This window comes from Actinomadura keratinilytica (assembly GCF_039539665.1).
Classification (GTDB): Bacteria; Actinomycetota; Actinomycetes; order Streptosporangiales; family Streptosporangiaceae; genus Spirillospora; species Spirillospora keratinilytica.
The window spans coordinates 1-56,402 of sequence record NZ_BAABDO010000033.1 but is presented as its reverse complement, the minus strand read 5'-3'; the positions used below and the strand labels follow the sequence as shown (position 1 = coordinate 56,402).

Sequence of the window (56,402 nt, the reverse complement as noted above, 5' to 3'; positions counted from 1 at the left end):
CTCTCGGCAGCCGAGAACCAGACGATCTAGCCTCCAAGATCGCCGGGGCGGTCCAGCTCTCGTAGAGCCGCAAAGCCTGCCGGTGGTACTCGGCCGCCTCCCCATACTCACCCCGCAACCGGGCGGCATGCCCCAGACCTTGAAGAGCGTGAGCTTGGCCATGCCGGTTACCGGTGCTCTCGTAGAGCCGCAAAGCCTGCCGGTGGTACTCGGCCGCCTCCCCATACTCACCCTGAAACCAGGCGACATGCCCCAGACCTTGAAGAGCGTGAGCTTGGCCATGCCGGTTACCGGTGCTCTCGTAGAGCCGCAAAGCCCGCTGGTGGTACTCGGCCGCCTCCCCATACTCACCCCGCAACCGGGCAATGTCCCCCAAGCACTCGAGAGCGTTGGCTTGGCCAAGGCGGTCGCCAGCGGTGCTCGTTGTGGTGTGCATTGTGGTGTAGAGGCCGGCCGCCTGTTCGTACTTGCCGTCCAGCATCAGCCAGTACGCGACCTTGTGGGCGAGGGCGGTGGCGTTCGGCCAGTTGCCCTTGAGGGCTGTGTGGGCTGCGGTGGTCAGCTCATCGGTGGCGGAGATCAGCCATGTATGCGCGTGAGTCGGCGCGTCGAAGACGTCGTCGGCCTGGTCGGCGGCTTCCTCGGTGAGCATGACCGTGGCGGTACCGACCATGGTGCTCAAGCGCTGGTAGAGGCGACGGCGAGCCCGCCGGACGTCAGGAGCGTCGTTGCTGTAGCCGGTGTGCCGACGCGCATAGCCCGCGAACAGGTCGTGGAAGCTGTAGCGGCCATGAGGCAGGCCGATGAGCATGTTGCGTTGCAGCAGACTGGCCAGGTGCACCTTCACCAGCGGGCGGGGCTTGCCGGTGAGTGCGGCGACAGAATCAGCGTCGAAGTCCGGACCCGGGTGCCAGGCACAGGCCCGCAGCGCCTCCTGCAACGCCCTGGGAAGCGCCCGGTAGGAGACGGTGAAGGCCGCGCGGGTGGCGTGGTCGGCCTCGTCCAGATGCTCCAGGGGGTGTTCGGCCGATCGCATCACCTCGACCAGTTCCGCGGGACTGAGCACGGTCAGTAGCGAGCCCACCGGCCGCAGCGCCAGCGGCAGATGACCGCACAGCCCGGCCAGCTCGGCCAGTTCCTCATCACCGGCGCGCATCTCCGCCTGCGACCGCCCGGCCATGCGCAACCGCAACGCCACCGCATCCTGCGGGAGCAGAACGTCCACACCGATCCGGACAGCGGTATTCAGATCGGTGAGCTGGTCGCGGCTGGTCACCAAGACCAGGCAGCCCTTGGCAGCCTCCGTCCCGGGCAGCAGCGGCCGGACCTGTTCGGCGTCACGGGCGTTGTCCAGGACCAACAGCACACGGTGGCGGGCCAGCCACCCCCGCCACAACCCCGCCCGGGCCTGCGTATGCGCGGGAACGTGAGCCGGGTCGAAGCCCACCAGCGTCAGCAGCTCGCCCAGCACCTCGCCCGGATCACGAGGCTCATGCCCCGGGGTGAATCCGAGCAGATCCACCTCAATACGCGCGTCGGGGAAGTCCTCGGCGATCTCAGCCGCCAGCGCCCGGACCAGGGCGGTCTTACCGGCGCCGCCCATTCCGTGCACCGTCGACACCACCACCGGCCGTCCGGCCTCCTGCGCCTGCCGCCGGGCCTGCCGCAACCGGCCCAACTCCAGGGCCCGGCCGACCAGGTTCGGGGGCGGCACCAGCGTGTCCGGTGCCGTCTCAGGCTTACCGGATCCTGCCCCACCCGCGTAGTAGTTGATCTGGACCCCTCGGCCCAGATTCGCCTGCTGTGCCCGACCGAACGCCTGCGCCCTGACACCGAAAAAGGGCGGCTGGGAAGCCGACTCGGTCATGGCGCCGACGGCGAGCCGAACGTGTTGGTCTGCACCCCCTGCCCCAGATTCGCCTGCTGGGCGTGGTCGGAGGCGTGGGCGTTGACCTGCACCGCCCCTGCCACGGCAGGACCGGCATGCTCGGCCATGAACGCCACCAGCTCCCGCAACGGGCCCTCCGCCTCAGGGGCGTCCTCCAGCAGGTCCGCAAACCGGGTCCGCCACGCCTCCCCCTGCCGACGGCGCACCTCTTCGGCCTGCCCCTCCGGGGCCTGGACCACTTCCCGGCGGGCCCGCTCCAACCGAGCCTCCTGACGCTCCTCGTCCTGGGCATCCCCCCGGCCCAGCAACCGCGCCGCCCGCGTGCGGACCTGCTGCCACCCGTCGGTGACCATCGCCGAGACCAACCCGGACCCCGCCGCCCCCGCCAGCGCGGCCAACGCCTCATTCAACATCCCGAGACCCCCTAACACGGAACGCAATGCCAGACTATTGCCCGAAAACGGGACCGGTAACGAAGCGAAACCACACACTTCCAACAACCGCCTATAAGGGCGATCAAAAACAGCCAAAAACGCGTCGTCCGATACTCATCACGGCTGATCGGGACGCTGGGACGCCAGCCGGAACTGGCCGTACGCTCGCTGCACCGCCGCACAGGCCAGCGCGCATGTACACGCGAACGGCGCGACCATGCACTCCGGAGCACGGCAGTCTAAAGGCCGCAAGCCACGAACAACCACGCTGGGGCAAACAACCCAGCGTCCCCCCCATCACCACGACCGGAGCCCTGACCGATACAGCGGTAGCGGGCTACACCGCCAACTAGGCCACCAAAGCCGCGCCAGAACCTTTGACCGGGCGCATGCGCGCCGCCGATGCCCCGCCACCCTCCCCATCTCCGCGCATGCCCGGCACCTGATCACCGCACGCCTGCATCCGGGCCACATAGCCGAGATGGCCGAACTCCGGCTCACCGAGTGGGCGCACATGCTCGGCTTCCGCAGCCACTTCTCCGCCAGTCCAGCCGCTACTCGCCCTTCTCGGCACACTCCGGCAAGCGCGCATCGCCCACAACCGGTACCAACACGACATCACCACCGGGCGCCTGCCGCTGACCGACGACGACAAGGTCCTCGTCGCACACCTCGGTCAGGACCTCCCCCGGCGAGAGACCGCTGCCCTGACCGGCACACCGCCGCCCCCCGCTCGCCCCGTTCACCCACAACGTGAGGAGACCTGAGCGCCCGAACTGGTCCCGACCGTTGACGAACGCCGTTTCAACCAGCTGCGCACCGTCAAGATCGGCTGCCGTCGCCTCGTTCCCGTCGCTTCTCTCACCGACTACCTCGCCGAAGAGGCCGGCGCCTGATGCCCAGGAACGCACTCGCCGGCCCTGAGGGGCCAGACGAGCAGGGAAGCCGCAGCAAGCGCAAACAGCGGGGCCGCGGCCGGGACAACAGCGAAGGGCCGAGCATTCGTCCCTGAGCGGAACTGCCGGAACGCCTGGAGGACGCTTCGGGGCGCGTTCGGCAACGCCGTCCGCGAACGCACCATGGCGGCCCGGCCGCGCTTCTCCAAGCCTCGAAAACGGCGTGTGAAGCCCCGGAGCACGCGGGGAGACCCAACGGTCCCGACCTCGGCTCATGATCGGCGAGAGACCGCTGTACGCCCGCGTACGTGCTCATCCTGACCCTCGGGCTGCGTCGCGGCCAGGTGCCGGGCCTGCGGTGGGCCGATGTGGACCTGGAAGCGGAAGAGGTCCGCACCGGTCGGCGGCTCCAGCGGATCAACGGCCGGCTCCAGAGGGAGACCAAGACGGAAGCCTCGGACGCGGCGCTTCCCCTCGTGGACATCGGCACCACGGCGCCATGGGAGCGCCGGAGGGATCAGGAGGCGGCACGCGAGAACGCCCCGAGTGGGCGCGGTCCGACCTCACGCGTACGGGGCGCCCCATCGAACCGCGGAACTCCAACCCCGGCTTCGCGGCGGCATGCGACCAGGCGGGCGTGCGCCGGGTTCACCGGCAAGACCTGCGCCCGCTCTGTGTGGCCCTGGACGTTCATCCGCGCCTGGTGATGCGGATCCTCCGGCACAGCCAGATCGCCGTCACCGCGGACATACTTCGCTGCTGTACGAAGACCAAAAGGCCGGCCCCGACGGGGACCGGCCTTTGACCTGGGTGGAGCTGAGGGGATTTGAACCCCTGACCCCCTCGATGCGAACGAGGTGCGCTACCGGACTGCGCTACAGCCCCAAGGACGCGTTAAGGCTAGCAAACTTCCGGGGGTGTTCGCGCATCGGGAGGCGGCGCGTCACTCGCCGACGACGCGGCGGTCGTCGGCGTACTGGTCGAAGACCTCGTCCTGGGGGCGGGTGTCCAGCTCGATGACGTCGGCGTTCCGCTGGGCGGCGGCGCGTTCGGCGACACGCGCGGCGCGTTCGGCGCGGGCCCGGGCAGCGGCGGCCGCGGCGGCGCGTTCGCGGCGGCGGGCCATGTCGATGCGGACGGCGACGCGGAGCAGGGCGATATGCGCCGCGAACAGGACGACGGCGGGCACGACGGTCCACCAGGGCGCCAGGCCGGTGGCGGCGACGACGGTCGTCGCCAGGACGAGGACCGTCAAGCCGAACGTGCGGCGGCGGCGCCGGGCGATGACGGCGGCACGGCCGCGGCCACGGCGACGGCGCGGGGCGGGTGGAGGGGCCTCCTCTTCCTCCTCGACGGGGGTCTCCTCCGTGATCTCGTCTGTTCTCTTAGGACGTGAGGTATCGCGCCGCAGCCACATGGGGACCAGGACGACCGCCCACACCGCGACGATGGCCAGGTAGAGTACTGCGCTGCTCACCGGCTCACCACCGGAGCCCGGCGAAGAGGCCGCAAGGCACGCCGGACCCGCGCGCCGTCTTTCGGCGCGCGCACGTGCATTGGGAGCAGGGCCACGCCCCGCACGGTACGAGCCGGTGTCAGACGTTGACGAGCATAAGGGGCGGTGTGTCGCGAGATCGATCCCGCGGTTACTCTTCGTTTGCCGAGTCTTCTCCAACGCAGGATTCCTACGGGGCGGGCGCGGACGATTGTCGGCGCGCCGCCAAGGGTCACGGCGACGAAGAGGACCGGGGAAATTCCTGGCGGAGCGTGGCCAGCCAGCGGCTGCGCAGGCCGCCCGGCACGTCCTCCACGGTCAGCGCGTAGCAGATGTGGTCGCGCCAGGCTCCGTCGATGTGCAGATGGCGGCGCCGAATTCCCTCTTCGCGAAATCCGAGTTTTTCCACCACGCGGCGGCTGGCGGTGTTCTCCGGGCGGATATTCGCCTCCAGCCGGTGCAAACCGACGGTGAAGAAACAGTGGTCGACGGCCAGTGCGACGGCGGTGGGAATCACGCCGCGGCCGGCCACCTGCCGGTCGATCCAGTAGCCGATCTGCGCCGAGCGCGCCGAGCCCCACACGATCGCGCCGATGGTGAGCTGGCCGGCGAAGCGGCCCTCGTAGGTGACCACCCAGGGCAGGGCCAGCCCCTGCCGGGCCTCGCGGCGCATCGTGTGGACCATGCTGAGGTAGGGGCCGAGGCCGCTGCGGAACAGCGGCGTCTCGGGGTTGGTGGGCTCCCAGGGACGCAGCCAGTCGGCGTTGCGGACCCGCAGTTCCCGCCAGGTCGCGGCGTCGCGGTGCCGGAGGGGGCGCAGCCCGACCGGGCCTTCGGACAAGGTGGCCGGCCATCCCCGCATTCGTTCCACGGCTCCATGATTCCCCTGTGGCGGGCTCGGACGCCATCAATTGTCGCCCACAATCCGCCGTGCGGCCCGCGCGCGCCGTCACGGACCGGCGCCCCGCCCGGGGGCGCGGCGGCGGCGTCCCAGCAGGCGCCTGAGCGCCGCGCAGGGCCGCGATCACCGCCTCGGACGGGTCCGAGTGCACCGGGCAGTGCGATCGTCCGGAGGTGGCCGCGTCCGGACCGCGGGAGGCCGCGGAACCCGGCCGGCTCCGGCCCGCGTCCGGCGCAGGCGCGGTGCCGCCTCCCCGGGCCGGCGGGGGCGCCGCCGCCTCGCCGGTCAGTCGGCCGGGCGCGGGTGGTCGCCGCCGCCGATCTGGTCGACGGCATGCGCGAGCACCGGCCCCAGCACCGCCATGCCGTCGCGGACGCCGCCGGTCGAGCCGGGCAGGTTGACGATGAGGGTGCGGCCGGCGACGCCCGCCAGGCCGCGCGACAGGACCGCCGCGGGCACCCGGTCGCGGTTGGCCAGCCGGATCGCGTCCGCGATGCCGGGGATCTCGCGTTCGATGACGCGCCTGGTCATCTCCGGGGTCTGGTCGGTGGGCGTCAGCCCGGTTCCGCCCGTGGTCACGACCACGTCGTAGCCTTCGGCCACCGCGTTGGCCAGCACCTCGGCGACGGGTTCGCCGTCGGGGACGACGACGGGTCCGTGCACCTGGCAGCCGAGGTCCTCCAGCAGTTCCACCAGCACGGGACCGGACTTGTCGGCGTACACGCCCGCCGCCGCCCGGTTAGAAACCGTGACCGCCATGGCCCGGATCATTCCTGCTCCCCCTCAACGCCGTCGTGTCGCATGGCCCGGCGCCCATCATGCCCGCCGCGCGCGGGCCGCGACGGGCGGCGGCACCGGTCAGCGGTGCCAGTGGCCGGTCTTGCCGCCGGTCTTCTCCTCGACCCGCACGTCCGTGATGACCGCGGCCGGGTCGAGGGCCTTGACCATGTCGATGAGGGACAGCGCGGCGACCGTGACGGACGTCAGCGCCTCCATCTCGACGCCGGTGCGGTCGGCGGTGCGGACGGTCGCGGCGATGGCGACCCCGTCGTCGCGGACGTCCAGGGTGACCTCGACGCCGTGCAGGGCGATGGGGTGGCACAGCGGCACCAGGTCGGGGGTGCGCTTGGCGGCCATGATGCCGGCGATGCGGGCCACCGCGAGGGCGTCCCCCTTGGGCACGTCCCCGGTGCGCAACGCCTCGACGCACGCCTGCGACAACCGGACGAACCCCGTGGCGACGGCCGAACGGGCCGTCACGTTCTTCTGCGAGACGTCCACCATCCGGGCGGCGCCGGTGTCGTCCAGATGGCTGAACTCCGAACCTGTGCTCATGACGGCAACCTCATGACCTCGACCTGCGATCCGGCGGGCAGCCTGTCGGCGTCCTCCGGCACGACGATCAGGCCGTCGGCCGACGCCAGGGAGGCCATCTGGTGGGAGCCCTGCGCTTTGACCGGCGCCACGGACGGCGGTTCGCCCCCCGACTGGTGCAGCTTCGCCCGCAGGAACTGGCGTATCCCCGCCGGGGAGGTGACGTCCTCGGTGAGCACCGCCCGCACCACGGGGAGCGGGTCGGGGGGCAGTCCCTGCATGACGCGCAGGGCGGGCCGTACGAACACCTGGAACGACACGTAGGCGCTGACGGGGTTGCCCGGAAGGGTGAACACGGGCGTGCCCTTGAGGAGCCCGAACCCCTGGGGCTTGCCGGGGCGCATCGCGACCTTGTGGAAGCCGACCGTGCCCGTCCCCGCCAGTACCTCCTTGACCACGTCGCGCGCGCCCATCGACACGCCGCCGGAGGTGACGATCGCGTCGGCGCGGGTCAGCTGGTCCTCCAGGGCGTCCAAAACCTTCTGGGGCTCGTCCCCCACGGTGGCCTGCCGGTAACCGACTCCTCCGGCCTCGGCCACCGCGAGGGTGAGCATGAAGCTGTTGGAGTCCCAGATCTCCCCGGGGGCGAGCTGTTCGCCGGGCTCGCGCAGTTCGGTGCCGGTGGACAGCACCACGACGCGCGGCCTCGGCCGTACGGTGACGCGCGAGCGGCCCACGGCGGCGATCATGCCGATCTGCGCGGCGCCCAGGCGGGTGCCCGGCTCGACCACGACCTGGCCCGCCGCGACGTCCTCACCGGCCCTCCTGATGGAGTGGCCGGGGGGCGCGGGCCGGGTGATGCGCACCGAGGCGGTGCCGCCGTCGGTCCACTCCACCGGGACGACCGCGTCGGCCCCCGCGGGGATGGGCGCGCCGGTCATGATGCGCGCCGTCAGCCCCGGGCGTATGGCCGACACACCCGGGTCCCCTGCGGCGATGTCGCCGACGACCGGGAGCACCACCGGATCGGTCTCCGACGCCCCCGCGACGTCGGCCGCCACCACCGCGTACCCGTCCATGGCGGAGTTGTCGAACGGGGGCAGCGGCACGGGCGCAGGCACCGGCTCGGCCAGCACGGTGCCGTGCGCCTCCAGCAGTGCCAGGTCCAGCGGCGGAAGCTCCCGGACGGCGCCCAGGATCTCCGCCAGATGCTCGTCGACGGTTCTCATGCCCACGGTCCCCCAGTGTGGCGCGTGGACACGGCTGCTACGAGCCCTCCACGCCGTCGGCCGCGTCGTGCCGCTTGACGAACTCGCGCAGCCACGGGATGAACTCGGGTGCCAGGTCGGGACGCTCGGAGGCGAACTGCACCACGGTGCGCAGGTATTCGAGCTTGTTGCCGGTGTCGTAGCGGCGGCCGCGGAACTTCACCCCGTACACGGTGCCGCCCTGCTCCAGGGGCATCTCGGCGAGGGTGCGCAGCGCGTCGGTGAGCTGGATCTCGCCGCCGCGCCCGGGCGGGGTCTTCTCCAGCACGTCGAACACGGCCGGGTCGCACACGTACCGGCCGATGATGATCCAGTTGCTGGGCGCCTCGTCCGCGGCGGGCTTCTCCACCAGGTCGGTGATGCGCACCACGTCGTCCTCGTCGGTGCCCTCGATGGCGGCGCAGCCGTAGGCCGAGACCTGGTCCGGCGGCACCTCCATCAGCGCCACGACGCTGCCGCCGCGCTGCCGGCGCACCTCGATCATGCGGCTGAGCAGCCGGTCCCGGGAGTCGATCATGTCGTCGCCGAGCAGCACGGCGAACGGCTCGTCGCCCACGTGCTGGCGGGCGCAGAGCACCGCGTGCCCGAGGCCGCGCGGCTCGCCCTGCCGGACGTAGTGCATGGTCGCCAGATCGCTGGACTCGCGGACGGCCGCCAGCCGCTCCTCGTCGCCCTTGGCGCGCAGCGCCTCCTCCAGCTCGTAGGCGCGGTCGAAGTGGTCCTCGATCGACCGTTTGCTGCGCCCTGTGATCATCAGCACATCGGTGAGGCCGGCGTCGACGGCCTCCTCGACGACGTACTGGATCGCGGGCTTGTCGACAACCGGGAGCATCTCCTTGGGGGTCGCCTTGGTGGCAGGCAAGAATCGGGTACCGAGGCCCGCCGCCGGGACCACCGCCTTCTGCACAGGTACGAAGTCGGCCATAGAGAGACCCTAGTCATCCACGAGGACCACAGCGTGCACCAGACCGACGCCAAACTCTCGCGCCGCGCCGAACTGCTGGCCAGGCGCACGGCCATGGATCCGGGCGCGCGCGCCGCCGCTGCCCGTTCGCTGCGGGACACCCTGCTGTCCACCCCCGAGGTGGAGATGGCGGGGACCATCGCGGCGTACGTGTCGATCGGCGCCGAGCCCGACACGCAGGGGCTGCTGTTCGCCTTGTGGAAGCGGGGCGCGTACGTGCTGCTGCCCCGTCTCCTGCCGGACTCCGACCTGGACTGGGCCTCCTACGAGGGGCCCGACTCGCTCGCCCCGGGGCCGCGCGGGCTGCTGGAGCCCACCGAGCCGTCCCGTGGGCCGGACGCCGTGGCGAGCGCGGATGTGGTGCTCGTCCCGGCGGTCGCCGTGGACCGCACGGGGATGCGGCTGGGCCGGGGCGGCGGTTCGTATGACCGTGCTCTGGCGCGGGTGGGCCCCGCCATCCTCACCGTGGCGCTGCTGTACGAGGGGGAGCTGGTCGACACCCTGCCCGCCGAACCGCACGACCAGCGGGTGCGCGCCGCCGTGACGCCGTCCGAGGGCCTTGTCCGCTTCTCGCGCTAGCGGTCGCCGTGGGGGTGGGCGCGTCGCGGTGTACGGGGCGGGGCCGACCCGGGGTGGGTGCGGGCGGAAGATCCACCGTGCGTAAAGTTTTGATCGTCCGGCCCGCCCGTACGCTGCCCGCCGCCCAGCGGGCGTGCGCCAAGGCAAGGGAGGTCTTCAATGACGAAGCCGTGGCGGATCCTCGTCCTGGCGCCGCTGGACCCGTCCCTGATCCGCGGCATTCTCGAACCGGTGGCGGGCGACGCGGCCGAACTCGTCTTCCCGGCGGAGCGGGAACGCGGCGCGCTCCTGGACGCCCTGGCCGACGCGGAGCTGGTGCTGGCCGACTTCAGCGGACGCCTGGCGCTGGACGCCGAGGCCGTGGCGGCGGCGCCGCGGCTGGCGTTCGTGCAGATGCCCGCAGTGGGCACCGACAGCCTCGACCTGGACGCGCTCACCGCCGCGGGTGTGCCCGTGGCCAACGCGGCGGGGGCCAACGCCCGTTCGGTGGCCGAATGGGCGGTCGGCGCCGCGTTCGCGCTCTGCCGCCACCTCGCGTGGTGCGACCGGCGCGTCCGCGAGGGAGGATGGCCGCAGCTGGAGATGCTGGGGCGGGGCGCCCGGGAGCTGCGGGCCCAGCGCGTCGGGATCCTGGGGTACGGGGCGATCGGCTCCGAGACCGCCCGGCTGTTCCAGGCGCTGGGGTGCGCGGTGTCGTACTGGTCGCGCCGGCGGCGCCCCGACGCCACGGCCACCTACCGTGAGCTGGACGACCTGCTCGCCAACTCGGACATCCTCGTGGTGACGCTGCCGCTCACGGACGAGACGCGCGGCCTGCTGGGCCCCGACCGCCTCGCCCTCCTCCCCCAGGGGGCCATGCTGGTCAACGCGGCGCGCGGCGGCATCGCCCCCGACGAGGCGGTGCTGGCGGCGCTGGAGTCCGGGCGGCTGAGCGCCGCCGCGCTGGACGTGTTCGACGAGGAGCCGCCGCCCGCCGACAGCCCCCTGCGCAGGCACGAGAACGTGCTGCTGTCCCCGCACGCGGCCGGTACGACGCTGGACGCGCAGCTGACCATCACGTCGGTGGTGCAGGAGAACCTCGCCGCCGTCCTGGCGGGGCGGCCCGTGGCCAACGTCGTGAACGCGGTGGAGCCGCTGGTCCGGCGGCGCTGACGCGCCCGGCGGACGCCGCGAGTGACGGCGTCGTTCACGTCCCGGGCCGAATCGCCCCAAGAGCCGGTTAAGCGGCGGCCCCCAGGGCAGTACACAGGCCGGTTGGGGCACGTCCCGCCCCCCGCTTCTGGGCCGCCCCCAAACCGAATGTGTGTGTGAAGCACATAAATCGGTAGGATCGCGAACGATTTTTTCTTCGCGGCCCCGCAGGGGAGGGATGTGCGGCTCGAACTCTGGCTACTCTTCGGCTCGACACTCGTACTCATCGCAATCCTAGCGGTCCGGCTGTCCCACCGGGCGGGACTTCCGACCCTTCTGGCGTACATGGGCATCGGCCTGTTCCTCGGCGAGGCCGGGCCCATCGGCCTGCGCTTCGACAACACCGAACTGGCGGAGGTGCTGGGGCTGGCCGCGCTCGTCCTGATCCTCGCCGAGGGCGGCATCACCACCAACTGGCGCAACGTACGGCCGTCCGTACCCGCGGCACTGGCCGTCTCCACGCTCGGCACCCTCATCAGCGTGGTCATCGTGGCGGTCGCCGTGCACTGGCTCCTCGACATGGACTGGCGCCTGGCGTTCCTGCTGGGGGCCGTACTGGGCCCTACGGACGCGGCCGCGGTCTTCTCCGTGCTGCGCCGCCTGCCGCTACCGTCCCGGCTCGTCGGGCTCCTTGAGGCCGAGTCGGGATTCAACGACGCCCCCGTCGTCATCGTCGTCGTCTGGCTCAGCACCCACTCCGGCATGCCCAACGTGGCGGAACTGGCCGGCATCATGATCTACGAGCTGGCCGCAGGCGGCGCCCTGGGCTTCCTCATCGGCTGGCTGGGCGCGTACGCGCTTCGCCGGATCGCCCTGCCCGCCTCCGGCCTCTACCCCATCGCCGTGCTGTCGTTGGCGATCGGTTCGTACGGGGCTGCGGTCCTCCTGCACGCCAGCGGATTCATGGCCGTATACGTCAGCGCGTTGGTGCTGGGCAACGCGCGCCTTCCGCACCGTCCCGCCACCCGGGGGTTCGCCGAGGGCATCGCCTGGCTCGCCCAGATCGGCCTGTTCGTGATGCTGGGGCTGCTGGCCTCCCCCGAGGACCTGCCTGCGCAGATCGCCCCCGCGCTCGTGGCCGGATTCGTGCTGCTGCTGGTGGCCCGCCCCGTGTCGGTGCTGCTGTCCACGGCGGGGTTCGGACTGTCGCTGGGCGAGAAGGCGTTCGCCTCCTGGGCGGGGCTGCGCGGCGCCGTGCCGATCGTGCTGGCGACCATCCCGATGGTGGAGGACGTTCGGGGCGCCGATCGGCTCTTCTCCATCGTCTTCACCATCGTCGTGGTGTTCACCCTGCTGCAGGGGCCGACGCTGCCGCTGGCGGCCCGCCTGTGCCGGCTGAAGGGCGACCAGGAGGCCCGCGAACTGGACGTCGAGGCCGCCCCGCTGGAGGAGCTGCACGCCGACCTGCTGGAGGTCCGGGTGCCCCGCGACTCGCTGCTGAACGGTGTGGAGATCTTCGAGCTGCGGCTGCCGCAGGGCGCCTCGATCACGCTGATCGTGCGGGACGGGACCAGTTTCGTCCCCGGGCCGACGACGGCGTTGCAGGCGGGCGACCGGATGCTGGTGGTCACGACCGCGGCCGTGCGGGAGGCCACGGAACGGCGCCTGCGGGCCGTCAGCCGCCGCGGCAAGCTGGCGGGCTGGTTCGGCGAGACCGGGACGTAGCCGGCGGCCCCCCGTCACCGTGGGCGCGACCTGCGGGAACAGGCCGCGCGCAAATCAGGTTCTACGCATGGGTACCATTAGCAGTCGTTCTAGGTGAGTGCCAGCCCGCCTGACCGGGCTGAGTCAGCGAGGAGGAACCGTGCCGACGTATCAGTACGTTTGCACCGAGTGCGGCGAGCCTCTGGAGGTCGTGCAGAAGTTCAGCGACGCCGCGCTGACGGACTGCCCGGCATGCAACGGCAGGCTTCGCAAGGTCTTCTCCGCCGCGGGCATCATCTTCAAGGGCTCCGGCTTCTACCGGACCGACAGCCGCAGCTCCAGCTCGTCCTCGACCCGCGGCACCTCCAACGGCTCCAAGAGCTCCTCCTCCAGCACGTCCGAGTCGTCGAGCTCGAACGGCTCGTCCTCGTCGTCGGATTCCTCGTCGAGCTCGTCCTCCTCGTCGTCGAGCAAGGTCGCCTGACCGGTACGCCGACGTTCCCGATCCGAAGGATCATGGCCGGTTCCCAGGAGCCGCACCCGCCGTCCATGGTCCTTCGGACTTCTTCCCCTCCCTTTTCGCCTTCTCCCGACGCCCCGGCGCATCCTTCGGCCCGTGACCGGTAGCGGCCGTCGCCGGGCTCGTCGTCTGCCCGTCCCCGAAGCGCGCATCATGTTCACGACACCTCGTGCGCGGGACGGAAACCGCCTCCTCCGGCAGGCGTAGCCGCGTTGAGCCGCCCCCATGTGCCGCGGCGCCTCCCCCATGGAGCCGCCCCCTCGTCCTGCCGCGCTGGTCACACTGGTTGAACGGCATGGGCGCCATGCAGGCCGTTCCTCTTCTTCTGCGCAGCGCCGCCGTCCCCTACGCCTCGCGCAGTAGGACGGGGCGGAGGCGTGCTTCTTCTGAGGTAGCGCCACTCCCGTCCAGCGCGGGACGACCGCCGCCGCGTCGACGGCGGACGATGGTCAGGCCCAGAGCGGAGGGGCGCTCAGCCCCCAGGGCATCCACCCGCTCCGGAAAGTCGCGATAGTACTTGATGCCCCTCTGATATCGAGACATTCTGACGGCATTTAGACGCGACATATCTCGATTCGGGAGAAGTCATGAGCGCACCCTCTGACGCTCCACCCGAAACCGGCGGCCCCGGTCGCCGCGTCGCGGGGTTCATCGCCGGCCGGCGCACCAAGTGGGTCGTGCTGGCCGTCTGGGTCGTGCTGCTGGCCGCCCTCGGCCCGCTCGCCGCCCGGCTCGGCGACGTCGAAAACAACGCCGCCGCCGCCTGGCTGCCCGGCAGCGCGGAGTCCACGCAGGTCGTCGAGCTGCAGGAGCGGTTCCGCGACGACCAGGCGATGCTCGCCGTGATCGTCTACGAGCGGCCGTCCGGCATCACCGCCGCCGACCAGGCCAAGGCCCGGTCCGACGCCGCGGCACTGGCCGCCCTGCCGGGCGCGCACCAACCGCAGGGGCCGTTCCTCAGCCGGGACGGCAAGGCCCTGCAGACCCTCGTCCCGCTCACCAACGTCCTGCAGAACATCGACAACGCCCGCGACCTGGTCCAGCGCGGCCCGCCCGGGCTGACGACGCACGTCACCGGCCCGGCGGCCCGCGACACCGACATGGTCAAGGTCTTCGACACCATCGACGGCTTCCTGCTCATGGCCGCCGGGCTCGTCGTGATCGTCCTGCTGCTGTTCATCTACCGCAGCCCGCTGCTGTGGCTCGTCCCGGTGCTCAGCGCCCTGGTCGCGCTCGGCCTGGCCCAGTCGGCGGTGTACCTGTCGGCCCGGTACGCCGACCTGACCGTCAACGGGCAGAGCGCCGGCATCCTCACCGTCCTGGTGTTCGGCGTGGCCACCGACTACGCGCTGCTGCTGGTCGCCCGCTACCGCGAGGAGCTGCACCGGCACGCCGACCGGCACGAGGCCATGGCGTTCGCGCTGCGCCGCGCCGCCCCCGCCATCATCGCCTCCGCCGCGACCGTCGCCGTCGGCCTGCTGTGCCTGCTGGTCGCGGAGATGAACTCCACCGCGGGTCTCGGCCCGGTCGCCGCCGCCGGCGTGATCACCGCACTGGCCTCCATGACCACCCTGCTGCCCGCCCTGCTGGTGATCTGCGGACGGTGGCTGTTCTGGCCCCTGGTGCCCCGCTACGACGCCAAGTACCTGGCACCCGCGGCGTACGAGGCCGAGCACGGCATCTGGAGCCGCGTGGCCGGGCTGGTCGGCCGCCGCTCCCGGGTGATCTGGGCCGTCACATCGGTCGGCCTGGTCGCGCTGCTCTTCGGGCTGGGCTCGCTGCGGACGCAGGGGCTGTCGAACGCCGGCCAGTTCGTCGACAAGCCCGACTCGGTGGCCGGGGCGGAGGCCGTCGCCCGGCACTTCCCGGTGGTCTCGGGCTCGCCCGCCGTCATCATCGCCAAGGCCTCCGCGTCCCAGCAGGTCGCCGCCGCCGTCTCCGGCACGCCAGGGGTGGCCGAGCTGAGCCGTCCGGTCACCGCCGCAGGACTGGTGCGGTACGAGGCGACACTGCGCGACCCCGCCGACAGCAAGGCCGCCCAGCGCACCGTCGACCGCCTGCGCGACGCGGTGCACGCGGTGCCCGGCGCCGATGCCAAGGTCGGCGGTGAGACCGCCATCTCCCTCGACACCAACCGCGCCGCCGCCCGCGACAACCTGGTCATCATCCCGGTCGTCCTGGCGGTGATCCTGCTCATCCTGGTCGCGCTGCTGCGGTCTCTGGTCGCGCCCCTGCTGATGATGGCCACCGTGGTGCTGTCGTTCCTGGCCTCCCTGGGCGTCAGCGCACTGGCCTTCCGGCACGCGTTCGGCTTCGAGGGGTCCGACGCCGTGTTCCCCCTGCTGGCGTTCATCTTCCTGGTGGCGCTGGGCGTGGACTACAACATCTTCCTGATGCACCGGGTCCGGGAGGAGTCGCAGGCCCTCGGCACGCGCCGCGGGGTGCTGCGCGGCCTCACCGTCACCGGCGGCGTCATCACCTCGGCCGGGCTGGTGCTGGCGGCCACGTTCGCCGCCCTGCTGACCGTGCCGCTGGTCGGCATGGTCGAGATGGGCTTCGTCGTCGCCTTCGGTGTGCTGCTCGACACGCTGATCGTCCGGTCGCTCCTCCTGCCCGCCCTGTCGTACGACCTCGGCCGCCGCATCTGGCTCCCGGGCGCGCTGGGACGGCGCCGCCCGTCCGCCGAGCCGGACCCGTCCAAGGCCCTGACCCGGGTGAACTGACCCTCACCACCGAAGGGGCCCGGCGCGTCCGGGCCCCTTCGCATTCGGCGCGCCGAGCCCGTCCCGAAGATCGTTCGGCCGGTTATCCACAATCGGCGGCGGGACTCCCGACCGGATGCCGCCGATGGCTAGTGTCGGCGCCATGTCCACTGTTTCGCAGTCCTCCCCCTCCGCCCCCGCCGCCGAGATCGGCGTCATCGGCGGCTCCGGCTTCTACTCCTTCCTCGACGACGTCGAGGAGGTCGCCGTCGACACCCCCTACGGGCCGCCCAGCGACCGCATCGCCCTCGGGGTGCTGGGCGGCCGCCGGGTCGCCTTCATCCCCCGGCACGGCCGCGACCACCGCTTCCCGCCGCACCGCATCCCCTACCGGGCCAACATGTGGGCGCTGCGCTCCCTCGGCGTCCGCCAGGTGGTCGCCCCCAGCGCGGTCGGCTCGCTGGTCCCCGAGCACGGCCCCGGCACGCTCGTCGTCCCCGACCAGCTCGTCGACCGCACGTCCGGGCGGGCGCAGACGTACTACGACGAGGGCGCCGCCATCCACCTGTCGTTCGCCGACCCGTACTGCCCGGCGGGCCGCCGCGCCGCCGTGGCGTCCGCCCGCGACGCCGGCTGGGAGCCGGTCGACGGCGGCACCCTCGTCGTCATCGAGGGCCCGCGGTTCTCCACCCGCGCCGAGTCGCGGTGGTACGCGGCGCAGGGCTGGACGCTGGTGGGCATGACCGGCCACCCCGAGGCCGTCCTGGCCCGCGAGCTGGCGCTGTGCTACACGCCGCTGTGCCTGGTCACCGACCTGGACGCCGGCATCGAGGAGGGCGAGGGCGTGACGATGGAGGAGGTCCTGCGCGTCTTCGCCGCCAACATCGACAGGCTGCGCGTCCTGGTCGCCGAGGTGGTCCAGTCCCTGCCCGCGACCCGCGACTGCTTCTGCCCGAACGTCCTGGACGGCATGAAGCTGCCCCTGGAGCTGCCGTGAGGCCGCCGCCTCTGCGGCGGCTCCTGGCGGCGCTGTCGGCCGCGCTCGCCACCGGCCTGGCCGTGCCGGCCCTGCGCCCGTCCCCCGCCGCCACCGTCCAGGTGCTGGCCGCCGCCCGCGACCTGCCCTCCGGCACCATCCTGGGCCCGCGCGACGTGCGCCCGCTGGCGCTGCCGCCCGACGCGGTCCCCGCCGGGGCGTTACGCGAGAACGCCGTCGGCCGCACCCTCGCGGGCCCCATGCGCCGCGGCGAGCCGCTCACCGACGCCCGCCTGCTGACCGGCGGTCTCCTGCGCGGCTACGGAGCCGGAACGGTCGCCACCCCCATCCGCATCGCGGACGCGGGGGTGGCCCGCCTCCTGCGCCCCGGCGACCGGATAGACGTGCTGGCCACGCCGTCCCCCGGCGCCCCGTTCTCCCGCACGGTGGTCTCCTCGGCCCCGGTGGTGGCGGTACCCAGGCTCCGCTCCGACCAGGGAGCCCTGATCGTGCTGGCCACAGACCGCACCCAAGCCGCAGCGCTGGCGGCGGCCGGGTCCTCCCTCTCCGTGACGATCTCCGGCGCTCCGGCCGGCCCACCGCAGAACGACGGCCCCCGATGAACCGACCAGCCCCCCTATACCGGCGGACCCGGGAGTTGATATTCTCCGACCGTAACTAGATAACTACGGAACGTCACAAGAGGGGCCATCATGAGCGGCTTCAAGAAGTTCCTGCTGCGCGGCAACCTCATCGAACTGGCGGTCGCGGTCGTCGTCGGCGCCGCGTTCAGCGCCCTGGTGACCGCCTTCGTGAACGCCTTCATCGGGCCGCTCATCGCCCTGCTCGGCGGCCAGCCCAACTTCAACAGCCTGGCCTTCACGATCAGCGGCACCAGGTTCCCCTACGGGGTCTTCATCACCGCCGTCATCTCCTTCCTGATCATCGCCGCGGTCGTGTACTTCCTGGTCGTCCTGCCCACCACCAAACTCCTGGAGCGCCTGAACAGGGCCGAGAAGGCCGGCGAGCAGCAGTGCCCGCACTGCCTCAGCGACATCCCCCTGATGGCCACCCGCTGCAGGTTCTGCACCACCGAACTGACCCCCGCCTGACCCAGCGCGTCACCGGCCCCCCGACAAGCAGTCCGCACAGACCACCAAGCCGCTCACAACCCAACGCCGACCGCTTCCGAGCCGCCCACTCACCACCGCGCGACCTAACACACCACACGCCCTACCAGAAGCACGACCAGACCCCACACCACGCCACCAAACACACCCAACCGGCCAACGCGCCGACCAACGACACTTCGAAACACCGAACCGCCGCAGACAACACGCCATCCCGCCGCACAGGGACGAGCCCAACACCCCGACCACGCAAACCCGACACCACAAACCAACGCACACACACCTTCACACCCCCAAAAGAACACCTCCCCCCAAGCACACCCCCGCGCCCCCACCACCCCGCGCCACAGAGCGGCCCAGTCAACTGAAGCCAACACCCGCGAGCCCCCGAACCAGCCACCCCCACCCCACAGCTGCGCACGGCACTACGCGCGGAAGACGCACTACACGCGCACACCACCCAAGAGGACACCACCGCACCCCTCCAAACCCGGCCCCAAACTGAGCCACTGCGGCCCGAACGGCGCATCGCGCGCACCCGCGTCCGCCGCCGCCTCGGCCCTGCCCGCATCGCCGCCCGCCTGGGCCCGGCTCCCTCCACGGTGCACCGCGTTCTGACCCGCTACGGCTGCCAGCCCCGGGCGCATCGCATCGGCCCGGTCCGCCCGCACCACCCGCACCGGCATCGCATCTGATGCGGCACGGCGTGGCGCGCCTGGCGGCATGCAATCGGGCCACGGGCGAACCCATCCGCCGCTACCAGCACCAACGCCCCGGCGACCTGGTCCACATCGACGTCAAAAGCTCGGCCGCATCCCCGACGGCGGCCAACGCGTCCACGGCCGGGCAGTGGGCAACCGCAACCGCCGGCGCACCGCGACCCCGGATCGGCGCGGCGGCAAGCCCCTGCTGGGCCACGGGTACCTGCACACCGCCATCGACGACCACTCCCGCCCGGCCCTGCACCGAGATCCTGCCGGATGAGACCAAACAATCGGCCACCGCGTTCCGGACGCGTGCGCAGGCCTTCTCCGCCGCCGGAATCACCGTGCGCCGCGTCCTGACCGACAACGGCTCATGCCACCGCTCGCGACTGCGGCGCGACACCCTGGCCGCAGCCCGCATCGCCCACGGGCGCCCCGTTCCGGCCCCAGCGCAACGGCAAAGTCGAGCGCTACCACCGCACCCTGCTGGACGAATGGGCCTACGCCCGCCCCCACGCCTTCGAGACCGAACGCCGCGCCGCGCTCGCGCCCTGGCTGCACATGTACCAACCACCACCGCGGCCACACCGCACTCGGCGGCCTCCCACCCGCCGGCCGCGGCACCAACCTGTCAGGACAGAACAACCAGCCAGCGACGGCGAGGGCCCCGTCCGACGGATCTTGGCAGCTGGGTCGTCCGTCGCCTGGCGGCTCCGTGGCGCCGCCATGTGCGAGTGGGCCGGAGCGGCGGCCGCCCCCGTCTCCGCTGCGGCCATCCCGCCGACGCCGCAACGTCATCGACCGGCTCGAGTGACGACGCGGTGACGCCGCCCGTCATACCGAGCGTCAACTGGCAGACCGGGATCACCGCACTGCTGCGGATCCACCATGATTCACCGGACGCGCCTTGGGGGCCGGGTCGGCCGCCCGGCGTACCGGTTTGGCCGGTCAGGCCGTTCCAACGGCATCGGGGCTGCTCAGCCGTCGCCTTCGGTGCCGTATTCCCAGTGCCACGGCTCGAAGGGGTTGCTGTAGGCCCAGGCGGGGTGGAACCAGCCGTACTTCCTGGAGTTGGCCTCCATCCAGCGGAACTGCACAGAGCCCGCGATCTGCACGCCGCCGCAGAGGTCGACGGCCTGTCCGCGGCCGTGGTTGCTGGTGCCGGGGACGGCCGCGAACCCGGGCCGCTCCACGTACACCCGCTGCTGGTCCGCCAGGCTGCGGTAGGAGTCGGTCACGCAGATGTTGCGTCCGAACCGCCGCTTGTAGGCGTCGTTGAGCTTGTAGAAGGCCAACGCCGCGTCCGCCCGCAACTGCTCGCCCTTCTGCGGCAGCGGGCACAGGTAACGCGAGGGGATCAGTCCGTTGGGGAACCTGCGGGCGCCCGCGGCCAGGTTCTTGGGACACATCGCCTGCAGGCGCCTGTCCCGCTCGGCCTGCATCTGGTCGAGCATCGCGGTGAGCTGCTTGGTGAGCTGCGCCGACCTGTCCCGCAGGCTCTGCACCTGCTGCTCCAGCTTGGTCTGCGCGACGGCGTTGCGCGACTGCAGCTCCTGCGCCGTCGAGGCCAGCCGCTGCCGCCGCTGCTGCAGGTCGTCCGCCTGCCGCACCAGCGCCTGCCGTCCTCCTGCGATGTAGGCCATGTCCGCGGTCGACCGCAGCCCCGCACCGACCTCCCCAGAGAAGATCGACATCGCGCCCCCGGCCCCCGGCTGCTGGTAGGAGGCGTTGGCCAGCCGGGCCACCGGCTGACGGATCCGGTTGAGCTCGGCCTCGGCCACCGCCAGATCCTTGAGGGTGGCCCGCAGCTTGGCCTGCGACTTGGCCAGCTCCTTCTTGCGGGTCTCCATCTGGCGGGTGGCCTTCTGCAGTTCCGTGCGCGCCTTGGCCGCCTCACGGCGCAGCGTTTCCACGGTGTCGCGCTGGCGGGTGGCGGCACCGGCGTGTGGTGCGCCGATGACAGCGAACATCACCAGGAAGACCGCGGTCAGCGCCGCCGACCGAGGAACTGGCACGTCGGGTTCCTCCTGATGCCTGAAGCGGGGAATAGCGGCAGGAACGCTACTACAGCTTCACCATGAACTGGGCGTAACCGGGGTCATCGAGCGCGGTAACCGTTCCTTTGACACCATTCGCGCAGGAACGGGTTCTCCAACCAGCGCGGAGAACACAGCTGTGGCCGCTCCCGCTCACGCCGCCGCTCCTGCTGGGTCGGTGAAGCGGTCGGCCGGGGCCGCGGCGCCACGGTGGCCTTGGGCGACGGCGTCGAACGCGACGTCCGCACCGGTCGCGGCGTGGACGTCGGCTGCGGCGGCACGTACTCTCCGACCGTCGGGCCGGCGGACACCGCCGACGGCACGACTCGCGCCTGCGCCGTAGCGGCGGTCTGCGGCTTGGGCGGCGGTGCGTCCCGGCGCACCCCCACCACTCCGATCACCGCGACGACCGTGACGACCGCACCGCCGACGAGAAGCCCGCTGCGCGCCCCCCGCCCCTTCGCCCTTGGTCCACCACGATGCCGTCCCGTCACGGGACCGAAGCGTACCGCTGGCGCCGGATCCGGCCTAGGGGACACCGTTTAAGGGGGAGCGATCCGTCGCCGCTTCCCCTACCCTGTATGTGCCGTCCGCTAGGCTCTAACGAGACAGGCCTCCGTAGCTCAGGGGATAGAGCACCGCTCTCCTAAAGCGGGTGTCGCAGGTTCGAATCCTGCCGGGGGCACCGAGAGGAGCAACACGAGAGCGCCCCTGACCAGTGCGAACGTCGGTCAGGGGCGCTGTGCTGTGTGCGGCTCCATGCGGCCGGACGCGGCCTCATGCGGTTGATCGGTCCCAATACGGTCCCCCGCGGGGAGCGATCTCCCTCGTCGGCGCGGGTCTCGGTGTTTCCGGTGCCCGTCCACGCGAGTAGGTACGACCGCCTGCCGATCCGCGAGGGTCGGCCGAGGGAACGCCGGTTCATCTGGCGGCCCACGGCGGCGCGAACCGCATCCGTCTGTCGCCGGGGAGCGGTACGCGCGGTCGCTCGCAGGGCGCGCGGGCTTCGCATGGGGTTCGCATCCCTACTTCGGAGGGAACACGGTTATGCCGATGCGGTTCCAGGCGTTGATGGCGGCGATCGTCCACAGGAGGTGGGCGAGCGGAGTCTCGGCGAAGTGCTCGCGGGCGGCGGTGAAGACCTCGTCCGCGACACCGGCCGGGCCGAGCGAGGTCATGGCCTCGGCCAGGGCCAGGGCCGCGCGTTCGGCGGCGGTGAACAGCGTGCTGTCCCGCCAGGACGCCAGCTCGTGCAGGCGGGTCTCGTTCTCACCGGCGTCCAGGGCCGCCCGCGTGTGCAGCCGCAGGCAGAACGCGCAGCCGTTGATCTGGGAGACGCGGATGCGGACGAGTTCGGCCAGCAGCGGGTCGAGGTGCGCGCTCGCGGCCTTGGTGAGATTGGCCATCGCGCCGTAGACGTCCGGGGCGACGGCGGGCAGGTCGATGCGGGGAGCGGTCATCAGCCCTCCCCCGGGCGCCGGCCCTGGACCGAATAGATCGCGTAGGAGCGGACGCGGAAGTCGGGGTGGGCGAGCAGCGCGCGCACCTCGGCCAGCCGCTCGTCGGTCATCCCGGCGCGGAGGAACCGGTCCCGCAGGTGCCGGGTGTGGTGGCAGGCCGGGCGACCCGGCACACCATTCCTCGTAGTGGCAGTGGGCGGAGACGCCGGTCAGCCCGGCCCGGCGCATGGCGCGGGCCGCCTTGCTCCCCCAGGCCATGTCGACGTTCCCGGCGGTCATGATCTGCGCCTTCGCGTCCAGGAACGCCCGGTAGAGGTCGTGTGCGGCGGGGTCGGGGACGCTCAGGGCGGGCGCGTCGGTGGCGTCGAACTCGTCGATCCGGAGCACGCCTCCCGGTTTGAGGGCCCGTACCAGGCGGTCGAGGACGGCGAGGCGTTCAGGCAGCAGCCGCAGCACCAGCCGGACGTGGACGAGGTCGAACTCGGCCTCCGGGAGCGGGTCGCGGACGATGTCGTGCAGGGCGAACTCAAGGCCCTCGACGGCGGGCATGGGAACCGGCCTGATGTCGGTGGCCAGCACCGAGCCGGACGGGGCGACGCGCCGGGCCAGCCATGCCGCGACGCCGCCGTCCCCGGCGCCGACCTCCAGGCACCGCCACCCCGGCCCGACGCCGGTCCCGGCGAGGTGGCGGGTGGTGAGCGGGTCGAGGGCCAGGCCGAGCAGGCGGTGCTGTTCGCTGTTGTGCGCGTCGTTCTCGCCGAGGACGGACGGGCGCCGGAGCTTCGTGTTCACGCGGATCCTCACATCCGGGCGTTGGGCCGCCGCGCGGGACCGGCGGCGTCCACCGGGACGGCGGCCTCCGCGGCCAGCCGGGTCAGGGCGGCGACGCTGACCTTGCCGGTCGGACCGAGCGGCAGTTCGGGCAGGGTCAGGAAGCGTTCGGGCAGCCCGCGCCGGTCGACGCCGCGTTCCAGCAGGCAGTCGATCAGGGCGGCGGGCGACGGCGGCACGGCCCCGGGACGCGGTGCCAGGCAGGCGCACATCCGTTCGCCCAGGTCGCGGTCGTGCACCGGGACGCAGTGCACGTCGGCGATGTCGGGGTGGTCGGCGAGCACGCGCTCCACCTCCGCCGGACATATCTTGACGCCGCCGCGGTTGATGACGCGTTTGATCCGGTCCAACACCCACAGCGTGCCGTCGTCGTCCAGGCGGCCGAGGTCGCCGGTGCGCACCCAGCCGCCGGGGGCCCGGTAGCGGGCGTCCAGGTCGGGGGACGCGACGTAGCACAGCGGGGTCATGGGGCCGAGCGCCCATATCTCGCCCGCCCGGCCGGGGGGCAGGGGCCGCCCCTCGGCGTCGCGGATGCTGATCTCCGCCACGTCGGGGTCGGGGACGCCGGCCGGCCCGGGGGCCCAGCGGCCCGGGTCGCGGGCGGTGCGGCAGTTGACGCCGTCGCTGGAACCGTAGATGTTGACGGGCGGTATGCCGAACCGGCGGACGCAGGCGTCCCGGACGTGCTCGTGCACCGGGCCCGTGCTGGAGATGACGGCCTTGAGCGATGACACGTCCGCGCCGCTCGCGCATCCGGCCATGCGCCACAGCATGGTCGGAACGGCGAACAGGTGGGTGGGGCGGTGCCGTTCGATCGCGTCGAGCGCGGCCGCGGCGTCGAAGCGCGGCAGCAGGACCAGCGTGCCGCCGTGGCGCGCGACGATCCCCGAGGTTCCGAGCGACCCGTACGCCGAGGCCAGCGAGACCAGCACGAGGGCCCGCATCGGCTCGCACCCGAATCTCAGGGCGGCCACGTAGTTGCCGCGGCCGCCTGCCATGGCGTTGTGGGAGTAGGCCACCATCTTGGGTTCGGATTCCGATCCCGAGGAGGTCAGGATGCGGGCCGGGGCATCCGCGTCGACGGGCTCGCGACTCCAGGCCCGCGGATCGCCTTCGCCGAGGGAGCGGACTGCGTGGTGCGGGGCCGGGCCGGGCGTCCACAGCTGAAGGTCGTCCATGCCCTCCGCTGACGCGAGCCCCTCCGGGGCGGTGATGAGGGCGGCGGCGCGGGAGCGGCCGAGGAGGCGTGCGATGTCGCGCGGTCCGTGCGTGTGGGGGATCGCAGGGCCACGGCGCCGAGCGCCGCGATCGCCAGCTCGGCGACGACGGCGTCGCGTCCGTTCGGCAGCAGCACGGCGATGATGTCGGCGGGCCCCCGGTCGGCGGCCCGCAGCGCGGCGGCCGCCCGGCGGACGCGGTCGTCGAGCGCGGCGCAGGTGAGGACGCCCGCGTCGTCGACGACGGCGGCACGCCCAGGGACGGCGCGGACGTGGTCGCTGAACAACGCGTACAGGTCCCGGCCGGGGCAGCGTCCGGCGGCGGTCCATGCCCGGCGCTTCTCGGCGGGGACATGGTCGACCAGGGTGATGCCGTTGGCCGATGTCCAGCGGAAGGCGGATGCCATGGGGCCTCTCTACGGGTGGGTGGGCTGCGGGTGAAGGCGACGCCGCCGCGGGTCTCGAACAGCGCCGCGTAGGCGGGGGCGGCGGCCATCTCCGCCAGGTCCGCCACGACGGGCGCGGTCGGCGGCACGTCCGCGGCCGGGCGGTCGGCGTGTGCGTCGCGCAGCAGGCACGCGGCGTCGACCAGCCCGGTCTCGACGCGGACGCCGGTGCCGGTGCGGGCGCGGGCGAGCAGGCCCGCGATCGTCCCCTCCGCTCCGATCAGCGCGCCGAGCACGTCGGTGATCGTCATCAGCGTCGGCGCCGGGGGCCGTCCGCGCCCGGCCAGCAGGGCCGCGACCCCCGTGTACGCCTGGACGAGGTAGTCGGTGCCCATGGGCTGCGGGGCGGGATGGGCCTCGGCCCACCCCCCGGCGTGCGTGTAGACGAGGCCGGGCCGGACGGCGGCCAGGTCGTCGGCGTCCATCGCGAACAGGCGCGCGCGGCCGGGCGGCCAGTTCTGCAGGAAGACGTCCGACGCGGCGAGGAGTCCGCGCGCCGTCTCCCGTCCGGCAGGGGTCTTCAGGTCGGCCTCGATGACGCCCTTGCCGCGGTTCAGCGCGAGGAAGCGGACCGAGCAGCCGCCGGTCAGGGGCGGGACGCCGCGCATCGGGTCGCCGCCGGGCGGTTCCAGCCGGACGACCTCGGCCCCGAGCAGGCCGAGCAGGTGCCCGGCGAGCGGACCCTGGATCCGGTTGGTGGCCTCGGCGACCCGGATGCCGCCGAGGGGCGCCCGGCTCCCCGCCGGTACCGCGGCCAGGTCTCCGGCGGAGCCCGGCGGCCAGGAGAGGGGACGGGCCCGCCACGGGGACGCGGGGCGGGGCAGCGGCCGCGCCGCGTCGTCGCTCACCTCCACGATGCTGACGCCCGCGGCGCGGGCGGCGGCGCGGACGGCCGCGTAGTGCAGCTTTGCCGCCGCGGCCGGCAGTTCGGGCGGCAGCGCGCAGGTCGCGGTGGCGAACCGCTGCTGGAATGGCGGCCGGCCCGCGGCGATCGCGCGGCGCGGGGCGCCGAGGGCCGTCCAAAAGCCCAGCCAGCTCTCGGCGGTGAACGTCTCGATCTCGAACCGGACGTCGTCGGCTCCCTCCCGATCACGGCGCGCACGTCTCACCGAACGGCAGCTTCCGGGCCGGCTGACCGCACACCGCGCTCTCACCGGCCGAGCTCCCACGGCCCGGACACTCTGTGGAACGTCAACCGCACGGGCTCGAAGCGGTGCGCGGCGCGCACCGGATGGTGCCATCCGCTTCAGCCGCCGACGGGCGTGGCTCCGGAGGGAGCGGGGACCAGTCGGTACCCGCCGTCCTCGCGCCGCACATGCCCGGCGGTCGGCGGCGGGAAGTGGGTCCCCAGCAGGAGAGTGGACGTACCGGCCAGTGAGCTGAGCAGCCGCTCGCGGGTCCGGACCGCGAGTTCGGGAGCGATGTCCACACAGCTGCACAGCTCCGGGTGCGCCATCTGGACCGGGTGGTGGACGCTGTCGCCGGTGATCAGTGCGGTCTCGCCGCGGCTGCTCAGTTCCACCGCCACCTGTCCCGGTGTGTGGCCGGGGGTGGGCAGCAGGCGGATGCCCGGCGCGACGTCCGTGCCCTCGTCCGCGACGTCGACGAGGTCGAGCAGACCTGCCTCCCGGACGGGATGCACCGAGTCCCGGAACATCTGCCGACGGGCCTCCTCCATGTCGACGTCCGCCCAGTGGTTCCACTCCGTGCGCGAGGTGAGATAGCGCGCGTTCGGGAAGGTGGGCACCCAGGTGTCGCCCTCGGCGCGTGTGTTCCACCCCACGTGGTCGGCGTGCAGGTGGGTCAGGACCACGATGTCAACGCGGTCCGGCGCGAAGCCGGCGGCCCGCAGCCGCGCTTCGTAGTCGGTGTCCAGGTCGTGCCAGGCGGGGTTGGCGCGGAGCTTGCCGTTTCCGATGCCGGTGTCCACCAGCACCCGCATGCCGTCCACCTCGACGGCGAAGCTGTGGCTTGTCAGGCGCAGGACGCCTTGTTCGTCGGCGAATTCGGGGCTCAGCCAGGGGGTCCGGCTCACGAGGTCGGTGGTCGCCTCGGGCAGCAGCCACGGACCGGTCTGAGGAGGCAGGGTCACTTCGTCGATGCGTCGGACGGTGAGGTCGCCCACCGTCCAGGAAGAGGGGGAAGCAGCGGAGTCGAACACGGTGCCTTCTCCTTATCTGTTATGGGTTGCGGGGATGGAGATGTCCGAAGCGGATGCGACGGATATGCAGTTGCTCGTTGCCGGGCGGGGGTGGGCGTCCGGAGGCGGTGTCCGTCGCCGACTGCGCAGCCGCACGGTGAGCGTCGCGACCGCGACGGACGCCAGTACGGCCATGCAGCCGGCGTAGGCCAGTGCCGCCGCGCGCAGTCCGATCCCGGCGGCGAGGGCGCCGGCGCCGATGGCGGGCAGGCTCATCGCCAGGTAGCTGAGCACGTAGTAGGAGGCGAGCGTGCCGCTCTTCTCCCGGGCCGGGACCGAGTCGACGACCGCGCGCAGCGCCCCCTGGGAGACGGCTCCGAAGCCGAACCCGGCCAGTGCCGCCCCGGCGAAGAGAGGCATGGGGTCGGCGAGATGGAGGGCCCCCAGGGTCAGGGCGGCCGCCGGTAGCACCGCGGAGCTCCCGAGGAGTGCGCAGACGTCGGCGCGCATCCCGCGCGTGAGGTACACCGTCGGGGCGGCGACGGCCGTCAGCGTGAAAAAGACCAGGCCGTCGGCGTATTCGGGCCCGCCGGGGGAGATGGACCGCGTGAGGCCCGGTCCCAGGGACGAGTAGAGGCCGCCGAGCGCCCAGACCGCGACGATGCCGGCGCCGTTGAACAGGAGGGTGCGGGCGGCCGCCGGCGGCAGCGCCAGGTGGGGCCGCATCGAGCGCAGTGCTCCGGGACGGCGGCGGGCGGTCTCGGGCGTCGGGACGAGCGCGATGGCCTGCGCGGCGAATACGGCGATCAAGGCCGCGTACACCGTGAGCGTCGGAACGGGGGCGAAGCGCACCATGAGGGTGGCCGCCAGGACGCCGACCGCCATGCCCGTCACCGGCGCGATGCTGTTGGCCAGAGCGGGACGTCCCGGACGGGCGGGGTCTTCCAGGTCGAGGAGGGCCGCACCGGCCGCGCTGGTCGCCGCGCCGGTCGCGATGCCCTGCAGCACGCGGGCGACGATCAGGGCGGTGAGGCCGCCGGCGGTGGCGAACAGCGCCATGGAGGCGATCTGGACCGCGAGCGCGCCCAGGAGCACGGGGCGGCGTCCGAGATGGTCGGAAAGGGTGCCGGTCGTCAGCAGTGCGATCAGCAGCGCCAGGGCGTAGGCGCTGAACACCACCGTGATGTCGAGGGCCGACAGCTGCCACCGGCCCTGGTAGTGGGGGTAGAGCGGGGTCGGCGCGCTGGACGCGGCGAGCAGTGCGATCAGGATCGAGACGTGCAATGCGAACGGCAGGCGTCCGGACGGAGGGGTGCGGGGCCCGCGGGGACGCATGGCATGAGGGTCCTTCCTGCACTTAAAGCAACTGGTTTGCTTTAAGGCACCGTAGGCCCTACGCTCACTTAAAGCAAATTATTCGCGTTTACGGGTGCCGGGGTCCTGCGCCGATCCCGGGCCCGTCGCGCCGTACCGATCCGTAAGGAAGCCATGACCAGCGAACTCACCCCCCAGGAGGCAGCCCGAGGGGCGCTGCGGGCGGGGCTCCCCCTCGAGGGCGACCGACATGAGGTAGTGGCCATGACGGCCGACCACATCCACTCCGTGATCAGCACGCTGCGCGAGCTGGACTTCGGGGAGACCCCTCCCGCGTCCTGCTACCGAGCCGGGCAGGAGAACGCCGATGCGACCGTTTGAGCTGTCGCTGACCGAAGCCTCACGTGCGGTGCGCGCACGGGAGCTGTCCCCCGTCGAGCTCACCGAATCGGTGCTCGCCCGCATCGCCGCCGTCGAAGAGCGGCTGGGCGCCTACGTCACCGTCGCCGCCGACGCGGCCCTGGCCGCAGCGGCCCGCGCCGAACGGGAGATCTCCGCGAGCGGACCGCGCGGGCCGCTGCACGGGATCCCCATGGCGCTCAAGGATCTGATCGACGTGGCGGGGATGCCCACCACGGCGAGCTCGCATGTCCGTGCCGGGCACGTGGCGGACCGCGACAGCCGGGTGGCCGAACGGCTCGGCGCCGCCGGGGCCGTCCTCCTGGGCAAGACGCACACCCACGAGTTCGCCTACGGCCTGACCACTCCGCAGACGAACAACGCCTGGGACCGGAGCCGGGTCGCGGGCGGGTCGAGCGGCGGCTCGGCGGTGGCCGTCGCCGCCGGCGCGGCGACGTTCACCCTGGGGACGGACACCGGCGGTTCCATCCGGGTCCCCGCGGCCCTGAACGGCGTGGTGGGCCTCAAACCGACCTACGGCCTGGTCCCCCGCACAGGCGTGACCTCGCTGTCCTGGTCGCTGGACCATGTGGGCCCGCTCACCCGCACCGTCCAGGACGCCGCGCTGGTGCTGTCGGCGATCGCCGGCCGCGACCCGCGCGACCCGGCGAGCGTGCCCGCCCCCGCGCCGGACCGCATCCCGGAAGGCGACCTGCGAGGACTCAAGGTCGGCGTACCGCGGAACCACTACTTCGACCGGGTCGCGCCCGAGGTCGAGGAGTCCGTGCGCGGTGCGATCGAGCGGCTGGCGGAGCTGGGGGCGGAACTCGTCGACGTCGAGATCCCGATGGCGCGTTACATCCAGGCCGTCCAGTGGGGGCTGATGGTTCCCGAGGCCACCGCGTACCACGAGCGGTCGCTGCGGGCCGTGCCCGACCTGTACGCGCCGGACGTCCGCGTCCTGCTGGAGGCCGGCGCGCTCACCTCCGCGGGCGACTACCTCCGCGCCCAGCGGGCCCGCACCATGATGCGAGACGCCTGGGCCCGCATGTTCGACGGGATCGATGTCCTCGCCGCGCCGACGGTGCCGATGACCGCCGTCGAGAAGGGGCGGGACACCGTCGAGTGGACCGATGGCACGACCGAGACCGTGTCGGACTGCTACGTCCGCCTCTGCGCCCCTGCCAACGTCACCGGTGTCCCGGCCCTCACCCTGCCGGTCGGTCGTGACAGCGCCGGACTGCCGATCGGTATGCAGCTGATGGCGCGCCCCTTCCACGACGCGACCGTGCTGCGCGTGGGCCGCGTCTACGAGGAGTCGACGGCCGGCGCGGGGCGGCCCGCTCCCCTGGCCGTCTGAGAGATGGCGGACGTTCCGGTCGGCGTGCGATCGCCTCGCCGCGGGGACGTCCGCCGCCCGGACGTACGGCCCCGCAGGTCACCGGCGCCGACCACCGCCTAGAAGCAACAAATGCGCATTAAGGTGGATCGCGTGAGTCCCAGGCCCATGGTCCGCCCCGGTGGGCGCAGCGCACGCATACAGCAGTCCGTCCACGCGGCGGTCCGTGAACTGCTGGAGGAGGTGGGCCGGGACGCGCTCACGGTCCCGATGGTGGCCGCTCGGGCGGGCGTGACCCCCTCCACCATCTACCGTCGTTGGGGGAACCTGCAGGAACTGCTGTCCGACGTGGCCGTCGAACGACTGCGCCCGGAATCCGAGCCGCCCGATCTCGGCGGCCTGCGGGCCGATCTCGACGCGTGGGCGGAACAGTTCCTGGACGAGATGGCCTCGCCGTCCGGGCGCGCCTATATCCGGGACGCCCTGCTCGGCGACCCCGACGGCGCCAATGCCGGCCAGTGTTCGGCGTACGCCGCAAAGCAGATCGACACCGTGCTGGCCCGTGCGGTGCAGCGGGGGGAGCCGGTGCCCGAGACGGAACTGGTGATCGACCGTGTCGTGGCGCCGATCATGTACCGCATCCTCTTCCGCCCCGGCCGCCTGGACGCCGCCTACGCCCGCGAACTCGTGACGAACGCCCTGCGCGCCGTGCAGATCGAGCCCCAGGCCGCCGAGCACACGGGAAAAGAGCCATCATCGAGCTCTGGCCGTGCCGATCGCTGATCGTGATCCTCACGGAAGGCGCCGGGCGAAGGACTCCCCCGCCGCCTCCGAGCCGAGATCACAGGATCTTGCGTTCTGAAGGCGTGTTCCCTGTCGGCGAAGCCGTTCGTTAATGGCGGTGGCCACCAGGGTGGCCTGGTAGCGGACGGCGAGCTTGTCATGGCGAGCGGCCACCGCCCGACGGCGCTTGAGGCGGTAGCCACAGGACGAAGCCGGTAGCGCGCAGCGACGGCGTGGAGTTGCTCGAGTTGGGTGAAGCAGTGTTCGGCCATGGTGTGGGCCGTGCACAGCTCGGCCACGGGCCGGCGGACGGCCGCCGTTGCGGGCCCGGCTGGTGCGGCCGGTCCTCTTCTTCCACGAGGGGCGTGCCGCTCCGGGTGAGATTGATCGGCTTCACCTATCGGTGGGGCACTCCGCCGCGCACGGTCGCGCCGACCGACCGCGACTTCCGTCTGCTGCTGTCCTGGTTGGCGCGGGCATATCCGGTCGCGGAGGTCCAGAGCGGCCAGGGCGTCGTCGCGGCCACGGCGGCTCCGCCGTTCGGGTCGCCCGGGTCGACCTGACCGGACGACGCGGGACGATCTCCCACGTCAACGCGGTGCCGAACCTGGCGCCGACCCCGCCGGCCGAGGGGGCCGAGGCCACCGTGCGGGTGGTGGATCCGGACGGCCGGTCTCTCGGCGACCCTCCGGTGCCCGTCAAGCTGGACTCCGAGCTGGGCGCGGGCGACGACCGCACCGGGCTCGTCGACGCCGTCGTGCCGTCCCGGCCGGCGCCGCGGCGATCGAGCTGCTCCTCGGCGACCAGGTGGTGGACACATTCCGGCCGGGCGGCCCGCCGCCGCGGCTCGGGGCGGTGCGGGTGCTGCCGGCGGACGACGGGGTCCGGGTCGCGGTGGATCTCGACCGTCCGGCCGAGGCGGGCCAGACGTTCGCGGTCCAGATCAGTGAGGACGGCGGCGGCACCTGGCAGACCGTGGGCGTGTCGCTCGACCGGCCGCCCTTCCACCTGCCGCAGCCCGGCCCGGCCGCCCGCGGCGAGCTCCTCGTCAAGGTGATCGCGACGAACGGCGTCAGCACGTCCGAGGCCGTCAGCGCGCCCACCCGGTTGCGCTGACCGTACCCGCGTCAACGGCCGCCCATCGGGGCCGGGGCACGCGACCGCTTGTGGCCGCGGCCCCGGTCGGCCCCGGCCGGAGAACACGTGGATGCCGGTGCGTCCTGGGTGTCGACGCGGCGGAGACGAGCCGGTCGAGCGGTTGAGCGTCCGCCTCGGTGAGCTGATCGGCCGGCCGCCGCACACCATGGTCGGCCAGTTCCGGACGCTTCAGACGTAGAAGAACCCGCAGCCGAGGATGGGCGCCGACCGTGTGAGGAAATGCGCCGTCGGGCGTCGGGCATGCGAGCTTTCCCCGGCGAGACCGGTTACCGCATGCCGAGCAGGCGTAAATGCCCGCCCCATACGCGGGTGTTCACAGCATGGCGTTCGCGCGGTGACGTGTCAATGTCGGCGCCGCCGGCGGTGTTCAACTGAAACAGCCGTGCGGTTGGACGACTGCGGTGAAACTCTTGCGTTCGGCCTCCCCGCCGCTTTAGTCCGGTGACCGACCGGAAAGGCGGCGCCTTGACCGGCATCGACGCCCGCGCCAGGACCACGTGCATGCCGGTGCGCGCGACCTGCGGGAAGGCCGATGCGCCGGCCCGTCGCACACCCCCGCACGGCCGGCCGCCGATCGGCCCGAGCAGGAACGGCGTCCCGGGCTGCGGACGGAAACGGGGGCGCGGTGGCGGCGGCCGCCATGGACGGCCCGCCGGGTGGCGGACAGGGGCCGAAGGGAGCATGCTTTCCCCAGCGAGAACCCCAACCGAAAGGCGACGGGAATGAGCACCGACAATCACGAGGAATTCGATGTCGTCGTCGTTGGGGGCGGGCCCGGCGGCTCGACACTGGCGGCGCTCGTGGCGATGCGGGGGCACCGCGTCCTGATCCTGGAGAAGGAATCGTTCCCGCGCTACCAGATCGGCGAATCCCTCTTACCGTCGACGGTGCACGGGATCTGCCGCCTCAGCGGCGCGGCGGACGATCTGGCCAAGGCCGGATTCGTCCTCAAGCGCGGCGGCACATTCCGCTGGGGGGCCAATCCCGACCCCTGGACGTTCGCGTTCTCGATCTCCCAGAAGACGGCGGGCAGCACCTCGTTCGCCTACCAGGTCGAGCGGATGAAGTTCGACAAGATCCTGCTCGACAACGCGCGCCGCAAGGGCGTGGACGTCCGCGAGCGGTGCCCGGTCACCGGGGTCATCGACGACGGCGACAGGGTGCGCGGCGTGACCTACACCGACGCCGACGGGAACGAGCACCGGGTGACGGCCCGCTACGTGGTCGACGCCTCCGGCCACACCAGCCGCATCTACAAGCACGTCGGCGGCACCCGCGAGTACTCGGAGTTCTTCCGCAACGTGGCGCTGTTCGGATACTTCGAGGGCGGCAAGCGGCTTCCGCAGCCCAATTCGGGCAACATCCTGTGCGCGGCGTTCCCCAGCGGATGGTTCTGGTACATCCCGCTGAGCGACACGCTGACCAGCGTCGGCGCGGTGGTGCGCCGCGAGGACGCCGCGAAGATCCAGGGCGACCCCGACGTCGCGCTGCGCAACCTCATCGACGAGTGTCCGCTGATCAAGGACTTCCTGTCCGAGGCGACGCGGGTCACCACCGGCGAGTACGGCAGGCTGCGGGTGCGCAAGGACTACTCCTACAACAACACCCGGTTCTGGAAGCCGGGCATGGTGCTCATCGGCGACGCCGCCTGCTTCGTCGACCCGGTGTTCTCCTCGGGCGTGCACCTGGCGACCTACAGCGCGCTGCTGGCGGCCCGGTCCATCAACAGCGTCCTCGCCGGGACGGTCGACGAGGAGGCCGCCTTCACCGAGTTCGAGCACCGGTACCGCCGCGAGTACGGCGTCTTCTACGAGTTCCTGATGTCCTTCTACGACATGCACGTCGACGAGAACTCCTACTTCTGGTCGGCGAAGAAGGTCACCAAGAACACCCGCGGCGAACTGGAGTCGTTCATCGAGCTGGTCGCGGGCATCTCGGCGGACGAGTTCGACCTGCGCGACGCCGAGTCAGCCGCACTGCGGCTGAAGCAGCGGTCGGCGGAGTTCGCCGACGCGGTCGACGAGGTCGTCCGCGGCAACGAGCGGTCGATGGCGCCGCTGTTCAAGTCGTCGGTGGTCAGCCATGCGATGGCGCAGGGCTCGCAGGAGCAGACCCGGGCGCTGCTCGGCGCGGACGCCGGCGCCGACACTCCGGTCTTCAGCGGCGGGCTCGTGCCGTCCGAGGACGGCCTGCACTGGACGCGCCCGCAGGGCGGCTGACCGGCGGCCCGGCAGCAGGATCTGGAGAGCTTCGGGCCCTCGCACGACGACGCGCGGCCGGCGACGTCGCCGTCCGAGGGCCTGACGCGGTGGCGACGGGCGGTCCCCCGCCCAGGGCCCGGCGGCCGGTCCGCGCACCGGTCCCGCGCGCAGCCGTGCCGGTCCCGGAAAATGCGCTGCGTTGACCCGGAAAACCGGTAAATCTACAATTCCTGCCGCGATCATCGGCGGGCGGCGCCCCGGCTGACTGAATCGCGGGGACACCGCGGCGCGGGGGACATCGCCGGCCGCCCCAACCGAACGAAACAAACGGCGAGGTGGCGGGTGACCTCACAGGCGGACGCAGAAACGTTCACTTTTCAGGCCGAGGTGACGCAGCTGCTGGACCTCATGGCCCATTCCCTCTACAGCAACAAGGAGATCTTCCTGCGCGAGCTGATCTCCAATGCGTCCGACGCGATCGACCGGTCGCGTTTCGAACGGCTGTCGCGGCCCGATCTGGGCGAGGACGACGCGCCGCCGCGGATCCGGGTCGAATACGACAAGGACGCGCGCACGATCACCGTCGCCGACAACGGCATCGGGATGAGCCGGGCCGAGGTGATCGACAACATCGGCACCATCGCGCGGTCCGGCACCGCCGAGTTCCTGCGCTCGCTGAGCGGCGACCGGCGCGGCGACGCCGCCCTCATCGGCCAGTTCGGCGTCGGGTTCTACTCGGCGTTCGTCGTCGCCGACCGGGTGACGCTGACCACGCGGCGGGCCGGGGCCGCCGCCGCGGAGGGGGTCCGCTGGTCCTCCGACGGCAAGGGCGAGTACACCCTGGAGGCCGTCGAGCGCGCGGAGCCGGGCACCACGATCGTGCTGCACCTGCGCGAGGGCGAAGAGGACCTGCTGAACGAGCACCGCCTGCGGTCGATCATCCAGAAGTACTCCGACCACATCAGCGTGCCGATCGTGCTGGGCGCGCAGGGCGGATCCGGGGCGGACCAGGCCGGCGGGGACAGCCCCGTCAACCAGGCGTCGGCGCTGTGGACGCGTCCCAAGAACGAGCTGACCGAACGCGACTACCACGACTTCTACCGGCACATCACCAACGACTTCTCCGACCCGCTCGCCTATCTGCACGCCAAGGTGGAGGGCCGGTACGAGTACACGCTGCTGCTCTACATCCCCTCCCACGCCCCGTACGACCTGTGGATGCCGCAGGCGCGCCGGGGCGTCCGGCTGCACGTCCAGCGGGTGTTCATCCTGGAGGACGACGGGCGGCTGCTGCCCCGGTACCTGCGGTTCGTGCGGGGCGTCATCGACTCGGCGGACCTGCCGCTGAACGTCTCCCGGGAGATGCTGCAGGGCAGCCGCGCCGTCGACCACATCCGCTCCAGCGCGGTCAAGCGGGTGCTCAGGCTGCTGAAGGACATGGCCGACAACGAGCCGGACAAGTACGCCGAGTTCTGGAAGCAGTTCGGCAGCGTGCTCAAGGAGGGCATCGCCGACGACCCGGCCAACCGCGAGGACATCGCCGAGCTCCTGCGCTTCACCAGCACGCACTCCGCCACGCAGGAGGCGGACGTGTCGCTGCACGACTACGTGGACCGCATGAAGGAGGGCCAGGACAAGATCTACTACCTGCTGGCCCCCACTCTGGCCGCCGCCACCGCCAGCCCGCACCTGGAGGCGTTCCGCAAGAAGGGCATCGAGGTGCTGCTGCTGAGCGAGGCCGTGGACAACTGGGTGGTGACCGGCCTGCTGCAGGAGTTCGGCGGCAAGCGGCTGCAGTCGGTCGCGCAGGGCGTGCCGGATTTCGGCGACCTGGCCGACGAGGCGGAGAAGAAGGAGGCGGAGCAGGCCAGCGCCGACTACGCCGACCTGGTCGGCAAGCTGAAGGAGGCCCTGGCCGGGAAGGCGTGGGACGTGCGGGTGTCCAGCCGCCTCACCACGTCCCCCGCCTGCATCGTGGCCAACGAGGCCGACACCGAGCTGACGCTGGCGCGGCGGCTGCGCGGCTCCGGGCTGCCGAACCAGCCGGTGCTGGAGATCAACCCGCGGCATCCGCTGGTCGAACGGCTCAACCGCGACCTGGACGACCCGCGTCTGGCCGACTGGGCCCACGTCCTGTTCACCCAGGCCGTGCTCACCCTGGGCGCACGCGTGGACGATCCGTCCGACTTCGTCAACCGGCTCAACGGCCTGCTGGTGGACCTGACCGGCGGCGCCGGCGACTGAGCGCGCCGCGGGCGGGGCGGCGCCGCGGCCGCGGGTCGTGGCGCCGCCCGGTCCGCCGCCTACGCCATCTCGGTGCGCGCTCTGCGGGCCAGGCTCTCGGCGATGCGTCCCCACTGCTCGGCCAGGTCGCGGGCCAGGTCGGCGACGAGCGGGACGCAGTGCGCCGGGATCTCGGCCCCGATGCCCTCCCATTCGTCGGCCTTCAGCGCGTGCGTGCTGAGCCAGCGCAGCAGCAGGCGCCCGTCCTGGGTCAGCCGGAGCGACGGGTCGCGCTGCAGTTTGCGCAGGATCAGCTCGATGTCGGGGGCGCTGTGCCGCCGCCGCGGTCCGGCGGCCGGTGCGCGGGAGCGGTCGCCGCGTCCGGCGGCCTGCTTCCTGCGCTCGGCCAGCACCAGCTTGGGGGCACCGGGTCCTCGCCCCGGCGCAGCCGTTCCCGCACGTCCCTGGCGGTCGCCGGGGAGATGCCGGCCTGCTCGGCGACCTCGCGGAGGGACGCGTCGGGGTGCTCGGCGAACAGCCGCCCGGCGAGCCGCCGCCCGGCGGCGCCGTTGATCGGGCGGACGCGGCCGTCCCGGCCGATGCGGGCCTGGGGCTGCCCGTCGCGGTCGGCGCGGCGGCCGCGGATCCGGGCGACCGTCGTGGGCGCCAGGCCGACGGCCTCTCCGATGGCCCGGTCGGACCACCCCGGGTGCGAGGCGAGGATGCGTTCGGCGGCGGCCTCGCGGTCGGCCCGCGACAGCGGCAGCCCGTGGCTGATGTTGGCCCGGACCGCGGCGACGAAGGCGCCGGCGGCGGGGCCCTCGAAGAACCGGACCGCGATGTGGCGCCTGCCGTTGAGCTTCGCGGCGCGGAGCCGGTGCATTCCGTCGATCACCCGCATCGTCTCCCGGTGCACCAGGATCGGCGGCAGGTCCTGGCCCACCTCGGCGAGGACTCGGATGTGGTCGGTGTCCTCTCCGTCCAGACGGGGGGAGTCGGCGTGCAGGAGGTTGTCGATCGGGATCGTGACCGGTTGGTCGTGGGACGCGCCGTCTACGTGGGGCTGGACTGACATCGCAGGTGATACCCCTCGTCGGTGCAGTGGACGGCGGGGGACGGTGGCGGTGCGCCGGCGCGGGCCGGCGTGTCGGGGCGGGCGGTCACCACGGCTCTCCTGTCCGCACCAGGTCGGGCAGGATGTCGGCCAGCGAGCGGGTGCCGGTGAGGGTCATGGCGTCCTGGAGCTCCTCGAGGAGGATGTCGAGCACCCCGCCGACGCCGTCCTCGCCGCCGGCGGCCAGGCCGTGCAGGACGGGCCGGCCGACCAGCGCCGCGTCGGCGCCGAGGGCGAGGCAGGCCAGCACGTCGCGGCCGCGGCGGATGCCGCCGTCGATGAGGACGGGGCAGGCGCCGCGCACCGCCGCCGCGATCTCCGGCAGCGCCTCCAACGTCGCGGGGACGCCGTCGAGCTGCCGGCCGCCGTGGTTGGAGACGATGATGCCGTCCACGCCGGCCTCCACCGCGCGCAGCGCGTCCGGCGCCGTCAGGACGCCCTTCACCAGGACCGGCAGGGAGGTGACCGAGCGCAGCCAGGGCACCGCGGACCAGTCCAGCGAGGGGTCGAGCTCGGCACGGGCGTGCGCGGCGGGCGAGGAGAACCCGCCGCCGTCGAGGTTGGCCGGGACGATGTGCGGCGGCAGCCGGAAATCGTTGCGCACGTCGCGCAGGCGCCGGCCGAGCCGCGGGGCGTCGACCGTGAGGACCAGCGCCTCCGCGCCCGCGCGCTCGGCGCGTTCGATCAGCCGCCGGGTGACCGACCGGTCGCGGAAGCAGTACAGCTGCAGCCACAGCGGCGCCCCGGCGGCGGCCGCCGCCAGCTCCTCGCAGGCGCGCCCGGCGAACGTGCTGACGGTGACGGGCAGGCCCCGGGCGGCGGCGGCCCGGACGGTGGCCAGTTCCCCGTCGGGGTGGGCCAGCGTGTGGAAGGCCATCGGGGCGACCCCGATCGGCGCCGCCCACGTCCGGCCGAGGATCTTGCAGGTGGTGTCGGGGCCGGCGGCGGGCCGCAGCACGGTGGGACGCAGCCGCACCCGGTCGAACGCCCGCTCGTTGGCCGCGAGGGTGTGCTCCTCGCCCGCGCCTCCCTCGAAGAAGTCCCAGACCGGCCGCTCCATCCGCTCCTGGGCCAGCCGCCGGTAGTCCTGCAGCGTCAACGCGGGCATCTGCATGCCGCCTCCTCCTGGTGTGTGCGTCCCGGCGCGCCGGCGGCGGGGTCTATCCCGCGAGGTCCGGACGGAGCGCGGCGGCCCCGCGCAGGTAGACGTGGTCCACCTCGGCGGCCGGCAGATCGGTGTGGGCGTGCGCCATGAGCCGCACCACCCGCGGCAGCGCCCCGGGGACGTCGATCTCGCTGGCGCACATCAGCGGCACCCCGTCCAGGCCGATGCGGCGCGCGGCGAGCGCGGGGAACTCGGCGGTCAGGTCCGGGGTGGCGGTGAAGAGCACGCTGATGACGTCGTCGGGCTCCAGCCGGTTGCGCTTCATCACCTCGACGACGAGTTCGGTGGTCGCCTCCAGGATGTGGTCCCGGGTGTCGGCCTCGACCTGGGTGGCGCCGCGTATGGCCCGTACGGTCATGGCATCACCTCCTGCTGGTGCGGCTCGCGCCGCACGCCGTCGGCGGCGTCGTGCGCGCTCTCGCGCGCCTTCGGGTGCCCGGCCGCGCGCGGGACGGCCGCCCGGGGGCCGCGCGGACCGTCCGCGCCGCCGCGGATCCTGGCGCGGCCGGCGATGCCCCGGTCCAGCAGGTCCATGACCGTGCGCATGCTCTGCGCGCCGCTGCGGTCCCCCGGCAGGGCCAGGTCGTTGAGCGCGGCCAGCAGGCCGGTGATGTCCGCCTGCAGGTCGCCCAGGATCCGGGCGACCGGGGCGGCGTTGGCCCGCAGGATGTCGCTCCACAGCAGCGAGCTGCCGCCCGCGATCCGGGTGACGTCGTCCAGCCCCCGGCCCGCCAGCAGCGGCGTCTCCTCGGGGCCGTCCAGCAGGCGCGCCGCCAGCAGGCTCGCGACGACGTGCGGCAGGTGGGAGGTGAGGGCGACGACCTCGTCGTGGACGCGGCTGGGCATCACCAGCGGCACGCCGCCGCACACCTCGACCAGCTCCCGCCCCCGGTCCAGGGCGCGCTGCGAGGTCAGCGGCGACGGCGTGAGCACCCAGGCGCGGCCGGTGAACAGGTCGGCGCTGGCCGCCAGCGGTCCCGAGCGCTCCCCTCCGGCGAGGGGATGGCCGCCCACGAACGCCGACGGTTCGGGGGCGCTCGCCAGGACCTGGTTCTCGGGTTCGGACTTGACGCTGGCGACATCGGTGTAGCTGCGCGCCAGCCCCCTCTTCTGCTGCTCGGCGAGCACGGGGCCGACCTGGCTCGGCGGAACGGCCAGGACCGCCAGGTCGACCGGTCCGGGCGGGGGCTCGGCCCGTCCCGCGCCCCGTGCCGCCGCGGCCGCGGCCGCCGACTCGTCGCGGTCCGCCAGGTACACGGTCAGGCCGCGCCGGCTCGCCGCGAGGGCGACCGAGGTACCGATCAGACCGGTGCCGATGACGGCCATGCTGCGAATCACTCGGCATCTCCTGTGCGACGTCGCCGGAGGACATGAATTGCGGGCGGGCACGGCCGCATACACGTCACCGGCGTTTTGCCGAAGAAGTATCCCACCGGGCCGGCCGTCCAACCCACATATGGAACGGCGGGAAAACGGCGGGACGCATTGCCCGTCCGCACGCGGATCGCGGCGGAGGCGAACAAAGAATGCGCGTCGGTCGGCGGCCGCCGCCGGCCGGCGGGTAATCGCGGCGAGAATTGCCCGGTGAATCCGGAAGGGCGGGAGCGCCGCCGGCCCATGGCCCCCCGCCGCCATCACCGACGGGGGCCGAAAGAGCGGTGATGGCGGCGGTGGGCCGCTGCCGGCGGGACCGGGGGTGCGCCGCCCCGGCCACCGCGCCGTTTTCAGGAGCCGGCGTGCTGGTCGGCGGCACGGCGCCGCTCGACGGCCTCGTACAGGGCCTTGATGTTGTTGCTGCCGAAGGTCTGCGCGCCGCGCCGCTCGATCAGCTCCCAGAACAGGGTCCGGCGCGGGTGCGTCGACTCGGTGAAGATCTGCAGCATCTCGCCGAAGGAGTCGCGGTCGGCCAGGATGTTGAGCTCGCGCAGCGTGTCCACGGGCAGGTCGGCGCTGCCGAGCCGGCCGGACAGGGCGTCGTAGTAGGCGTCCGGCGTGGTCAGGAAGCGCACGCCGCGGTCGGTGCAGTCGCGCACCGCGGCCGCGATGTCGGCGGTGAGGAAGGCCAGGTGCTGGACGCCGGCGCCGTCGTGGTTGGCCACGAACTCGTCGATCTGGCCGGGGGCGCGGGTGGTGTCGGGCTCCAGGATGGTGAAGGTGACGTTGCCGGACGAGCTCTGCACGACCTTGGAGTCCATCGCCTGGGAGCCGACCACGATCCGCTCTTCGAAGATCTTGTCGAAGCCGAAGACCTGCAGGTAGCGGCGGACGAGCCCGTCCAGCTCGCCGGCGGGCACGCACACGGCGACGTGGTCCACGGACTGCAGCAGCCCGCTCGCGCCGGCGTCGCCGGTCTCGTCGATGACACCGGGGGCGAACGGCGCGTAGGACGCCTCGCGGGAGGCGAAGCGGTGCTCGACGTCACCGAAGCCCGTCACCGACGCGAACGTGACCCGGGCGCCTTCCGGCCCGGACTCCTCCGGGGGGCTGACGGGCTCGGCGCCCCGCTCCAGCGCCGTGGCGAAGGCGGCGCGGGCGTCGTCGACGGCCAGGCCGATCACCGCCACGCCGTCGCCGTGCCGCTGCACGTACTCGGCCGCCCGGTGCGCCGGGTCGAGCGCCTCGGTCACCAGCAGGGTGATCTCCCGCTGCCGCAGCAGGATCGTCCGGCAGCCCTGCAGGCCGGTGTCGGGGCCACCGCGTCCGGCCACCGCGAACCCGAAGGAATCGCACAGGCGCCCCGCGGTCCCCTCGGCGTCCTCGACGTATAACTCGACGTGGTCGATCGAGTCGATTTTCATACCGCCAAACCTCCGTTGGTGCGCGTCGGCGTCCTTTCTGGACGCCGGCCGAGCGGTGTACGCCCATCCTCACAGATTCCGGAAGAAAGGAGAGTTGTCCAACCCAGAATCATCGGCGTCCAGTGGTCCGCGGCCGCCGCGGAATCCGGTCGGCCGCGCGGATACCGGTATGGCAGCGGACCGGAAACCGCATGTTTTTCCCGCCGCGGGACGGCGCCGGGCGCGCGCAGGCGCCCGGCGCCGTCCCCCGACCGGCGGCCGGCCCTCCCGGTGGCCGCCCGTCCGGTCAGTGCGCCGCGCGGCGCAGGGCGCGGTCGCAGGCGGCCAGGTGCGCGCCGAGCGCGTCCTCGAAGCTGATCGCGGCGGCCTCGAACATCAGCTGCCGCCGGATCGCCAGCTCGCTGCCGGCCAGCCCGGCCGCCTGCTCGGCGATCGCGGCGAGGGCGGCCCGCGGGTCGCCGGTCAGTTCGTCGATCAGGCCGAGGGTCAGCGCCTCGCCCGCCTCGATCGGCGTGCCCAGCAGCGCGGCCCGGCGGACGCGGGCCGTGCCGGCCTGCTGGACGAGCCGGTACAGGGCCATGCCGGGCCAGGTGGCCTCGCCGTGCCGCGCGACCAGCAGCCGCGTGCCGGGGTCGGCGATCCGCAGGTCGGCGGCGAGCAGCACGTCGAGGGCGGTGCCGCCGACGTCGCCGGACGCCACCGCGGCCGTCAGCCTGCCGAGCCGTTCGAGCCGCCGCACGGCGCGTTCCCACTTGGAGACCAGGCCCACGGCGAGGCCGGCGGTCCAGTCCCCCTCGGGGGCGCCGGAGACGTGCAGGGTCACGATGCCGGGGCCGGTGCGGTCCTCGGCGGCGTCGCACAGCGCCTGGACGGCTTCGACGGACGCCGCGGTGACGGGCCGGGAGCCGTCGATGCGGAGCAGAAGTTCGTCGCTCATCGCCGTCACCACCGCACCAGCGCCGTCTCGATGGTGGAACCGGGGCCCATGGTCATGAGCACGCCGTACTCGCCGGGTCGCGCCACGTTCTCCTCCTGGAGGCGCTCGAACGAGAACAGGAACGACCCGCTGGAGACGTTGCCGTAGTCGCGCAGCACGCTGATGGTGTGCCGGACGTCGTGGCGGCTCAGCCCGAGGTTGACCACGACGGCGTCGATGACCTTCTTGCCGCCCGAGTGCACCAGCCAGTGGGCGATGTCGCTGCGGCGCAGGCCGGTCCCGGCGAGCAGGCGGTTCACCGCGATCTCCGCGTGCGCGCCGACCACGTAGGGGATCTGCGGGTCGAGGAAGAAGCTGAACCGGCCTTGGTCCCGGTCCCAGTCGTAGCGCATCGCCTCGATCGCGTCGGTGATGATGTAGCTGGAGAACTTCAGCACGCGCGGGCCGCGCGGCGCGGCGGACTCGCCGGGCGCGCCCGAGACGAGGGCGAGGGCTGCGGCGCCGTCGCCGAAGAGGCTGTTGACCACGGCGGTGCGCATCGTGCCGTCCAGCGCGTAGGCCGCCGAGCACGCCTCGGTGCACAGCACGACGGCCAGTTCGCCGGGGTGCGCGGCGGACCAGCCGGCGACGAGGTTGAGCGCGTTGAGCCCGGCGTTGCAGCCCATGCCGACGATGTCGGAGCGGCTGCAGTGGGGGTCGATGCCCAGTTCGCGGATGATGAGGGCGCTGATGCCGGGGGTGAGGAACCCGGTGGAGGTGACGCAGCACAGGTGCCGCAGGTCGGCGAGGGTCGCCCCGGCGTCCTTCAGGCAGGCCTCCAGGGCCTTGACGCCCATCTCCACGGCCAGCCGCTTGTGCTTGTCCAGCAGGTCGCCCTGGGGCTCGCTGGACCGCCTGCCGTGCTCGTCGGGTTCGGGAAGGGTGAGGTGGCGGCGGTCGATCGCGCTGTTGAGGAAGACCGAGCGGATGCGGGGGTCGGTGATGTCCAGCAGGTCGAGCAGTTCGGGCTGGGTGACGGGCTCGCCCGCCACCGCGGTCCCCACGCCCGCGACCCGCGTCAGCTCCGGCGGCTCGGCGGCCGGGGCGGCGGGTAACTCGTGCGGGGCTTCGAGGCTGATCGTCATCGGTAGATCCACCCCCATCTGCGCGGCTGGCTCCGCAGCAGCGGCTTGACGTGCTCGGCCGACATGCTCCCTGTCCTTTCTGTGCCGACTGCGTGACGATTCGCGGGACATGCGCGCGGCATGCGTGCGCACGGTTCGCGGGGCTGTCCGGGGCGATCCGAACGCTAGACCGCGCGGTCGCCCCCAACAAGGGTGCGCGGACGGCCGTCCAACCGGGAGACCCGGGCGGTTGGACACGTCTCTGTGGCGCGCGGGGATACCGTGCCGAAACCGGCCGTGCGGCATTCTGAGGTGTCGCAAGGGTTGAGGTTGGACACCGGTTCTGGGGGCGTGCATGCGCGTTCTGGTGGTCGAGGACGACGAGGAGATGGCCAACGCGGTGGCCTCGGGGCTGCGCCGCATGCGGATGGCGGTCGACGTCGCGTTCGACGGCACCGACGGGCTGGAGCGCGCGCTGACCAACGACTACGACGTCATCGTGCTCGACCGCGACCTGCCCGGCACCCACGGCGACGAGGTGTGCGGGGCGCTGGTGTCGGCGGAGACCCGCGGCCGGATCCTCATGCTGACCGCGGCGTCGTCCACCGACGACCTGGTGGACGGGCTGGGCCTGGGCGCCGACGACTACCTGCCCAAGCCGTTCGACTTCCCGGTGCTGGTGGCGCGGATCACGGCGCTGGCCCGGCGGGCCCATCCGGTGGTGCCGCCGGTGCTGCGGCACGGCGACCTGGTGGTCGACACCGCGCGCCGCAGGGCCAGCCGGGGCGACCGCCCGCTGGATCTGACGCCCAAGGAGTTCGGGGTGCTGGAGCTGCTGCTGGCCTCCAAGGGCCGGGCGGTGTCGGCCGAGGAGCTGCTGGAGCGGGTGTGGGACGAGACCGCCGACCCGTTCACCCACGCGGTGAAGGTGACGATCAGCAGGCTGCGCGCCAAGCTCGGCGACCCGCCGATCATCGAGACGGTCGCCCGGCGCGGCTACCGGATCTGAACGCGCGGCGCCGGACGGCCGCCTGCTGCGGCGAGGCCCGGCCGCGGATCGCCTCCGCGGCCGGGCCTCGCCGTTTTGCGCCCGTCACGGCATCGCGGGCGCGCCTTCACGGCGGCGCGCCGTCACGCCGATCGTGAGCAGGCGGTGGTGTTGAGGGTGAACTTGTCCGGGGCCGGGTTGCCGCCGTCCCGCGTGGCCGTGACCTCGACCTGGCGGGTGCGGCCGGGCGGTATCGGGGTGCCTGCGGAGCCGGTGACGGTGACGTCGGTGCCGTTCTGCGCGACGGTGCCGCCCCGCGCCCCGGTGACCTTCTGCCCGTTCAGGTAGCGGAAGCGCAGCGCCCATTCGTTGATGGGCCGCCGCCCCGTGTTGGTGATCCGCACCCGGGCGGTGAAGGTCCCCGAGCCGGAGCCCTGCCGCCCGGTGACCCGGTAGGCGACGTGGCAGCGTTCGGGCGGGACCTGGCCGCCGACGTAGAAGACGTTGCCCGGCAGCTCGGACCGCTCCAGGTCGGTGTTGTCGGCGATGATGTCGCCGAGGTTCCTGCGGAAGTCGATGCCGTAGGACTTCTTGATGGCGTTCAGGGTGTGCATCTGGTTGCCGTAGAAGAACCGGTCGCCGTCGCGCAGCCGCTGGAACTCCTTGGTCCAGATCGCCTTCTCCAGCTCGCCGAGCTCCTCGCCGGGGGCGTGCGGTTCGGCGAGCATGCCCGCGTACGCCTCGACCTTGTCGACCGAGCCGTAGATGGCCTTCATGCGCGCGGCCAGCGGGGTGCGGCGGGTGAAGGCGACCGGGTCGGTCAGCGCCGCCTCGTCCCGCATGTCCAGGTCGGTGCCGAACAGGTTGGTCAGGCGGGTGAAGTCGATGCTGTCGGGGTCGTTGATCTCGTCGCCGGGGGTGAGCTCCGGGTCGGCGGGGAAGTCCTCCGACGACTCGCCGGTGATCGCCTTGAACGATTTCTTGGGCGGCAGCCCGTACGCCTTGCGCAGCTGGTTGTAGCTGGGGATGCCGTGGTCGCGGGTCCGGGAAAGGTCGATGGCGGCCAGGTCGGACACGCAGGTGGGCGGATCGGAGCACACCACGTTGCGCACCAGCTCCTCGACCAGCTCGTCGTTGCGGTACTGCGGCTTGCCGCCGATCCCCTGCAGCATCGGGCCGAGCTGGAGCCGCTTCATCAGCGCCGGGTTGTGCATCGCCCGGTTGAGCACGACGGTCAGCGTGATCTTCTTGCCGTCCTCGCTCAGCGTCGGCATGAGCCCCTCGTCGCGGAACACGTCGAGGTCGGCGTCGCTGTAGCGGGCGGCGTCGGTCTCCAGGACGACATCACCGTGGATCATGCTGTGCACGCGGAACCCTACGGAGGCGAACTCGGTGCTGAGGGTGGCGTTGATCCGCGGGTTGTACCCGGTGTAGGGCGCCAGGCGGACGCCCATGGCGGGCAGGAACTCGTTGTAGGTGATGTACTGCATCTCCGCGATGACGACGCGGCGGGCGATCTGGAACTTCTGCTCGTCCGGCATCGACTTCGGCAGCAGCCCCACGATCCGGTTGTGCTCGCGCGCGAAGAGGGTCTGCACCGCGGTGATGAGGATGTTCTCGTTGGCCCGCATGTCGCCCGCCACGACGGCGCTGGCGGGGTCTGACACGAGCCTGCCGCCCAGTTCCATGGCCGGGGCGGTGGAGGCGTCCCCCCTGGCGTCGCGGCGCGGCAGGTAGCCGTCCGGCATCAGCAGCCGCGCGCCGTTGTTGGACGGGTCGCCGTCGACGGTGCCCTCGCGCATCCAGTCGAGCCGCTGTTTGGTGCCCCCGTACACGTTGAACGCGTCGATGTAGGAGCTGGCGGTGTTGACCTGCTGGCGCGGCGAGGTGACACCGGTGCCGGGGGCGGGTGCGGAGCGGGTGAACGGGACCGTGGCGGGGAACTTCATGTTCTCCAGCGGGTCCTCGGGATCGAGCGGGATGTCGGCCTGCTCGCCGTGCGGGTCGCCTTCCTCCCGCCCCAGGGCCAGGCCGACGGTGTGGTCGATGAACTGGCCCCAGACCCAGCCCCACTGGGAGACCTGGTTCTCCGAGAAGATGTTCACCGAGTTGAGCCTGCCGTCGGGGTCCCGTCCCTGGTCGCTGAATAACCGGTTGGAGACGTAGCGGCTGTTCGGCCCGTTCCACATCGAATTGAGGCCGTCGCCGTACCGGGCGGGCGCCAGCCGCGCATAGTTCGAGCCCGCGCGGCCCCAGTCGGCATGTTTCAGGTTGTTGCCGCTGCCGTCCAGGCTCTGCACTTCGATGGGGGCCGCCAGCGCGCCGGCCGGGCCCGAAAGAACGGTGACGCTTCCCGTGAGCAATGCGGCGGCCGTCGCGGTGAACGGCCGCCGCATTTTCACTGTTCTCATTTCCGCTCCCTTTCGGAGACGTGATCTCCGCGCATTCCCGCCCCAGTATCGGCGGGGCGGTGCGTGCTCGGGAAGCGTCCAGGAGCGGAACGGTCACACGGTGCGCAGCGCCTCCGTCGGGGACATCCGGGCGGCCCGGATCGCCGGGAGCAGGCCCGCCACCGCCCCGATGGCCACCGCCGCCGCCAGGCCGCCGCCCCAGGCCAGCGGCGGGATGACGATCTGCCAGTCCTGGACGGCGGCGTAGACCGCGACCGCCACTCCCCCGGCGACCACGCCGACGACGCCGCCCAGCATGGTGAGCAGGATCGCCTCTGACAGGAACTGGGTGCGGATATGGCCCCGGGTGGCGCCGAGCGCCCGGCGCAGCCCGATCTCGGAGCGGCGCTCCAGCACCGAGATGATCATCGTGTTGGCGACGCCGACCCCGCCGACCAGCAGCCCCACCGCGCCGAGCGCCAGGAACAGCCCGTTCAGCGCGGACTTGGCCGCCGCCCGGGCGACCAGCGCGGCGGAGGGGCGGCTGACCTCGACCTGGGTCGGGTTCTGCGGGTTGGCCGTGGCGGCCAGCACCGCGTGCACGTTCTCCACCTGGTCGGTGGCGGAGCGGACGTAGATGGTGGACGGATGCCCGTCGAATCCGAGGAACCGCTGCGCCGCGGGGAACCCGATGAGGATCGAGGAGTCGACCTCCGGCGCCAGCGTCGCGGAGTTCAGGATGCCGGCGATGTAGAACCACTCGCCGCCCACCGAGATCCGCTGCCCCTGGTTGATGCGGTCGATGCCGAGCCGCTTGGCGGCGGTGGAGCCGAGCACGGCGACGGCCTGCTCGGCCGTGGCCGCGTTGAGGAAGCGGCCCTGGGCGACCGAGGTGCGCACCGCGTCGGGCAGGCCCAGGCTGGTGGCGGCCACCGTGATCGCGTTGGTGTTCACCTTCGGGATCAGCGGGCTGCGGTAGACCTTGGCGTCGACGATGCCGGTGTACTGCACCTGCTGCACGGGACCGATCCGGCGGATCATCCCGGGCGCCTCCTTGGGCAGCTTGGTCTCCTCGCCCGACAGGTTCTTGCCGTTGGTGACGGTCAGCAGGTTGGTGCCGAGCTGGTCGATCTGCGCGAGCAGGCCCGCCTGGGAGGACGCCGACAGCCCCAGGACGGCCACGATCGACGCCACGCCGATCGCGATGCCCAGCGCCGACAGCGCGGCGCGCAGCTTCCTGGTGCGCAGGCCGACGCTGGCCGTGCGGGCGAGGTCGGCGGGCTGCATCCGCAGTGGCGCGGCGACGCTCATGACAGCCGCCCTTCGTCGGTGGTGTCGGCGATGATGTGGCCGTCGAGGACCTCGATGCGGCGCGGCAGCCGGTTGGCCAGATCGCGGTCGTGCGTGATGATCGCGATGGTGGCGCCCTCGGCGTTGAGGTCCTTGAGCAGCTGGAAGATGCTGGCGCCGTTGTTGCTGTCGAGGTTGCCGGTGGGCTCGTCGGCCAGCAGGATCGCCGGCCGGCCGACGAGGGCCCGGGCGATGGCGACGCGCTGGCGCTCGCCGCCCGACAGCTTGCCGGGCTTGAACGACGCGCGGTGCGACAGCCCCACCCGCTCCAGCGCCTCGGCGGCCAGCTCGCGCCGCTTGCCGCGCGGCACGCCCGCGTACAGCAGCCCGTCGGCGACGTTCTCCAGCACCGTGGAGTACTCGGCGAGGAAGAACTGCTGGAACACGAACCCGATGGTGGTGGCCCGCAGCCCGGCGAGCTCCCCGTCGCTGAGTTCGGCCACGTCCTCGCCGAGCAGCCGGATCGTGCCGGTGGTGGGACGGTCGAGGGTGCCCATGAGGTGCAGCAGGGTCGACTTGCCCGACCCGGACGGCCCGACGATCGCGACCAGTTCGCCCTGCCGGATGGTGAAGCTGACCTGGTCGAGCGCGAGCACCGGCGACTCGCCCGGGTAGACCTTGCTCACCTGGTCCAGTTGGAGAACCGGGAGGCCGCCGCGGCCCTCTTGGAGCGCCACGGCGGTACCCGGCGCCGCGAAGTCACCGGTCATGACGCGGGCACCACGACTTTCTGTCCGGCGGTCAGGCCCTGGCCGGTGACCGCGACCCGGCCCGCCTCGTTGTCGAAGATCCCCAGTTCGACGGGCACCAGGGTGCGCGCCCCGTTGGCCCCGACGACCTCGACGGCGTAGCCGCCGCCCGCCAGGGCCAGCAGCGCGTTCACCGGCACCGACAGCACGCTGTCCTCGGTCTCGGTGACGATGGACACCTGCACCGGTGCCTTGTCGAGGGTGCCGGTCGCCTTCTTGTCCAGCGGCCGGATGGTGACACCGACGGTGAGCGAGCCGTCGTCGGCCTTCTTGGCGACGGCGCCGACGGCCGTCACGACGCCCTGGGTGGTCTTGAGGTTGGGCAGCGTGATGGTGACCTTGTCGCCGGGCTTGACGTTGCCCTGGTTGCTGGCCTCCAGATCGACCGAGATCTGCCGGTCGGTGGAGCTGGCGGAGAACACGGTCATGTCGGTGCCGGCCCGGGTGCCGTTGGTGGCGTTGACCTCGGTGACCCGCAGCTGGTCGCGGGGCAGGAACACGACCATGTCGGTGCCGACCTCGCCGGTCTCCTCCAGGCCCATGTCGTCCTGGAGCTCCTCGACGGCGTCCTCGGTGGCCCAGCCGAAGTAGTTGGACTTGGGGTTGAGTTCGCTGCGGTCGGCGTAGCCGAGGGCGACCAGCGCGGTGTTGAGCGCCCGCACGTCGGCGCCCTTGAGACCGCGCTTGAGGTCGCGGTAGACCGGCGTGCTGCCCTTGAGGAAGATGACGGGCTTGCCGTCCACCCGGTACATGACCTGGCCCGACTTGATCGTCTGGCCGACCTTGGGCAGCTTGGTGAAGGTGCCGCTCGCCTTGTTGATGATCTTGTAGCTGCCGGCGTAGCCGAGCGTGCCGCTGACCGGGATCCGCGACGACAGGCGGCCCTGGGTGACCGAGGCCAGCGAGGTCGGCGAGTTGTTGGTCCAGTTGTTGTTCTTCTCGCCGGACGAGCCGGAGGTGGACACCGCGTAGGCGACCCCGGCCGCTCCGACGACGGCGACCGCGGCGCCGGCGGCCACGATGCGGCGGCGCCGGCGGCGGCGCGGCCGGCGCGGCTTGAGCCGGGGGTCGGTGGTCTGCCCGGCCGGGCCCGTGGCCAGGCCGGCGGTGCGCCCGGACTCCGAGTCGCCCGACGGCGCGCTGTGCACGGGCTGCGTGGTGCTCACGTCATCCTCCCGCATTCCCGTTCCCGGTGGTGGACCTGTTGGCGCCGGGCCCGCCCGGCTGGTACTTGGCGCAGGCGTCCGCCGCCTTCTTGAACTGCGGCGAGTTCTGGTCGATCTCGTTGGCGTTGAGCTTGATCCCGCCCTGCGGGTCGGGGTCGGGGAACTTGGTGACGCCCTGGTCGCGCATGCACTTGGCGTACGCGACCGCGGCGTTGCGGTCGGTCTGCGGGGCGCCCTCGCCCGACTTGGGCTCGTAGGCCTTGCACGCCTGCTGCGCCTTCTTGAACTGGGCGGACTCGGGGTTCAGCTGGTTGTCCGGTCCGCCGGTGATGCGGATGGCGCCGTTGGCGTCGGGGTCGGGGAAGTTCGGCAGCCCGTTGGAGCGCATGCACTTGGCGTACGCGACCGGGTCGCCCGACCCCGCATCGCCGCCGCTTCCGGGGGCGGCGCTGCTCTTCGTGCCGACGTTGGCGACACCGGGCCCCTCGGATTCGCCGGAACAGGCCCCGGTGAACATCAGCGTGAGCAGCAGGCCGCCCGCCAGCGCGACGGCGGACCTGCCGTGACGTTGCTTCATTTCATTTCCCTTCTGGAGGGATCGCCTGAGTCATTGGTACCGGGGGAATGGTTTCGGGCCCGTATCGTCCCCGCCGGACGTCAGGATCCGCTCTCCGGACCGCGCGTCGAGATCGAGGTCGGGGCGCCCCCGCCGGGCATGAGGTCGCCGCACTTCTCCTGCGCCTTCTGGAATTCCGGCGAGGCCGGGTCGACCAGGTCGCCGTTCATCTGAATCGCGCCCGACGCGTCCGGGTCGGGGAAGTCCTTCAGGCCGTTGGCGCGCATGCACTTGGAGTACTCCAGCACCTTGGCCCGGTCGATCTTGCCGGCGGGCTTCAGCGGCGGCCCGGACGGCTCGTTGGTCTGCGTCACCTTCTCACCGCCCGGGGCGGCGGGCTGGGTGCCCTGCTCGGCCGCCTTGGACGGCGCGGCGCTCCCGGAGGAGTCGTCCCCGCCGCCGCAGGCCCCCAGGAACAGCGGCAGAGCCGCCACGACGGCGATGACGGCACCGGCATTCTTCCGCATTTTCGTTCTCCTTCGCATGGACCTCGGGTCGACACTGTTCTATGGGAATCACGGTTTCGCGGGGGTATCACCACCGAGCGGCCCATCAATTGCCGCGAGGTACGGTGAAACCCGACAGAAACCCTTGATCTGGAAATATGACCATGACCGCCGCCCCGAAGGGAGCGATGATGCGCTGGCCGCTTCGCCTGCCCGGCAAGTTCCGGCTGCCCCGGCAGACCATCCGGCTACGGCTGACGCTGCTGTACGGGGTGCTGTTCCTGCTCTCCGGGGCGCTGCTGCTCGGCATCACGTACGTTCTGGTCAGCAGAGCCACCGCCCACGGGTACACCTACACCGCGCCGAGCGGCGCCAGCGCCAGGGTCGAGGGCAAGCACCTCGACCCCGAGCCCGGCAACCTGGTGGTCAGCGCCCGGGGCCTCACCGAGGAGCAGGTGCTGGAGCAGTCCCGCCTGCTGGAGGCGCAGGCCGAGCAGCAGCGCGCCGACCAGATGCGCGAACTGCTCGTTCAGTCCGGCGTCGCGCTGTGCATCATGGCCTTCATCTCCATCCTGCTCGGGTGGATCGTCGCCGGCCGGGTGCTGCGCCGGGTCCGCACCATCACCGCGACCGCCCGCGAGATCTCGGCGAACAACCTGCACGAACGGCTCGCCCTGGAGGGCCCGGTCGACGAGCTCAAGGAGCTCGGCGACACCATCGACGACCTGCTGGCCCGGCTGGAGTCGGCGTTCCAGGCGCAGCGCCGGTTCATCGCCAACGCCTCGCACGAGCTGCGCACCCCGCTGGCCCGGCAGCGGGTCATCGTCCAGGTCGCGCTGTCGGACCCCGACGCCACGGTCGAGTCCCTGCGCGCCGCGCACGAGCGGGTGCTCGTCTCCGGCGAGCAGCAGGAACGGCTGATCAACGCGCTGCTCACCCTCGCCCGCGGCCAGGCCGGGCTGGACGTCCGCAAGCCGTTCGACCTGGCCGAGGTGGTGCGGCAGGTGGTGGCGTCCCGGCGGGCCGACGCCGACGTCCGCGGCGTCCGGCTGGGCGCGCGGCTGACGCCGGCCCGCGCGGCGGGCAAGGCCGATCTTGTCGAACGCCTCGTGGTCAACCTCGTCGACAACGCGCTGCGCTACAACGTCCCGAACGGCGTGGTGGACGTCGTCGTCGAGGAGCGCGCCGGGCAGGCCGTGCTGTCGGTGACCAACACCGGCCCCGTCGTCGCCGAGGCCGACCTGGAGCGGCTGTTCCAGCCGTTCCAGCGGGTCAACCGCGCCGAACGCCGCGGCGACGGCGGCCTCGGGCTCGGCCTGTCCATCGTGCAGGCCATCGTGACGGCGCACGGCGCCGCGATCGACGCCGTGCCCCGCCCGGAGGGCGGGCTGGCCATCACCGTGACCTTCCCCCCGCCCCATCAGGCCCCCAACCAGTCGGACAGCACCCGGCCCACCTCGGCCATCGACCGGGGCTTGACCATGTCGCGGTGAGCCGACTCCACCCGGTGGCTCACCACGCCGCCCCGCACGTACGGCGCCCAGATCTCCGGGGCCTGCTCGGCCGGGGAGAAGTCCGGACGGTCGAGGGCCGCGACGAACAGCAGCAGGTCGCCGTGGAACACCGCCGGGGTGAACCTCTTCATCAAAGCCTCGTTGTTGGCGTCGATCCGGTCGATCGCCGCCAACGTCTCGTCGGCCCCCTCCCCGGCGTCCAGGTCGGGACGGTTGTCGAACCACTCCGTCACCGGCTCCTCTTCCCCGGCCCGCTCCCCGGCGTCGGCGGGCAGCTCGTCCCGGCGGTCCACCACCTGGAACGGGTAGGAGTCGAGGATCGCCAGCAGTTCGACCTGCTCCCCGCATTCCTGGATGTGGGTGGCGAGGGCGTGCGCGACCAGGCCGCCGAACGACCAGCCGAGCACCCGGTACGGCCCCTCGGGCTGGATGGCCCGCATCCGCCGGAAGTAGTCCGCCGCCATCTCCTCGACGCTCTCCGGCAGCGGCTCCCCGCCGTCCAGGCCGCGCGCCTGCAGCCCGTACACCGGATACCGGTCCGGCAGGTGGCGGAGCAGCTCGGTGTAGCACCAGCTCAGCCCGTGCCCCGCGTGGACGCAGAACACCGGGCGCTCGTCGCCGTCGACCTCCCGCAGCGGCAGCACCGGGGCGAAGTCGTAGGACTCTCCCCCCTCGTGCAGCGCCGCCGCCAGGGCCTCCACGGTCGGGGTGAGGAACAGCGTCTGGACGCTCAGTTCCGTGTCGAGCCTGCCGCGGATCTGCGCGATCAGCTTCATGGCCAGCAGCGAGTCACCGCCGAGATCGAAGAAGCTGACGTCCGCACCGACCTTGGGCAGCCCGAGCACCTCGGCGAACAGGCCGCACAGCACCTCTTCCACCGCCGTCTGCGGCTCGCGGCCGGAGGCGGTGGCGATGTCGCCGGGGGCGGGCAGCGCGGCCCGGTCGAGCTTGCCGTTGACCGTCAGCGGCAGCGACTCCAGCATCAGGAACGCCGACGGTACCATGTGGTCGGGCAGGAGCGCCGCCAGATGCTCGCGGAGGTCGGCGGCGTCGGCGCCGCTGGTCGTGGGCACGACGTAGGCGACCAGGCGCTTGTCGCCGGGCCGGTCCTCACGGGCGATGACCGCCACCCGATCGACGCTCTCGTGCTCGGTCAGGACGGCTTCGACCTCGCCGGGTTCCACCCGGAAGCCGCGGATCTTGACCTGTTCATCCGCTCGACCGACGAACTCCAACCGTCCGTCGCTCGTCCAGCGGACCAGGTCACCCGTCCGGTACATCCGCTCGCCGGAGGCGAACGGGCAGGCCACGAACCGCTCAGCGGTGAGCGCCGGGCGGTTGACGTATCCGCGGGTGACGCCCGCACCGGCGATGTAGAGTTCGCCGGTCACTCCGGCGGGGACGGGCTGGAGGAACTCGTCCAGGACGAAGGTCTTGGTGTTGCCGATCGGACGGCCGATCGGCGGAGTGCCTGGAGCGTCCACGAGGCCGACCGTGGCCATGACGGTCGTCTCCGTCGGACCGTAGGTGTTCCACAACCGGTCGCCACCTGCCCACCGTGCGGCCAGGTCCGCCGACAGCCGTTCGGCACCCAGCACCCACCGGTTCACGCTCTTGACCTGCGTCGGGTCGAGGACGCTCAACAGAGACGGCACGATGCTCGCCGCGTCCACCCCGCGCTCGTTGAGCATCCGGGTGAGCGCTGCCGGTTCGGCGCGCTCCTGCGGCGTGGCGATCACCAACGCCGCACCCGACGACAGCGCCACCGCGATGTCGAGCACGGAGGCGTCGAAGCTGAACGACGCGAACTGCAATACCGACTTGCCCGGAGCCGCGCCCAGGACCGGCCGCAACGCCTCCACCAGATTGGCCATGCCGCCGTGGTGACCCATCACGCCCTTCGGACGGCCCGTCGAACCGGACGTGTAGATCACGTACGCCAGGCTCGCCGGGTCCAACTCGACATCCAGCGGCTCGCAGGACCGACCCGCGATCAACTCGTCCAACGAGTCGATCCGCAGAGACGCGCCGCTGTCGGACAGCATGAACCCCAACCGGTCGGCCGGGTACTCGGGATCCAGCGGAACGTACGCGGCACCCGCCTTCCACACGCCGACCATGGCGACGATCGCGTCCACACCACGCGGCAGGGACAGACCCACCACCGACTCACGACCGACCCCGGCATCCCGCAGGTACCGGGCCAGCTGGTTCGAGCGCGCCTCCAGCTCGGCATAGGTCAGCGACACCTCACCGCACCGCAACGCCACCGCGTCCGGGGTGCGCTGCGCCCACGCCCGGATCTGCTCGGGAATCGTGGTCCCGGGAATTTCCGCGGCCGTGTCGTTCCAGCCGGTGAGCAGCGCGTCGCGCTCCCCCTCCTCAAGGATCTCGATCCGGCTGACTCGGGTGTCGGCGTCGGCGGCGACCTGTGCCAGCACGTGGACCAGCCGTTCGGCGATGCGGCGGACGGTGGGCTCGTCGAACAGCTCGGTGGCGTACTGGATGTCGCCGCCGATCCCGGCGGGAGCCCCGTCGGGGCCGCGCTGTTCGACCAGCGTGACCGACAGGTCGAACCTGGCCGCCTCCGTGCCCTCCAGCGGCGGCATCGGCTGCACGTCCAGGCCCGGCAGCTCCCACTCGCCCTCGGCACGCGGAGTGTTCTGGACGGCGAGCATCACCTGGAACAGCGGATGACGGGACAGCGAGCGGGACGGGCTGAGGTCGTCCACCAGCCGTTCGAACGGCACGTCCTGGTGGGCGTAGGCGGCCAGGTCGGTCTCGCGGACCCGGGCGAGCAGCTCACCGAACGTGGGGTCGCCGCTGACGTCGGTGCGCAGCACCAAGGTGTTGACGAAGAACCCGGTGACGTCGTCGAGGGCGGCGTCGCCCCGCCCCGCGATCGCGGTGCCGAACGGGATGTCCGTGCCGGCGCCGAGCCGGGCGAGCAGGACGGCCAGCGCGGCCTGCGCGACCATGAAGACGGTCGCTCCGCTGCGCCGGGCGACCTCCAGGAGACCGGCGTGGACCTCCGGGTCGAGCCGGAGAGGCACGGACGCGCCCTTGAACGAGGGCACGGCGGGACGCGGCCGGTCGGTGGGCAGCGCCAGCTCTTCGGGCAGCCCGGCGAGCGCCTCGCGCCAGTAGCCGAGCTGGGAGCTGATCAGGCTGTCCGGGTCGTCCAGGTCGCCGAGGACCTCGCGCTGCCAGATCGCGTAGTCGGCGTACTGGACGGGCAGCGGCGCCCAGTCCGGTGCGCGGCCCTCCAGCCGGGCGGCGTAGGCGACGGCCAGGTCGCGGGCCAGGACGCCCATCGACCAGCCGTCCACCGCGATGTGGTGGGCGACGATCAGGAGCAGGTACTCGTCGTCTCCCAGCGCGAACAGCCGGATCCGCCAGGGCAGGTCCCTGCCGACGTCGAAGCCCCGGCTTGCCTCGGCCGCCACCACCTCGCCCAATTCGTCCTGCGTGACCTCGGTGACGACCAGCGGCGGGCGTCCGTCCGGTCCGGTCAGGATGCGCTGGACGGGGGTTCCGCCGGTCTCGGGGTAGATGGTGCGGAGGGTTTCGTGCCGGTCGGCGAGGTCGCCCAGGGCGGCTTCCAGGGCGGCCGCGTCCAGCCGCCCTGAGAGGCGCAGCGCCATCGGCAGGATGTAGCCGGCGCCCGCACCCGCTTCCTCCAGCCGGTTGAGGAACCACATGCGCTGCTGCCCGTACGACAGCGGCAGCACCTGCGGCCGAGGCCGGGCCGTGAGCGCCGGACGGACGCCGCCCGTCCCGGTCGCACTGACCGCCCTGGCCACGGCCGCGACGGTCGGTTCGGTGAACAGGGTCCGGATGCCGATCTCGGTGCCGAAGACCGCCCGGATCCGGGCGAGCAGCCGCATCGCCAGCAGCGAGTCACCGCCCAGAT

Annotated in this window: 45 protein-coding genes, 2 tRNA genes and 3 pseudogenes; 19 read left to right on the top strand and 31 right to left on the bottom strand. The window is 72.4% G+C overall.

Annotation, left to right across the window (positions count from 1 at the left end):
- The 9 genes from ABD879_RS13800 to galU all read right to left on the bottom strand — a co-directional run.
- Positions 1 to 1,867, bottom strand: a 1,867-nt coding sequence (locus ABD879_RS13800) for a tetratricopeptide repeat protein (protein WP_345021304.1), incomplete at its 3' end; no start/stop codon positions are given.
- On the bottom strand, positions 1,864 to 2,301 hold the full coding sequence (locus ABD879_RS13795; protein ID WP_345021302.1) for a hypothetical protein: 438 nt from the start codon (positions 2,299 to 2,301) through the stop codon (positions 1,864 to 1,866). The genes ABD879_RS13795 and ABD879_RS13800, both read right to left, overlap by 4 nt.
- A 1,728-nt stretch (positions 2,302 to 4,029) precedes the next feature.
- Positions 4,030 to 4,103 (bottom strand) — tRNA-Ala (locus tag ABD879_RS13790).
- 58 nt (positions 4,104 to 4,161) lie between these two features.
- A complete protein-coding gene (sepX, locus tag ABD879_RS13785) occupies positions 4,162 to 4,695 on the bottom strand; it encodes a divisome protein SepX/GlpR (RefSeq protein WP_345021300.1) in 534 nt (177 codons plus the stop codon).
- Between the two features lie 250 nt (positions 4,696 to 4,945).
- Complete coding sequence (locus tag ABD879_RS13780) at positions 4,946 to 5,575, bottom strand: GNAT family N-acetyltransferase (RefSeq protein WP_345021298.1); 630 nt, start codon at positions 5,573 to 5,575, stop codon at positions 4,946 to 4,948.
- A 324-nt stretch (positions 5,576 to 5,899) separates the two neighbouring features.
- Complete coding sequence (locus ABD879_RS13775) at positions 5,900 to 6,385, bottom strand: MogA/MoaB family molybdenum cofactor biosynthesis protein (RefSeq protein WP_345021296.1); 486 nt, start codon at positions 6,383 to 6,385, stop codon at positions 5,900 to 5,902.
- Between the two features lie 87 nt (positions 6,386 to 6,472).
- A complete protein-coding gene (moaC, locus tag ABD879_RS13770) occupies positions 6,473 to 6,949 on the bottom strand; it encodes a cyclic pyranopterin monophosphate synthase MoaC (RefSeq protein WP_345021294.1) in 477 nt (158 codons plus the stop codon).
- Positions 6,946 to 8,157: a molybdotransferase-like divisome protein Glp gene (glp, locus tag ABD879_RS13765; RefSeq protein ID WP_345021292.1), complete on the bottom strand. Its 1,212-nt coding sequence runs from the start codon at positions 8,155 to 8,157 to the stop codon at positions 6,946 to 6,948. The genes moaC and glp overlap by 4 nt, the downstream gene beginning before the upstream one ends.
- 37 nt (positions 8,158 to 8,194) lie before the next feature.
- Positions 8,195 to 9,121, bottom strand: coding sequence for a UTP--glucose-1-phosphate uridylyltransferase GalU (galU, locus tag ABD879_RS13760; RefSeq protein WP_345021290.1), 927 nt, complete (start codon positions 9,119 to 9,121; stop codon positions 8,195 to 8,197).
- Positions 9,122 to 9,154: 33 nt separating this feature from the next.
- On the opposite strand from galU, the gene ABD879_RS13755 reads away from it, so the two are divergent.
- From ABD879_RS13755 to ABD879_RS13715, 9 genes and pseudogenes are all read left to right on the top strand, one after another.
- Complete coding sequence (locus ABD879_RS13755) at positions 9,155 to 9,739, top strand: 5-formyltetrahydrofolate cyclo-ligase (protein ID WP_345021288.1); 585 nt, start codon at positions 9,155 to 9,157, stop codon at positions 9,737 to 9,739.
- A 159-nt stretch (positions 9,740 to 9,898) separates the two neighbouring features.
- Positions 9,899 to 10,891: an NAD(P)-dependent oxidoreductase gene (locus tag ABD879_RS13750; RefSeq protein ID WP_345021286.1), complete on the top strand. Its 993-nt coding sequence runs from the start codon at positions 9,899 to 9,901 to the stop codon at positions 10,889 to 10,891.
- Positions 10,892 to 11,110: 219 nt separating this feature from the next.
- Positions 11,111 to 12,595, top strand: a complete 1,485-nt coding sequence (locus ABD879_RS13745) for a potassium/proton antiporter (RefSeq protein WP_345021283.1) — start codon at positions 11,111 to 11,113, stop codon at positions 12,593 to 12,595.
- A 139-nt stretch (positions 12,596 to 12,734) separates the two neighbouring features.
- Positions 12,735 to 13,058 (top strand): FmdB family zinc ribbon protein, encoded by a 324-nt coding sequence (locus tag ABD879_RS13740; RefSeq protein ID WP_345021280.1) that lies wholly within the window; start codon positions 12,735 to 12,737, stop codon positions 13,056 to 13,058.
- 623 nt (positions 13,059 to 13,681) lie between these two features.
- On the top strand, positions 13,682 to 15,817 hold the full coding sequence (locus tag ABD879_RS13735) for an MMPL family transporter (RefSeq protein ID WP_345021278.1): 2,136 nt from the start codon (positions 13,682 to 13,684) through the stop codon (positions 15,815 to 15,817).
- Between the two features lie 142 nt (positions 15,818 to 15,959).
- Positions 15,960 to 16,793, top strand: coding sequence for an S-methyl-5'-thioadenosine phosphorylase (locus ABD879_RS13730; RefSeq protein WP_345021276.1), 834 nt, complete (start codon positions 15,960 to 15,962; stop codon positions 16,791 to 16,793).
- Positions 16,790 to 17,395, top strand: a complete 606-nt coding sequence (locus ABD879_RS13725) for an SAF domain-containing protein (protein ID WP_345021274.1) — start codon at positions 16,790 to 16,792, stop codon at positions 17,393 to 17,395. The genes ABD879_RS13730 and ABD879_RS13725 overlap by 4 nt, the downstream gene beginning before the upstream one ends.
- Positions 17,396 to 17,485: 90 nt before the next feature.
- On the top strand, positions 17,486 to 17,884 hold the full coding sequence (gene mscL, locus ABD879_RS13720) for a large conductance mechanosensitive channel protein MscL (protein WP_345021272.1): 399 nt from the start codon (positions 17,486 to 17,488) through the stop codon (positions 17,882 to 17,884).
- Positions 17,885 to 18,214: 330 nt separating this feature from the next.
- Positions 18,215 to 19,252 (top strand): annotated as a pseudogene (locus ABD879_RS13715) (integrase core domain-containing protein); the annotation flags it as partial.
- 331 nt (positions 19,253 to 19,583) lie between these two features.
- On the opposite strand, the gene ABD879_RS13710 reads toward ABD879_RS13715, so the two are convergent.
- Positions 19,584 to 20,621, bottom strand: a complete 1,038-nt coding sequence (locus ABD879_RS13710) for a D-alanyl-D-alanine carboxypeptidase family protein (RefSeq protein ID WP_345021269.1) — start codon at positions 20,619 to 20,621, stop codon at positions 19,584 to 19,586.
- 633 nt (positions 20,622 to 21,254) lie between these two features.
- Here ABD879_RS13710 and ABD879_RS13705 point away from each other — a divergent pair.
- Positions 21,255 to 21,327 (top strand) — tRNA-Arg (locus tag ABD879_RS13705).
- A gap of 340 nt (positions 21,328 to 21,667) precedes the next feature.
- Here ABD879_RS13705 and ABD879_RS13700 read toward each other — a convergent pair.
- From ABD879_RS13700 to ABD879_RS13675, 6 genes and pseudogenes are all read right to left on the bottom strand, one after another.
- The gene (locus tag ABD879_RS13700) at positions 21,668 to 22,894 is read right to left on the bottom strand and encodes a carboxymuconolactone decarboxylase family protein (RefSeq protein ID WP_345021307.1); all 1,227 of its coding nucleotides are present in this window, start codon (positions 22,892 to 22,894) and stop codon (positions 21,668 to 21,670) included.
- 8 nt (positions 22,895 to 22,902) lie between these two features.
- Complete coding sequence (locus ABD879_RS13695; RefSeq protein WP_345021305.1) at positions 22,903 to 24,147, bottom strand: class I adenylate-forming enzyme family protein; 1,245 nt, start codon at positions 24,145 to 24,147, stop codon at positions 22,903 to 22,905.
- Between the two features lie 128 nt (positions 24,148 to 24,275).
- A pseudogene (locus tag ABD879_RS13690) lies at positions 24,276 to 24,557 on the bottom strand (long-chain fatty acid--CoA ligase); the annotation flags it as partial.
- A 158-nt stretch (positions 24,558 to 24,715) separates the two neighbouring features.
- Positions 24,716 to 25,837: pseudogene (locus ABD879_RS13685) on the bottom strand (CoA transferase); the annotation flags it as partial.
- Positions 25,838 to 25,842: 5 nt separating this feature from the next.
- A complete protein-coding gene (locus ABD879_RS13680) occupies positions 25,843 to 26,757 on the bottom strand; it encodes an MBL fold metallo-hydrolase (protein ID WP_345021267.1) in 915 nt (304 codons plus the stop codon).
- Positions 26,758 to 26,769: 12 nt separating this feature from the next.
- A complete protein-coding gene (locus ABD879_RS13675; RefSeq protein WP_345021265.1) occupies positions 26,770 to 28,071 on the bottom strand; it encodes an MFS transporter in 1,302 nt (433 codons plus the stop codon).
- Between the two features lie 153 nt (positions 28,072 to 28,224).
- Between ABD879_RS13675 and ABD879_RS13670 the strand changes: the two genes are divergently transcribed.
- From ABD879_RS13670 to htpG, 7 genes are all read left to right on the top strand, one after another.
- On the top strand, positions 28,225 to 28,431 hold the full coding sequence (locus ABD879_RS13670) for a hypothetical protein (protein ID WP_345021263.1): 207 nt from the start codon (positions 28,225 to 28,227) through the stop codon (positions 28,429 to 28,431).
- Entirely contained in the window at positions 28,418 to 29,809 is a 1,392-nt protein-coding gene (locus ABD879_RS13665; protein ID WP_345021261.1) for an amidase, read from the top strand. The genes ABD879_RS13670 and ABD879_RS13665 overlap by 14 nt, the downstream gene beginning before the upstream one ends.
- A 111-nt stretch (positions 29,810 to 29,920) precedes the next feature.
- A complete protein-coding gene (locus ABD879_RS13660) occupies positions 29,921 to 30,571 on the top strand; it encodes a TetR/AcrR family transcriptional regulator (protein ID WP_345021259.1) in 651 nt (216 codons plus the stop codon).
- A gap of 377 nt (positions 30,572 to 30,948) precedes the next feature.
- On the top strand, positions 30,949 to 31,134 hold the full coding sequence (locus ABD879_RS13655; RefSeq protein ID WP_345021257.1) for a hypothetical protein: 186 nt from the start codon (positions 30,949 to 30,951) through the stop codon (positions 31,132 to 31,134).
- 244 nt (positions 31,135 to 31,378) lie between these two features.
- Positions 31,379 to 31,687: a hypothetical protein gene (locus ABD879_RS13650; RefSeq protein ID WP_345021256.1), complete on the top strand. Its 309-nt coding sequence runs from the start codon at positions 31,379 to 31,381 to the stop codon at positions 31,685 to 31,687.
- A gap of 764 nt (positions 31,688 to 32,451) precedes the next feature.
- Positions 32,452 to 33,948 carry an FAD-dependent oxidoreductase gene (locus tag ABD879_RS13645; protein ID WP_345021254.1) on the top strand — a complete coding sequence of 499 codons (1,497 nt, stop codon included), beginning with the start codon at positions 32,452 to 32,454 and terminating at the stop codon, positions 33,946 to 33,948.
- Between the two features lie 324 nt (positions 33,949 to 34,272).
- Entirely contained in the window at positions 34,273 to 36,174 is a 1,902-nt protein-coding gene (htpG, locus tag ABD879_RS13640) for a molecular chaperone HtpG (RefSeq protein ID WP_345021250.1), read from the top strand.
- 59 nt (positions 36,175 to 36,233) lie between these two features.
- Here htpG and ABD879_RS13635 read toward each other — a convergent pair whose 3' ends face one another.
- The 8 genes from ABD879_RS13635 to dpgA all read right to left on the bottom strand — a co-directional run bounded on the left by ABD879_RS13635 (position 36,234) and on the right by dpgA (position 43,291).
- A complete protein-coding gene (locus tag ABD879_RS13635) occupies positions 36,234 to 36,566 on the bottom strand; it encodes a hypothetical protein (RefSeq protein WP_345021248.1) in 333 nt (110 codons plus the stop codon).
- Positions 36,464 to 37,228: a ParB/RepB/Spo0J family partition protein gene (locus ABD879_RS13630; protein WP_345021246.1), complete on the bottom strand. Its 765-nt coding sequence runs from the start codon at positions 37,226 to 37,228 to the stop codon at positions 36,464 to 36,466. Before ABD879_RS13630 ends, ABD879_RS13635 begins: the two co-directional genes overlap by 103 nt.
- 85 nt (positions 37,229 to 37,313) lie before the next feature.
- Positions 37,314 to 38,381, bottom strand: a complete 1,068-nt coding sequence (locus ABD879_RS13625; protein WP_345021244.1) for an alpha-hydroxy acid oxidase — start codon at positions 38,379 to 38,381, stop codon at positions 37,314 to 37,316.
- A gap of 46 nt (positions 38,382 to 38,427) precedes the next feature.
- Complete coding sequence (aroH, locus tag ABD879_RS13620; protein WP_345021241.1) at positions 38,428 to 38,790, bottom strand: chorismate mutase; 363 nt, start codon at positions 38,788 to 38,790, stop codon at positions 38,428 to 38,430.
- Positions 38,787 to 39,770, bottom strand: a complete 984-nt coding sequence (locus ABD879_RS13615) for a prephenate dehydrogenase (RefSeq protein WP_345021239.1) — start codon at positions 39,768 to 39,770, stop codon at positions 38,787 to 38,789. Before ABD879_RS13615 ends, aroH begins: the two co-directional genes overlap by 4 nt.
- A gap of 386 nt (positions 39,771 to 40,156) precedes the next feature.
- A complete protein-coding gene (gene hppD, locus ABD879_RS13610) occupies positions 40,157 to 41,230 on the bottom strand; it encodes a 4-hydroxyphenylpyruvate dioxygenase (RefSeq protein WP_345021237.1) in 1,074 nt (357 codons plus the stop codon).
- Positions 41,231 to 41,516: 286 nt separating this feature from the next.
- Positions 41,517 to 42,167 carry an enoyl-CoA-hydratase DpgB gene (gene dpgB, locus ABD879_RS13605; RefSeq protein ID WP_345021235.1) on the bottom strand — a complete coding sequence of 217 codons (651 nt, stop codon included), beginning with the start codon at positions 42,165 to 42,167 and terminating at the stop codon, positions 41,517 to 41,519.
- 5 nt (positions 42,168 to 42,172) lie between these two features.
- Complete coding sequence (gene dpgA, locus ABD879_RS13600) at positions 42,173 to 43,291, bottom strand: 3,5-dihydroxyphenylacetyl-CoA synthase DpgA (RefSeq protein ID WP_345021233.1); 1,119 nt, start codon at positions 43,289 to 43,291, stop codon at positions 42,173 to 42,175.
- 334 nt (positions 43,292 to 43,625) lie between these two features.
- Between dpgA and ABD879_RS13595 the strand changes: the two genes are divergently transcribed.
- Positions 43,626 to 44,279: a response regulator transcription factor gene (locus ABD879_RS13595; RefSeq protein ID WP_345021230.1), complete on the top strand. Its 654-nt coding sequence runs from the start codon at positions 43,626 to 43,628 to the stop codon at positions 44,277 to 44,279.
- Between the two features lie 122 nt (positions 44,280 to 44,401).
- Here ABD879_RS13595 and ABD879_RS13590 read toward each other — a convergent pair whose 3' ends face one another.
- From ABD879_RS13590 to ABD879_RS13565, 6 genes are all read right to left on the bottom strand, one after another.
- The gene (locus ABD879_RS13590; RefSeq protein WP_345021228.1) at positions 44,402 to 46,669 is read right to left on the bottom strand and encodes a peroxidase family protein; all 2,268 of its coding nucleotides are present in this window, start codon (positions 46,667 to 46,669) and stop codon (positions 44,402 to 44,404) included.
- A 93-nt stretch (positions 46,670 to 46,762) separates the two neighbouring features.
- Positions 46,763 to 47,959, bottom strand: a complete 1,197-nt coding sequence (locus ABD879_RS13585; protein ID WP_345021226.1) for an ABC transporter permease — start codon at positions 47,957 to 47,959, stop codon at positions 46,763 to 46,765.
- Positions 47,956 to 48,708, bottom strand: coding sequence for an ABC transporter ATP-binding protein (locus ABD879_RS13580; RefSeq protein ID WP_345021224.1), 753 nt, complete (start codon positions 48,706 to 48,708; stop codon positions 47,956 to 47,958). The genes ABD879_RS13585 and ABD879_RS13580 overlap by 4 nt, the downstream gene beginning before the upstream one ends.
- Positions 48,705 to 49,913: an efflux RND transporter periplasmic adaptor subunit gene (locus tag ABD879_RS13575; protein WP_345021222.1), complete on the bottom strand. Its 1,209-nt coding sequence runs from the start codon at positions 49,911 to 49,913 to the stop codon at positions 48,705 to 48,707. Before ABD879_RS13575 ends, ABD879_RS13580 begins: the two co-directional genes overlap by 4 nt.
- A 1-nt stretch (position 49,914) precedes the next feature.
- Positions 49,915 to 50,490, bottom strand: coding sequence for a hypothetical protein (locus ABD879_RS13570; RefSeq protein WP_345021220.1), 576 nt, complete (start codon positions 50,488 to 50,490; stop codon positions 49,915 to 49,917).
- Between the two features lie 80 nt (positions 50,491 to 50,570).
- Positions 50,571 to 50,996 (bottom strand): hypothetical protein, encoded by a 426-nt coding sequence (locus ABD879_RS13565; RefSeq protein ID WP_345021218.1) that lies wholly within the window; start codon positions 50,994 to 50,996, stop codon positions 50,571 to 50,573.
- Between the two features lie 170 nt (positions 50,997 to 51,166).
- Between ABD879_RS13565 and ABD879_RS13560 the strand changes: the two genes are divergently transcribed.
- Positions 51,167 to 52,468: a sensor histidine kinase gene (locus ABD879_RS13560; RefSeq protein WP_345021215.1), complete on the top strand. Its 1,302-nt coding sequence runs from the start codon at positions 51,167 to 51,169 to the stop codon at positions 52,466 to 52,468.
- Here ABD879_RS13560 and ABD879_RS13555 read toward each other — a convergent pair.
- The coding region (locus ABD879_RS13555; RefSeq protein ID WP_345021213.1) for a non-ribosomal peptide synthetase at positions 52,396 to 56,402 on the bottom strand (4,007 nt) is incomplete at its 5' end. The genes ABD879_RS13560 and ABD879_RS13555 overlap by 73 nt on opposite strands.

Excerpts from the sequence above, each read along its gene's own strand:
- ABD879_RS13625 (WP_345021244.1), bottom strand. The coding sequence starts at position 38,381 with ATGCAGATGCCCGCGTTGACGCTGCAGGACTACCGGCGGCTGGCCCAG.
- ABD879_RS13660 (WP_345021259.1), top strand. The coding sequence starts at position 29,921 with ATGCGCATTAAGGTGGATCGCGTGAGTCCCAGGCCCATGGTCCGCCCC.
- ABD879_RS13775 (WP_345021296.1), bottom strand. The coding sequence starts at position 6,385 with ATGATCCGGGCCATGGCGGTCACGGTTTCTAACCGGGCGGCGGCGGGC.
- ABD879_RS13645 (WP_345021254.1), top strand. The coding sequence starts at position 32,452 with ATGAGCACCGACAATCACGAGGAATTCGATGTCGTCGTCGTTGGGGGC.
- hppD (WP_345021237.1), bottom strand. The coding sequence starts at position 41,230 with ATGAAAATCGACTCGATCGACCACGTCGAGTTATACGTCGAGGACGCC.
- galU (WP_345021290.1), bottom strand. The coding sequence starts at position 9,121 with ATGGCCGACTTCGTACCTGTGCAGAAGGCGGTGGTCCCGGCGGCGGGC.
- ABD879_RS13565 (WP_345021218.1), bottom strand. The coding sequence starts at position 50,996 with ATGCGGAAGAATGCCGGTGCCGTCATCGCCGTCGTGGCGGCTCTGCCG.
- ABD879_RS13630 (WP_345021246.1), bottom strand. The coding sequence starts at position 37,228 with ATGTCAGTCCAGCCCCACGTAGACGGCGCGTCCCACGACCAACCGGTC.
- ABD879_RS13675 (WP_345021265.1), bottom strand. The coding sequence starts at position 28,071 with ATGCGTCCCCGCGGGCCCCGCACCCCTCCGTCCGGACGCCTGCCGTTC.
- dpgA (WP_345021233.1), bottom strand. The coding sequence starts at position 43,291 with ATGACGATCAGCCTCGAAGCCCCGCACGAGTTACCCGCCGCCCCGGCC.
- dpgB (WP_345021235.1), bottom strand. The coding sequence starts at position 42,167 with ATGAGCGACGAACTTCTGCTCCGCATCGACGGCTCCCGGCCCGTCACC.
- ABD879_RS13750 (WP_345021286.1), top strand. The coding sequence starts at position 9,899 with ATGACGAAGCCGTGGCGGATCCTCGTCCTGGCGCCGCTGGACCCGTCC.
- ABD879_RS13735 (WP_345021278.1), top strand. The coding sequence starts at position 13,682 with ATGAGCGCACCCTCTGACGCTCCACCCGAAACCGGCGGCCCCGGTCGC.
- ABD879_RS13580 (WP_345021224.1), bottom strand. The coding sequence starts at position 48,708 with ATGACCGGTGACTTCGCGGCGCCGGGTACCGCCGTGGCGCTCCAAGAG.
- ABD879_RS13730 (WP_345021276.1), top strand. The coding sequence starts at position 15,960 with ATGTCCACTGTTTCGCAGTCCTCCCCCTCCGCCCCCGCCGCCGAGATC.
- glp (WP_345021292.1), bottom strand. The coding sequence starts at position 8,157 with ATGAGAACCGTCGACGAGCATCTGGCGGAGATCCTGGGCGCCGTCCGG.
- ABD879_RS13585 (WP_345021226.1), bottom strand. The coding sequence starts at position 47,959 with ATGAGCGTCGCCGCGCCACTGCGGATGCAGCCCGCCGACCTCGCCCGC.
- ABD879_RS13670 (WP_345021263.1), top strand. The coding sequence starts at position 28,225 with ATGACCAGCGAACTCACCCCCCAGGAGGCAGCCCGAGGGGCGCTGCGG.
- ABD879_RS13795 (WP_345021302.1), bottom strand. The coding sequence starts at position 2,301 with ATGTTGAATGAGGCGTTGGCCGCGCTGGCGGGGGCGGCGGGGTCCGGG.
- moaC (WP_345021294.1), bottom strand. The coding sequence starts at position 6,949 with ATGAGCACAGGTTCGGAGTTCAGCCATCTGGACGACACCGGCGCCGCC.
- ABD879_RS13665 (WP_345021261.1), top strand. The coding sequence starts at position 28,418 with ATGCGACCGTTTGAGCTGTCGCTGACCGAAGCCTCACGTGCGGTGCGC.
- ABD879_RS13570 (WP_345021220.1), bottom strand. The coding sequence starts at position 50,490 with ATGAAGCAACGTCACGGCAGGTCCGCCGTCGCGCTGGCGGGCGGCCTG.
- ABD879_RS13560 (WP_345021215.1), top strand. The coding sequence starts at position 51,167 with ATGCGCTGGCCGCTTCGCCTGCCCGGCAAGTTCCGGCTGCCCCGGCAG.
- ABD879_RS13780 (WP_345021298.1), bottom strand. The coding sequence starts at position 5,575 with ATGCGGGGATGGCCGGCCACCTTGTCCGAAGGCCCGGTCGGGCTGCGC.
- mscL (WP_345021272.1), top strand. The coding sequence starts at position 17,486 with ATGAGCGGCTTCAAGAAGTTCCTGCTGCGCGGCAACCTCATCGAACTG.
- ABD879_RS13590 (WP_345021228.1), bottom strand. The coding sequence starts at position 46,669 with ATGAGAACAGTGAAAATGCGGCGGCCGTTCACCGCGACGGCCGCCGCA.
- aroH (WP_345021241.1), bottom strand. The coding sequence starts at position 38,790 with ATGACCGTACGGGCCATACGCGGCGCCACCCAGGTCGAGGCCGACACC.
- ABD879_RS13595 (WP_345021230.1), top strand. The coding sequence starts at position 43,626 with ATGCGCGTTCTGGTGGTCGAGGACGACGAGGAGATGGCCAACGCGGTG.